This is a genomic window from Bradyrhizobium sp. HKCCYLS1011, assembly GCF_051167795.1.
Lineage (GTDB): Bacteria > Pseudomonadota > Alphaproteobacteria > Rhizobiales > Xanthobacteraceae > Bradyrhizobium.
In genome coordinates this window covers 282672-338406 of sequence record NZ_JBNPTT010000008.1, presented here as the reverse complement: position 1 = coordinate 338406, position 55735 = coordinate 282672, and the positions used below count along the sequence as shown (strand labels likewise).

Genomic DNA, 55735 nt, shown 5'->3' with positions numbered 1-55735 from the left:
ATGTACCCCACCAACTACGCGCCCGGCACCATCGTGGTGAACACGGCCGAACGCCGGCTTTACCTGGTGCTGGGCGGCGGCGAAGCGCTGCGCTACGGTATCGGCGTCGGCCGCGACGGCTTCCGCTGGGGCGGCGTGCATCGCATCACGGCCAAGAAGGAATGGCCGGAGTGGACCCCGCCCTCCCAGATGCTGCGGCGTCGGCCGGACCTGCCGCGCCACATGCGCGGCGGCATCGAGAATCCGCTCGGCGCCCGCGCGCTCTATCTCGGATCGACACTGTACCGGATCCACGGCTCCAATGAACCGGAGACGATCGGCCAGGCCGTGTCCTCCGGATGCTTCCGCATGACCAATGAGGATGTGACGGATTTATACAACCGGGTCTCGGTCGGCGCGACGGTCATCGTCAAGAACTAACACACGTGAACTAACATATGGACCAATGCCACGGGGCCGCGCCGAGGCGCAGCCGAAGCTGGTGGATGTTTCGGATGGCGGCGTTCGCCGCCCTCCTTGCCCCGGTCACGGCTTTATCCGCAGCAGCCGGGGACGTTCCCGCCATTGTCTCGCGACAACGAATCGAGAAGAAGAGCTTTACCGACGCCGAGATCATTGAGGGCTTTTTCAAGACCGCGTTCGGTGCCGAATACCATCTGGCCGGACGGGTCGACCGGATCAGGAAATACAACGTGCCAGTGCGCGTGTTTGCGGACGGCCGCCGCGCCGATCGCAAGGCGCAGCTTGCCAAGGTCGTGAGCGACATCGGCAAGCGCATCCAGCATCTCGATATCGCCATGACCGAGACCGACGAGGACGCCAACGTCCGGGTCAAGCTGGTGCGCGACCGCGACCTCTACCGCACCATCAGCCAGGACTACGGCAGCGAGCGGGCGCGCGAAATCAAGACCTCGCTCGATCCGCAATGCCTCTCCGGCTTCCGCAAGAACGACGCCTTCGAGATCGAGCATTCCGACGTGATCCTGACCGTTGACAATGGCGATTTCGTCTTCCTCGACTGTGCCTATGAGGAGCTGCTGCAGTCGCTCGGCCCGATCAACGACACATCGAGCGTTCCCTGGACCATGTTCAACGACAATGTCTCGATGGGCTTTTTCGATGTCTACGACCAGTACATCCTCAATGTGCTGTACGATCCTCGCATCAAGGCCGGGATGACCTTCACCGAGGTGAAGGCCGTGCTGCCGACGGTGCTCGCCGATGTCCGCGCCTGGGTGAAGCAAGTGAACGATCTGCCGGAGTGACGGGCCCAGGCCGCGAACTCATAACTTGGGATGCCGAGGTTCACGGTAGGCAGAATGTCCGACGTTCTGACGCCTCAGCAGAGCAGCCGAGATCAAGCCTGAGGGGCGATGCCGCCCCTCTCAAGCCAAGGTCTCTGCGAGCGCTATCAAGGCGGCAAAGATGCTGAGCGGCACAAGGTGTCCAAATTCGCGGTGGCGTAGAACGGTGAAGACCGCTGCCACAATGATCACCGCGCCAAGCGCCAGGCCAAGACTGCGGCTGGCAGGAAGCGCGATCAGAGCCGCGCTCATGATCTCCAGTCCACCGGTCAAACGGCCCCACCAGTTCGGGTAGCCCCAACGGGCGAAACTGCTCTGCGTCGCGGACGTGCCGACTGCATTGACGACTCCTGCGCCAAACAAGGCGGCAACGAGCAGCCAGATCGCAAGAACATGGACCATCTCAGTGCCCTCCCGTCAGCAGCGGCAGGGACGCCAAGACCATGAGCAGCGCCGTCACGCCATGAATGCCGAAGGCACTTTTGCTGGAGCCTTTCGCCCCGAGAATGACAAGCATGTCGCCAGTGGGGATGATGGCTTCAACGAGCAGGACGAGGCCGACATCCTTGGAGACGCCCCAGGCCGCGAACGCCAGCACGACCAAGCCCGCAACAATGTCGCGCACCCCCTTCAAGCGCAGCCACCAAGCGATGTTGGTGCCGTCTTCCGGAAGCGGCAGGCCGAAACTGCGAGTCGCGGTCCTCGGGACAGCGATATATTGCGTGCCGATCGCGATGATGGCGAACGCCAGGACGAAGGCCGTCCCCTGCGCGAGCCCGTGCATTAAGCCGCCCATCCCATTCATATTTCATCTCCTTTTCTATCGCTAGAACAAAATCTAGCGTCGCTAGATTATGAGATAATCTAGCATTGCTAGATTGTCAAGCGGCTGTATAATCACCGCCGGATGGTCGATTTGAGCTGGAGATCGAAGATTGGGTATCGCCGAGCGGAAAGGCAGGGACCGGGCTGAGCGAGAGGCCCGCATTGTCGCGGCAGCGCGCGAGATCGCGGAGCGCGAAGGATGGGATGCGGTTACGGTCCGTCGTCTGGCCGACGAGATCGAATATAGCCAGCCGGTGCTCTATTCACATTTCGAGAACAGGGATGCCATCGTTGCGGCGGTCGCCGCCGAAGGTTTCAAGGACATCACAACAGCGCTTCAGAAAGCCGCAAGCCGGTCGAGCGAACGACGAAACGCCGTCAAGAATGTCGCCATGGCCTATCTCGACTTTGCGCTCCGGCGTCCTGCCCTTTACGAGGCCATGTTTGTGCTCCCGACGAATTTGCGATTTGCGAAAGCTGAAACCCGCCCCGAGCTCCGGGCCGCCTTCGAAGCACTTGCAGCCGTCGTCGCGCCGTTTTGCGCCGATGTAGCCGTAGCCACCGAGACGTTTTGGGCAGCCCTTCACGGGCTCGCCGAACTGGAACGTTCAGGACGGATCAGGCCGAGCGCACGAGCCGAACGCATTGCGCTCGTCGTTGCGGCGCTCGCTGGATGCCGAAACGGCCCACGTCCTTCAGATGAATGACTGCTTTAGCCACAAACTCCGCTGTCGTCCCGGCCTTGCGCCGGGACCCATACGCCGCGGCGCCGCCATCGAGCAGGCTGCCAAACCGCGCCAAGCAATTGAGCACAGTGGTTATGGGTCCCAGCTTTCGCAGGGACACCACTGGATGCCTGGCAGCGCATGCGCGCTTCGCGACAAAGCCAGCCGCTTGCTACTTGCAAATTCCCTTCAGCGCGCGCCACTCCTCCGCCGTCAGCAGCGGCGGGCCGCTCGGCGGCTGGTCTTCGGCGCGCATGCGCTCCAGCCGGTCTTCGGTCAAGGGATGGCTCGCCAAGATCGACAGTTGCTTGTCGCCTTCCTTGCCGGTGACGCGGAACATCAATTCGCCCATCGGCGCGGTCGGCCGTCCCAGCTTGTGCATCACCTCGATCGCAAAGCTGTCGGCGTCATGCTCGGCCTCGCGCGAATAGGAGGCGGTGACGATCGTGCGTGAGGCGAAGATCGCGGCTCCCGCGCCGGTAATATCGCCGAACAACAGCCCGATCAGGAAGGAACTGCCGCCATTGTGAATCACCTGCCGCAGATTGTCGCGATGTTTGAGATGCCCGAGCTCGTGCGCGAGCACGCCGGCAATCTCATCGGGATCGTTTGCCTTGGCAAGCAGGCCGCTCAGGAGGAAGAAGCGACCACCGGGCAGCGCAAAGGCATTCGGAATCGGGGTGTCCAGAACCTGGGCTCCCACGCTCCCATCGAGCCCGGCCGGAACACGCAGCGCCTCGACCAACTTGGCGAACGCGGCCTGCCCGCCGGCACCGTCACAGGTCTTGTTGCCGAACACGGCCTGCAGTTGCACCACGGCAGCTTCGCCGAGATGCCGCTCCATCGCGGGCGGCACCAACGGCGTGAGCCGATCCGCGGCAAAGGGTACGACGAACAGGACCATCACGATGATGGATACGGCGGCCGCAAGCGACCAGCCGATGATGCGTGCGACCGCGCCGTGCGTGAGCCTGTTCTCGTCGATCCGGTCGCATCGTGCCACCAGTTCGGCAGCAAACGCGGAATCCCTGATCTCCAGGCGGGCCAATGGCGATGCAGAGAGGCAGCTCACACGCAGCGTGCCGCTGGGCGCATCGACGCGCCGGATATCCGGGTACGGCCAGGACACGAAATTGTCGGCGCTGCGCAGCACGAGCTGGTTGGAAAGGACGACAGTGACCGCCTGCCGTCGGTTCGACAGCCCATCGAAATAGATCGCCTGCCCGCCTGCGGCCTGCGGAGACTGATCCTGCTCCGTGTCATCCATATCGCGATCGCCCATGCTCAGCGTGCGCACGGATCAAAATCCGGCGACGTCGAGACCGTCGGCAAAGCCCTCGCCCAGCGCGCTGGCGAGATCGCCTTTGGCCGAGATGTTCGCGACCGCCTCGATGCCGTGCAGCTCAACGGAGGCCAGCACTCTCGCCCACACGTCCCGTAGCAGATACATCCGCATCACGACATTGATTGCCAGAATCACCGCAATATAGCCAAGCACCAGCATGATCAGCAGCGGGATGTTGTTGGCGAGTGCCTGTGCGGCCTTTGGGCCCGCCATTGACACGCCGCCGAACTTCGCAGCCACGACGACCACTCCGCCAAAATAGGCGAAAGTGACGGCCCATAGCAGCACGAACCAGCCGATCACCTTCCAATAGAGCCCGTAAAGCGCGCCCGGGCGCAAGCGCGATTGCAGCCGCACGCCGCCGAAGCGGAGGCCCGACAGCCACCAGCGCCACTCCACAGCCTTGAAGTATCCATAGATGAACGGGAGAAGCGGAAAGAGCACCAGACAAACTGGAATGGCGAGCCAAAGCCACCAGATCTGCTTGAACAGCTCCCACGGGCTGGCTTCGAAATCGCCCTGCAGGTTGCCATAATGCGAATGCTGCATCTTGTAGCGTTCGAGCGCGGCTTCACGCCACGGGAAGGCGAGCCCCAAAGTGAGCACCAACAACAAGGCCCAGAGCATCGCGCGTCCGGCATAGGCCCAGCCCGAACCGTCCATCCAGAAGCGTACGCCGCGCCAGACCGTCCGTGTCAGGCGATAGCGCCGCGCCCGATAGATCGCAAACTGGCCAAAGGCATAGAAGCCGATCACCAGCGGCACGCTGGCGAAGCCCTTGAAGCGCTCCGCTTCGACGCTGACGATGAAATAAGCGAGATAGATCGGCACCAGAATTGCCATTGCAAACAAGAAGCCGATCAGAAGCTCCTTGCCGCGGCCGGTATATTCGGCGGCATCGCCATCGACGGCGGTGTTCACCCAGAGATGGCGGCGAATATCGGTGGCAAGCCAAAAACGATAGAAGCCGAGCGTGACAAGCTCGAGCAGGGCCCCACGGCCGATCAGCCGAAAGAACTCGCCGCGCTCGCCGTCAAAGGTGACGGGGACTGCAGGCAGCGGCGGGGGTGGCTGCGGAATGAAATTCATTTGATTCACAACACGGCCCTCCGACAACGCACGGAAAAACGAACAATACGGCTATACCCCTGTCGTTTGTCGCCGCGACGACGCCGAGGTTCGACCGCCGAGCCCGTTTTGAGACCGTTTTTGGCGTCGTCAGGCGGTTTTCTCGAACAATTCCCGTCCGATCAGCATGCGGCGAATCTCACTGGTGCCGGCCCCGATCTCGTAGAGCTTGGCGTCGCGGAGCAGCCGCCCGGCCGGGTAGTCATTGATATAGCCATTGCCGCCCAGGAGCTGGATCGCATCCAGCGCGCATTGCGTCGCCTTCTCCGCGGCATAGAGGATCGCGCCGGCCGCATCCTCGCGCGTGGTCTCGCCGCGGTCGCAGGCCTTCGCCACTGCATAGACATAGGCGCGTGAGGCGTTCATCGTCGTGTACATGTCGGCGACCTTGCCTTGCACCAGCTGGAAGGTGCCGATCGGCTGGTCGAACTGCTTGCGCTCGTGCACGTAAGGCAGCACCACGTCCATGCAGGCCTGCATGATGCCGAGCGGACCTGCGGCGAGCACGGCGCGCTCATAATCGAGTCCGCTCATCAGCACGTTGACGCCGCGGCCGACCGCACCCAGCACGTTCTCCTCCGGTACCTCGCAATCCTCGAACACCAGCTCGCAGGTGTCAGAGCCGCGCATGCCGAGCTTGTCGAGCTTCTGTGCCGTCGAGAAACCCTTCATGCCCTTCTCGACGATGAAGGCGGTGATGCCGCGCGGGCCGCTGCCCGGATCGGTCTTGGCATAGATCACCAGCGTCTCAGCAACCGGGCCGTTGGTGATCCACATCTTGCTGCCGTTGAGGACGAAACGGTCGCCCTTTTTGTCGGCGCGCGTCTTCATCGAGACCACGTCCGAGCCGGCCTGCGGCTCCGACATCGCCAGCGATCCGACATGGTCGCCCGAGATCAGCTTGGGCAGATATTTGCGCTTCTGCGCCTCGTTGCCGTTACGGCGGATCTGGTTGATGCAGAGGTTGGAATGGGCGCCGTAGGACAGGCCGACGGCAGCCGAGGCGCGCGAGATCTCCTCCATCGCGATGCAATGCTCGAGATAGCCAAGGCCACTGCCGCCATACTCCTCCTCGACCGTGATGCCGTGCAGGCCGAGCGCGCCGATCTTGGGCCAGAGATCGCGCGGAAACTGGTTGGAGCGGTCGATCTCGGCGGCGCGTGGTGCGATTTCGTTCTGCGAAAAATTGCACACGGTGTCGCGAATCGCATCCGCGGTCTCACCGAGGTCGAAATTGAACATGGCGCGCGTGTTCGGGATCATGTCAGCGGCCTCCCGGCAGTCCTGTTGTGTTACGGCTGTAGCCATATTCCCTGATCCGTGCCTTGTCACGATCGGAAAGCGGCCCAGATGACGGCTACCATGGTGAACGCCGGCCGTCTTCGACCTTTCCCTGAAAGTCGCTCTTGCTCCCACACGCCAAGCGGGATGTAATCCCAGCAAACTGCCCGGCGGGTGTAACCGACCGGTGCAGCCACGAGGGAGACGGCCATGCACGGCACCATCGACCGCGCCGCAGATCGGCACGATGCTGCGCGCGAACGCGCACGATCCTTGCCGCTCGACCAGTTCGATCCCGGCCATCCGGAGCTGTTTCGCACCGATACGCACTGGCCCTATTTCGACCGGCTGCGCCGCGAAGACCCGGTGCATTACTGCAAGGACTCGATGTTCGGGCCCTATTGGTCGGTGACCAGATATAACGACATCATGGAGATCGAGACCAACCACGCGATGTTCTCCTCGGCGGTCGCGCTTGGTGGCATCACCATCCGGGACGTCGCGCCAGACCTGCGCCGCGAAAGCTTCATCGCGATGGACCCGCCGCGTCATGCCGCCCAACGCAAGACCGTGGCGCCGATGTTCACGCCGACCCACCTTGATGAGCTGGCCGTCAATATCCGCAAGCGCTCGGCCGAGTGCCTCGACAACCTGCCGCGTGGCGAGGTGTTCGACTGGGTCGACAAGGTTTCGATCGAATTGACAACGCAGATGCTCGCGGTGCTGTTCGATTTTCCATGGGAAGATCGCCGCAAGCTGACCCGCTGGTCGGATATCGCGACCACGATTCCCGGTCCCGGCGGGCTGGTCGCGAGCGAGGACGAACGGCAGGCGGAACTGATGGATTGCGCGCGCTACTTCTCCCGTCTGTGGAACGAGCGCATCAATGCTCCGCCGAGGAGCGACCTGTTGTCGATGATGGCCCATAGCGAGGCCACGCGCGACATGGACCCGAAGAACTTCCTCGGCAATCTGGTCCTCTTGATCGTGGGTGGCAACGACACTACCCGTAATACGATGTCGGGCAGCATTTATGCGCTGAACCAGAATCCCGACCAGTACCGCAAGCTCAAGGACAACCCGGCGCTGATCGACAGTTTCGTCCCCGAAGTGATCCGCTGGCAGACGCCGCTGGCGCACATGCGCCGGACCGCGCTGGAGGATATCGAGTTCCGCGGCAAGACCATCCGCAAAGGCGACAAGGTCGTGATGTGGTATGTCTCCGGCAACCGCGACGAGGACGCGATCGAGCGCCCCTATGATTTCATCATCGACCGCGTCCGGCCGCGCCAGCATCTGTCGTTCGGCTTCGGCATCCACCGCTGCGTGGGCTTGCGGCTGGCCGAGCTTCAGCTCAAGATCATCTGGGAGGAGATCCTGAAACGCTTCGATCATATCGAGGTGATGGAGGAGCCGAAACGGGTCTATTCCAGCTTCGTCAAGGGTTATGAGACGTTGCCGGTGCGGATCGCGACGTAAGTCGTCTCACCATCGAGATCGTTATGCCCCGCGCAGGCGGGGCATCCAGTATTCGAGAGCCTTGGTTGCTAGAATAGCGGCGTCTCGGCGTACTGGATCGTCCGCTGGAGCCTGTCGTCGGACTCGCCGAAGGCAAGACCCGGTGGCGGACGATGACAGCGGAGAAACATAGCCGCGTCTGAATTGTGGACGCGCTCGGCGCAGCGAATAGGAAAGATGATCACGATGAACGTGCAGACCGCGATCCGTCCCGAACAGGCCGAGCTGCTGCAGCAGGCGCGGCTCGATGCCTATTCCACGCCGCTCGAAGATTTTCATCCGGGCGCGCCCAAGCTGTTCCAGAACGACACGCTGTGGCCCTGGTTCGAGCGATTGCGCAAGGAGGCGCCGGTGCATTACTGCACCAAGGCGCCGATCGAGCCCTACTGGTCGGTAACTCGCTATCACGACATCATGCATGTCGACACCAACCACGCGATCTTCTCCTCCGACGTCAGCCATGGTGGGATCATGATCCGCGATGTCGCGCCCGGCTACGAATGGCCGAGCTTCATTGCCATGGACGAGCCCCGGCACGGCGAGCAGCGCAAGACCGTATCGCCGATGTTCACGCCGGACCATCTCGACGAGCTTGCCGTGCTGATCCGGCAGCGGTCGGCACGCGTGCTGGACTCTTTGCCCCGCAACGAGACCTTCAACTGGGTCGAGAAGGTCTCGATCGAGCTGACCACCCAGATGCTGGCGACCTTGTTCGATTTTCCATTCGAGGAGCGGCGCAAGCTGACGCGCTGGTCCGATGTCTCGACCGCGCTGCCCAAGAGCGGCATCGTCTCGTCCGAGGAGGAACGGCGGCGCGAGCTGGAGGAATGCGCGGCTTATTTCGGCAGGCTGTGGAAGGAGCGCGCCAAGACCGAGCCGCGCAACGACCTCATCTCGATGATGGCGCATAGCGAAGCGACGCGCCACATGACGCCCGACAATCTGATGGGCAATCTGATCCTCTTGATCGTCGGCGGCAACGACACCACCCGCAACACCATGACGGCCTCGGTGCTGGCGCTGAATGAGAACCCGGGCGAATACCAGAAGCTGCGCGACAATCCGGCGCTGATCGAGACCATGGTGCCGGAGGTGATCCGCTGGCAAACGCCGCTGGCGCATATGCGCCGCACCGCTTTGGTCGATACCGAGCTTGGCGGCCAGAGGATCAAGAAAGGCGACCGCGTCGTGATGTGGTACGTCTCCGGCAATCGCGACGAGGAGGTGATCGAGAATCCCGATGCCTTCATCATCGACCGTAAGCGGCCGCGCATTCATCTGTCGTTCGGCTTCGGTATCCATCGCTGCGTCGGCATGCGGCTCGCCGAGCTGCAGCTGCGCATCGTCTGGGAGGAGATCCTGAAGCGCTTCGAGCGTATCGAAGTGGTCGGCGAGCCGAAGCGGGTCTATTCCAGCTTCGTCCGCGGCTACGAGACGCTGCCGGTGCGCATTCCGGGGTGAGATCAGCGGCCATGCCCGGGCTGGATGATCTCGCAAGGATCGTGAACGCCAGTACTTCGCGGCCGCGGCCGGCTTCCGCATCGTTTCGGTCGAACCGGGCAACGCCGAGCTTGCGCTCGCCCGGCGCGACGATCTCCTACAGTTCTTCGGTCATTTTCACCGCGGTGTCATCACCGCCCTTGCCGACCAGGCGGCCGGGGCTGCGGTGACTTCGGCGCTGCCGAAAGGACGGATCGGGGGTTCCCGTCGAGCTAAAGGTGAATTTCCTCAGCCCAGCCGACGGGACCGAGCTGATCACACGCGCCAAGGTCTTTCAGGTGTCCGGCTCGATCGGCGTCGCTGCGGTCGAGGTGTTCTCGAAGAACGAGACATCCGAGCGGCTCTGCGCGTTCGCAACCGCCACCATGCGTGCGCTCGATCTGCCGGCCGAGCTGCGCTGATGCGCGCGGCGCCCATATAATAGCGGCATAGCAGGGTGAACCAGATGCGTAGGGATGCGGGGCGGCTTTTTGGCTAAAGCTGTCGATGCACGCCGTCCGGCGTGACCCGACCGCAGGATGCCATGGCCGACACCGCTCCGAACAACAATGGTCCCGACTGGCCGCTCGACATCTACAATGCCCTGAAAGCCGCCGATGTCGCGCAGATTTGCTACGTGCCGGACGCCGGCCATTCCCGCCTGATCCAGCTTGCCCATGGCGACAGCGCGATCCAGACCACCGTGCTGACCACCGAGGAGGAAGGCGTGGCGCTCTCCGCTGGCGCCTGGCTCGGCGGCCAGCGCGCGGTGCTGTTGATGCAGTCGAGCGGCGTCGGCAATTGCGTCAACATGCTCTCGCTGCTCGCAAGCTGCCGCTTCCCATTCCTCACCTTCGTGACCATGCGCGGCGAATGGGCCGAGTTCAATCCATGGCAAGTGCCGATGGGCAAGGCGACGCCAGCGGCGTTCGAGATCATGGGCGTGACCGTGTTTCGGCTGGAGCGGCCGGAGGACGCTGGCGAGATCGCCGCGGCCGCGGCGACCCTCGCCTACGACAGCGATCAGCCGATCGCGATCTTGATCTCGCAACGCATGATCGGCCGCAAGAAATGGATGGAGACCAAGTGATGGCCGGCTTACTCGATCGCCGCGACGCAGTGAAAACGATCCTCGCGGATCGCGGTGACCTGCTGGTCGTCACCGGCCTCGGCTCGTCGTCCTATGATGTGTTCGATGCCGGCGATCACGATGCCAACTTCTATCTCTGGGGCGCGATGGGCGGTGCCGCAATGGTCGGCCTCGGCCTTGCCCTTGCTCAGCCCAGGCGCCCGGTCGCCATCATCACCGGTGATGGCGAGCAGCTGATGGGGCTCGGCGGCCTCGCCACGATCGGCGCCAAGAAGCCAAAGAACCTGTCGATTGTCGTGCTGGACAACGCGCATTTCGGTGAGACGGGCATGCAGAGAAGCCATTCGGGCCTGGGCGCGCGGCTCGAGCTGATCGCTTCCGGTGCGGGCTTTCCCTCCGTCACCGAGATCAACGACCGCGCCGCGCTCGATGCCTTCCGCCCCAAGCTGCACGACCTCAACGGTCCGCATTTCGCCCGCATCGGGATTTCGACCAATCACGTCGATCGCGCATTGCCGCCGCGCGACGGCGTCTTCCTGAAGAACCGCTTCCGCCAACATCTCGGTCTGCCGGTGAACTAACACTAACAAATATGATTCCAGAATGCTGCTTCCATGAACTCGCTGCACCCTCTCCCCTTGCGGGAGAGGGCGAACTTTCACTGCCGCAGCAGATCGTCCGCTCTCTTGATCCTCAACCCGTCTCAACCGAGCTTGATGTCCCACAATCCTTCGTCACGGCACGCCTTGGTCTCGCTGCGCACCAGCGCGGCGATGGCGGCGGTCGCCGTAGAGCCGGGATGGTCGATGGGCGCCGCCACCAGCAATTCGCGCATCGGCCCTTGGCCGGCGATCGCAGCGGTCTCGAGCCGACCATCTGCGACCTGCTCGCGCAAAGACGACGGCGGCAGCAACGTGAAGCCGAGCCCCGACTCGACGATGCTCGTCAGCACGCGGAAGGAATCCGCCTCGATCTGCACGTCGAGCCGCGTCTTGCGCTTCGCCGCGGCATGCTCGATCAGCGCACGGAGCCCGTGCGAATGACTGGGCAGCACCAGCTTCTGGCGCAACAGCCAGTCCATCTCCACGCGCTTCTTGCGCTTGAGTCCCGAACCGCGCGGGCCTACGGCGACCATGCTGTCGCGACCGAGCACCTGCATCGACAAGTGCAGGTCGGCGGACGGGCCATAGACCACCGCAAGATCCATCTCGCCACGATGCAGCCATTCGGTGAGGTGGCCGCTATAGCTCTCGACGATGCAGAGCGAGATGCCGGGATAGCGCTCGACGGTGCGGCGGGCGAGCCGCGCCGACAACACGTAGCTCACGGTCGGAACCAGACCGAGCACGACGCGGCCCGACGGGCTGCCTGCCTGCGATTGGATGTCATCGCGGATCTGGTCGAGCTGCCGCACGATACCGGCGGTGCGCGCAAGCAGCAGCTTGCCGGCCTCGGTCAGCACCATGCCGCGGCCATTGCGCGTGAACAGCTCCGCGCGCAGCTCGTGCTCCAGCAGCTTGATCTGGCGGCTCAGCGCCGGCTGCGCAATCCGCAGCCGGTCGGAAGCCTTGGACAGGCTGCCGAGTTCGGCCACGCTACTGAACGTCTTGAGCTGGCGGAAATCCATGCTTGCCAATCTTGGAATGCAGGTTCATAGGCTATAACAATTCAGCATAGGGAGACCGCGGGAGTTTCACAACTCTTCAACGCTCGCGGAGAATCGAATGACACAAGAACAACACGAGCAGGACGATTACGCCGACATCCGCGACGCCGTGGCAAAGCTCTGCGCGCAGTTTCCCGGCGAGTATTGGCGCAAGCTCGACCGCGAGATGGCCTACCCGTCCGCCTTCGTCGATGCGCTGACGGAGGCCGGCTACCTCTCGGTGCTGATCCCCGAGGAATATGGTGGCGCCGGGTTGAAGCTCTCCGCGGCGGCTGCGATCCTGGAAGAGATCCAGCGTGCGGGCTGCAACGGCGGCGGCTGCCATGCTCAGATGTACACGATGGGCACCTTGCTGCGTCACGGCAGCGCCGCGCAGAAGGCCAAATGGCTGCCGAAGGTCGCGAGCGGCGAATTGCGCTTACAGGCCTTCGGCGTGACCGAACCGACCTCCGGCACCGATACGTCGTCGCTCAAGACCTTTGCGAAGCGCGACGGCGACAGCTACATCGTCAATGGCCAGAAGATCTGGACCAGCCGCGCCGAATATTCCGACCTGATGATCCTGCTCGCGCGCACCACGCCGAAGGACCAGGCGCAGAAGCGCACCGATGGTCTGTCGGTGTTCATCGTCGACATGCGCGAGGCGAAGCAGGCGGGGCTGGCGATCCGTCCGATCAGAACCATGATGAACCACTCCACCACGGAAGTGTTCTTCACGGACATGCGGGTGCCCGCCGAGAACCTGATCGGCGAGGAAGGCAAGGGCTTTCGTTACATCCTCTCCGGCATGAATGCCGAGCGCATCCTGATCGCGGCCGAATGCGTCGGCGACGCCAAATGGTTCATCACCAAGGCCACCAACTACGCCAAGGAGCGCGTGGTGTTCGGCCGGCCGATCGGCCAGAATCAAGGCATCCAGTTTCCGATCGCCAAGGCCTATGCGTCGATGCGCGCGGCCGAGCTGATGGTGAAGGAGGCCACGCGCAAATACGAGGCCGGGCTCGATTGCGGCGCCGAGGCCAACATGGCCAAGATGCTGGCGGCCGATGCCTCGTTCGAGGCGGCGAACGCCTGCATCCAGACCCATGGCGGCTTCGGTTTCGCCGAAGAATATGATGTCGAGCGCAAGTTCCGCGAGACCCGGCTGTATCAGGTGGCGCCGATCTCGACCAATTTGATCCTGTCCTATGTCGCCGAGCACGTGCTCGGCATGCCGCGTTCTTATTGAGATACGATCATGCTGCCGCTTGAAGGGATCACCGTCATCGCCGTCGAACAGGCGGTCGCCGCGCCGTTCTGCTCGTCGCGCCTGGCGGACGCCGGCGCGCACGTCATCAAGATCGAACGACCCGAAGGCGATTTCGCCCGCGGCTATGACGCCGCGGCCAAGGGCCAGAGCAGCTATTTCGTCTGGCTCAACCGCGGCAAGGATTCGGTCGTGGTCGATCTCGCTACGGAGCACGGCCGCGCCGAGCTGGAGAAGCTGATCGCGGGCGCCGACGTGCTGTTGCAGAACCTCAAGCCGGGCTCGATGGACCGGCTCGGCTTCGCGCGCGAGCGGCTGCGCCGGGATTATCCGAAGCTGATCTGCTGCACCATCTCAGGCTATGGCGACACCGGGCCCTATGCCGATCGCAAGGCCTATGATCTCCTGATCCAGGCCGAGAGCGGGCTCGCCTCGATCACCGGCGGTCCCGACGGTCCGTCGCGCGTGGGGCTGTCGATCGTCGACATCGCGACCGGCGCCACCGCGCATGCAGCAATTCTGGAGGCGCTGATCGGCCGCGGGCGCAGCGGCCAGGGCGCGGATATCCGGATCTCGATGTTCGACGTGATGGCTGACTGGCTCACGGTGCCGCTGCTCAACTCGGAGGCCGGCAATCCGCCCAAGCGGATCGGCCTCGCCCATCCCTCGATCGCGCCTTACGGCGTCTTCACCTCGCAGGACGGCAAGGACATCCTGATCTCGATCCAGAGCGAGCGCGAGTGGAAGACACTCTGTGCCAAGGTGCTGGCACGACCGGAGCTGCCGGACGATCCACGCTTTGCCAACATGGTCGAGCGGGTGCGCAACCGCGCCGAGACCGACAAGATCGTCGCCGACTGCTTCAATGCCATGACCCGCGATGAGCTGCTCGCCAGGCTGACGGCCGCCGACATCGCCTTCGCCGAGGTGAACAGCATGGCCGATCTCGCGGTTCATCCGCATCTGCGCCGGATCGAGGTCGACACACCCAACGGCGTCGTCACCTACCCTGCACCGGCCGCGATCGTGGTCGGCGATGAACGCCACTATGGCGCGGTGCCCGCCGTCGGTGAAAGCGCGTCGTTGTCGCACAAACGGAGGTCGTGATGACCGGCCAGCTCGATCTCGATCATCTCAGACAATGGATCGGCCGCACCGCCGAGGCCTCCGACATCGTCACCGCGCAGCTCACCAAGGGCCTGCGCGCGACGCTGTTCCAGGAGATCGGCGAGCCCGTGACCGGCGAGATCGCGCCCTACACCGTGCATTGGTGCCTCGCGCAGCCGGTGTTTCCGCAAGCCCAGCTCGGGCCTGACGGTCATCCGACGCGCGGCGGCTTCCTGCCGCCGGTGCCGCTGCCGCGGCGGATGTGGGCCGGCGGTCAGCTCCAATTCATCGATCCGCTGCGCGTCGGCGATCTTGCCACGCGGATCTCGCGCATTTCCGACGTCGCACTGAAGAGCGGCTCGACTGGGCAGCTCTGCTTCGTCTCGGTGGAGCATACCATCACGACCCCACGGGGCCCCGCGATCCGCGAGCGCCACGACATCGTCTATCGCGAGCTGGGCGGCGCGCAGGCCGCACCCGCCAAAGCACCGCCTCCGCCGGTGGCAGAACATCGCGAAACCCACATCTCCGATCCCGTGCTGCTGTTCCGCTATTCCGCGCTGACCTTCAACGGCCACCGCATCCATTACGATCGCGACTACGTCACCAAGGTCGAAGGCTATCCGGGGCTGATCTTCCATGGTCCCCTGCAGGCGGCGCTGCTGGTCGAGTTCGCGGCCAAGCTGAAAGGCAAGGTGCCGAAGACATTCAGCTATCGCGGCGTGCAGCCCTTGTTCGAAGGGACCGAATTCTCGGTCAATGCCAACGCGCTCGGCAACGATCTCGAGGTGTGGACCGCGAATGCAGAGCGGCAGCCGACCATGAAGGGCACGGCGACGTGGTGAGATTGGCACGTCCTTCCGGGCGACGCTGCTGATCAACCAGTCCACGTCATTCCGGGACGGTCCGAAGGACCGGGCCCGGAATCTCGAGATTCCTGGTTCGATGTTTCGCATCGCCCCGGAATGACGACAAAGGATATGCAGAATACACGACGATAAAATTTCATACCCCGAGGAATCCCCTTGTCCGGCAAGTCACCCAGAACAAAGTCCGTCACCGTCAAGCAGGCCACGCTCGACCTGCTCCGCGCCTTCGGTATCGACAAGGTGTTCGGCAATCCCGGCTCGACCGAGCTGCCATTCCTGAGCGACTGGCCCGATGATATCGATTATGTGCTGGCGCTGCAGGAGGCGAGCGCGGTCGGCATGGCCGATGGCTATGCACAGGCCAAGCGCAATGCCGGCTTCGTCAATTTGCATTCGGCCGCCGGCGTCGGCAACGCGCTCGGCAACATCTACAACGCCTATCGCAACCAGACCCCGCTCGTGATCACCGCGGGCCAGCAGGCGCGTTCGATCCTGCCGCTGCAGCCGTTTCTGTTCGCCGAGCGAGCCAGCGAGTTCCCGCGACCTTACGTGAAATACAGCGTCGAGCCGGCGCGGGCCGAAGATGTCCCGGCCGCGATCGCCCGCGCCTACTACGTCGCCATGCAGCCACCCTGCGGGCCGACCTTCGTCTCGGTGCCGATCGACGACTGGACGCATCCCGCGCCTAGCGTGATCACAGCCCGCAAGCTCAGCCGTGAGCTCGGCCCCGACCGCCAGGCGATGCAGGAGCTCGCGGCCGCGCTGGCTGCGGCGAAGCATCCGGCGCTGGTGGTTGGCCCCAGCGTCGATCGCGCCTGCTGCGTCGAGCTGATGGTCAAGGTCGCGGAGAAGACCAAGGCGGCGGTGTGGGTCAGCCCGTTCTCGGCGCGCTGCTCGTTTCCCGAACGGCATCCGCAATTCCAGGGCTTCCTGCATGCCTCCCCGGGTCAGCTGTCGGACGCGCTGAAGCCGCATGACCTGGTCGTCGTGATCGGCGCACCGATCTTCACCTTCCATGTCGAGGGCCATGCATCGATCTTCGACGGCGCGACCACGATCTACCAGATCACCGACGACCCTGACGCCGCATCCATGACGCCGATCGGCACCAGCATCATCGCCACCATGACGCCGGCACTCACGACCTTGCTGGAGCTGCTTCCCGAGGTGAAGCGCGCCGCACCAGAGGGCCGCGTCCGGCCGGATGCGCCGAAGGCGGGAGACCCGATCCCGGTCGACTATCTGCTGCATACGCTTTCCAACGCGATGCCTGATGATGCCGCCCTGGTCGAGGAGGCGCCCTCTCATCGGCCGGCAATGCAGAAATTCATGCCGATGCGAGGCCAGGACAGTTTCTACACGATGGCGAGCGGCGGCCTGGGCTACAGCCTGCCGGCATCGGTGGGCATGGCGCTGGGACAGCCACAGCGGCGCACCGTCTGCCTGATCGGCGATGGCTCCGCGATGTATTCGATCCAGGCGCTGTGGACCGCCGCCCAGCGCAAGCTGCCGCTCACCGTCGTTATCATCAACAATGCGGGCTACGGCGCGATGCGCTCGTTCAGCCAGGTCATGCAGGTGCGCAACGTGCCGGGCCTCGATCTGCCCGGGCTCGACTTTGTCAAGCTCGCCGAGGGCATGGGCTGCGATGCCGTGCGCGTGACCAGATCATCCGAGCTGCCGTCGGCGTTGTCGCGCAGCCTGTCGCATCATGGCGCCAGCCTGCTCGAGGTGATGGTCGATTCCGCCGTGCCGCTGCTCTACGCGCAGAAGCATTGAAGTTTGGTCCTGCCCTGTTGCACGAAGCTTGGTCCGCAGCACGCTGCACCCTCTCCCCCTGTGTGGGAGAGGGCGGTTTCGAACGCGCGGCGATGCGACAGCATCGTCCGCCGAGTGAGAAACCGGGTGAGGGGTCTTCTCCGCACCCGTACGAGCGGATAGAGACCCCTCACCCGCCTTCGATGCTGCGCATCTCAGGCACCCTCTCCCACAAGGAGAGGGTGCACCGCCGTGGTCGAAACAACGAATGTTTGCCGTCCGTTGCCGAACTACGACGCCAGAAATCCGCCATCCGCCGCCAGCACATGGCCGACCACGTAGGACGATGCGTCCGACGCCAGCCAGACCACGGCCTCGGCGATGTCCTCCGGCTCGCCCGTCCGGCGCAGTGGCAGGCCTGCGGCAACCGTTGCGACGTCGCCGACGCCGGCGCGCAGCATCATGTCGGTGACGACGCGGCCGGGCGCGATCGCGTTGATTCTGACGCCGCGCGGCGCCGCTTCCATCGCGGCTGAGCGCGTCAGCGAAATCACCGCGGCCTTGGACGCGGAATAGAGCGATAGACCGATATTCGGGTTGCGCACGCCGCTGACGGAGGCGTTAATAACGATGCGTCCCTGTCCCCGTGCAAACATCGCAGCCATTTGCACGCGCAGACAGAGGAACAGCGAGCGCACGTTGGTGTCGAACACCGAATCGTAGACCGCAACGTCCTGCTGCTCGAGCGGTGCCCGGCGCTCCTGGTAGCCCGCATTGTTGAAGGCGACATCGAGCCGGCCATAGCGGTCGAGCGCGGTCTGCACCAGATGCTCGACCTCGTCCGGGCGCGTCACGTCGATGCGCAGGACGACCGCATCCGAACCGATACTTCGGCATTGCGCCGCGGTCGCTTCCAGCTCGGCCTCACGTCGCCCCGCGATCAGCACGGCCTCGGCGCCTTCGGCGGCCATCTTCAGCGCGGTGGCGCGCCCGATCCCGGTGCCGCCGCCGGTGACGAGGCAGACCTGCCCTTGCATCCGGTTGCCCGACGAGCCTCGCGGCTCATTCGCGTGCACGACGTCGTTCATGCGCAGCCCTCCGGATGCAAGGCAAACGCCTCGTTGCGTTCGCATATAGTTGTATGATACAACTATATGCGGGGGAGTCAAGATGAACGAACTAGATCTCGACCAGATCGACGATATCCGCGCCGCCTCGCGGCTGATGGTGCGCGAACTTGGCTTCATGGAGGCCACCGTCGCCGCCACCGACTACCCGCCCTCGGCGGTCCACACCATCCTGGAGATCGGCATCCGCGGCCCGCTGACGGCGATGCAGCTCGGCGAGATCCTGCATCTGGAGAAATCCAGCGTCAGCCGCATGGTTCGCAAGCTGATCGAGAGCGGCGAGTTGAATGAGGCCGTCGACCCGGACGACGCACGGATCAAGCCGCTATCCCTGACCGCAAAGGGCCGCCGCACGCTGGCCGCGCTGCATGCGTTCGGCCGCCATCAGGTCGCAGGCGCACTGGCGCCGCTATCGGAGCGGGAACGGCGCACCGTCCGCGAAGGCCTGCTGCTCTATGCGCGCGCGCTGAAGGCGTGGCGCACGGCGGAGGAGGAGATGGACTCTTTGGCGTAATTGCGGGGAGGCCCAGCTCTCGATGTCATGCCCCGCGCAAGCGGGGCATCCAGTACGCCGCGGCGCCTCGGTCAAAAGCGACCGTCTCTGAATACTGGGTCCCCCGGTCAAGCCGGGGGACGACAGCGAAGAAGATCGTGACATCCCGCCTACTTCGAAAACTCCTCCCGCATCTTGGCCTGGATCTTGGCCATGCCGGCGATCCAGCGGTCGTAGTTCTCGGTCTTGTTGCGCATATAGTTCAGCACCTGCGGATGCGGCAGGATCAGGAATGTCTCGGCCTCGATGCCCTTCAGCACGTCCTGTGCAACCTGCTCGGGCGACAGGTCGCCGTCGCCGGATTGCGGGCCCTTCGGGATCGAGCGCAGCATGTCGGTGTCGACGCCCTGCGGACACAGGATCGAGACCTTGATATTATCGGCCTTGTGCGAGATCGCGAGATTTTCGGCGAAGCCCACCGCGGCGTGCTTGGTGGTCGAATAAGGCGCGCTGCCGACCTGCGAGAGCAGGCCCGCCGCCGAGATCGTGTTGAGGAAATAGCCGCCGCCGCGCGCTTTGTAGCGCGGGACCAGATGACGGGCAGCGTAGACATGGGCCATCACATGGATCGCCCAGCTCCGCATCCACGGCTCGTCGGAGCTGCCGCCGACATTGACCGAAAGCGGATCGAAGCCGCCGCCGATGCCGGCATTGGAGCAAAACAGCGAGATCGGCCCGAACTGGCGCTCGGTCTCGTCGATCACATGAAGTATATCCTTCTCCTGCGCGACGTCGCATTTGAAGGCAGCGCCGTTGATGCCCGCGGCCACAACGCGCGCAGCAGCTCCGTCGAGATCGGCCACCACCACTTTGGCCGCACCTGCGCGGGCAAAGGCCTCGCACAGCGCCTTGCCGATCCCGCGGGCCCCGCCGGTGACCACCACGTTTTTGCCGGTCACCTGCATGTCTCGCTCCTGTTTGCGCTGTGTTATGTCAGAACCAGATCGAGCACCGCGGTATAGTGGCAGCCGGCGCCGAGCAGCACAAAACAATGCCAGATCACGTTCTGGAAGCGCAAGCGCCGCCAGGAGTGGAAGATGACGCCGAGGCTGTAGAGGATACCGCCCGCGAGCACGCAGCCGAGCACGGTCTTGGGCAGGATGCCGATCACCTGATCATACATCATGGCCCCGCTCCAGCCGAGGGCGAGATAGAGCCCGACGGCCAGCGCATCGAATCGCCCCGGCCAGCGCAGCTTCAGGACGATGCCGAAGATCGCCACACCCCAGACACCGACAAGCATCGCGATCGCGAGCACGCCATTTTGCATTGCGGCGATAAACGGCGTGTAGGTCGCGGCGATCAGCACATAGATCGCCGAATGGTCGAAGCGGCGCAGCACCCATTTGGTCGGCGACACCGGCCACAGATTATAGGTCGCCGACAGCACCAGCATCGACAACAGGCCCGCGACATAGACCGACACCACGACGATATCGAGCGCACGCGCGTAGATCGCCGTCAGCACGACCAGGACGGTCGCGGCGACCAGGCCGCTGCTGACGCCGATTGCGTGCACCACGCCGTCGGCAATCAGTTCGACCTTGTCGTAATTCCACCGGATCGCGCCGGTGGCGGCGTGCACGGAGGTCGAGGCGAACTGCTTCAGTTTGAACACGGACATACGGAACCCGTCGCAAGTCTTCGGTTGTGACAACTATATGAGTGCCAGATGGTCAACGATCCGTTCAACCCCCGTCTTACCCGGAAACGCGCCGGAAATGTGAGCTTGAATTGGCCGTTCAAATCGCCACTTTTCACAAGTCGTTCACACGGTTTTTAACCACAGATTTACGTCTCCCGCATGGCCGCCAGTTTGTCCGGAATCGTCGAGGAAGCGCGGCTGTCGGCCCGTGCATTGCGTGACTATGGCGAGAGCCTGTTCAACCCGACGGTCCGGCTCGGCGTCACCGGATTATCACGGGCCGGCAAGACGGTGTTCATCACCGCGCTGATCCACGGGCTGATCCGGGGCGGTCGTTTTCCGGTGTTCGAGGCGTTCGCGTCCGGCCGCATCGCCCGGGCGCAGCTTTCGCCGCAGCCCGACGATGGCGTGCCGCGGTTTGCCTATGAGACCCACGTGCGCGCCCTGGTCGAGGAGCGGCGCTGGCCGAGCTCGACGGTCGACATCAGCGAGCTCAGGCTGGTCATCGACTACCAGCGCCCGAACGGCGCCGAGCGGACGCTGACGCTCGATATCGTCGATTATCCCGGCGAGTGGCTGCTCGACCTGCCGCTGCTCGACAAGAGCTACGAGCAATGGGCCCGCGAGAGCGTCGCTTTGTCGCGGGAGGCGCCGCGCGCGCATCTGGCCCGGGACTGGCACGCCCACCTCGGCATGCTCTCGGCCGAGGCACCTGCGGACGAGCAGGTGACGCTCAGGGCTGCGCAATTGTTCACCGACTATCTGCGCGCCTGCCGCGACGAACGTTTTGCGATGAGCCTGCTGCCGCCCGGCCGTTTCCTGATGCCCGGCAATCTCGCGGGCTCTCCCGCCCTCACCTTCGCGCCGCTCGATCTGCCTGCGGAGGGCAGCGCCAAGGACGGCTCGCTCTGGGCCATGATGCGCCGCCGTTACGAGGCCTATAAGGACATCGTCGTCAGGCCGTTCTTTCGCGATCACTTCGCGCGCCTCGACCGGCAGATTGTGCTGGTTGACGCGCTGGCCGCATTCAATGCCGGGCCCGAGGCGCTGCATGATCTGGAAGCCGCGTTGTCCGGAATTCTCACCTGCTTCCGCGTCGGACGCAGCACGCTGCTCTCGGCGCTGTTCCGGCCGCGCATCGATCGCATCCTGTTCGCTGCGACCAAGGCCGACCATCTGCATCACACCAGCCACGACCGGCTGGAAGCGGTGCTGCGGCGTGCCGTCGATCAGGCGGTCGCCCACGCCGAGAGCACCGGGGCCATGATCGACGTCGTTGCGCTCGCCGCGGTCAGGGCCACGCGCGAGGCCATGGTTGCGCGGGGCCGCGACAAGCTGCCCTCGCTGCTCGGCGTGCCGGCGGCTGGCGAGAGCGCCAATGGCGAAATCTTCGACGGCAACACCGAGGTTGCGACCTTTCCCGGCGACCTGCCTGACGACGCCGCGGCGCTGTTCAACGGGGCAGAAGCGTTCCGCGGGCTCTCCAGCAATGCGGCCGAAGCCACCGATTTCCGTTTTCTGCGTTTCCGGCCGCCGCTGCTCGAAAGCAATGGCGGCGAACCGACGCTTCCCCATATCCGCCTCGACCGTGCACTTCAGTTCCTGATCGGAGACCGACTGCTATGAGCGAGCGATCCAAGCAGCGCCGCCCCGCAACCTTCCGGCTCGACGATCCCGGTGTCGTCGTGGTCGACAGTGATGACTCCGGGCGGCCGGCACGTGGCACCGTGCAGATCACGCCCGAAATCGAGCCGGTCCAATTGCCTGTTGCGCTCGATGTGCCGGTCCTGGAGCGACGCGGCTTCCGCTGGGGCGCCCTGTTCTGGACCTCGGTCGCCGGTCTCGTGCTCTTGGGCTTGGGACTGAGCGTCACCCATCTGATCGAGGATCTGTTCGCCCGCAGCGAAGGGCTTGGCTATCTCGGCGCCGCGCTTGCGGCTGCAGCCGCGGTCGCATTGGCCGCGGTGATCGCGCGCGAGATCTATGGCTTGGCCCGGCTTGCGACCATCGAGCGACTGCACCGGCGCGCCAGCGAGGTGCTGCTGTCGGACGATCGCGCCGAGAGCCGCGCCGTCGTCACTGATCTCCTGAGGATCGCCCATCAGAACCCGCGGCTCGCCCGCGCCCGCGCCGCGCTGACCAGCCACACTGACGAGATCATCGATGGCGCCGATATGATCAAGCTCGCCGAACGCGAGCTGATGACCCCGCTCGATGCCGAAGCGCGCCGGCTGGTCTCGGTGGCGGCGCAGCGGGTCTCGGTGGTCACGGCCGTGTCGCCGCGCGCGCTCATCGACGTGCTGTTCGTATTCGTCGCCTCGCTGCGGATGATCCGGCAGTTGGCGCGGCTCTATGGCGGCCGGCCCGGCGCGCTCGGCATGATCAGCCTGTTACGCCATGTCATCGCCCATCTCGCCATCACCGGCGGCATGGCCGCAAGCGACAGCCTGATCCAGCAGGTGCTCGGCCACGGCATCGCAGCCAAACTGTCGCAGCGGCTCGGCGAAGGCGTGCTCAACGGACTCTTGACCGCGCGGCTCGGCCTAGCCGCGATCGACGTCACCCGCCCCCTGCCCTTCACCTCCCTGCCGCGCCCAGTGCTCGCCGATCTCGCCAAGGATCTGCTGCGCAAGCGCGAGGAGGAGGAATGATGCTCAGCCGCTTGCGACGTGATCAAACTCGCCGGCGAGCCAGCGCCATTGATAGAACAGCGAGTCCGGCGGCGGCGCCAGCTCGGGCGTCCAGCCGGTCAACTTCTCCAGCGCATAGGTATCCATGACCACGCCGCGCCACGTCCGCTGCACCCGCTCGAGCGGCTCTCGCTTTGCGGTGGTCTCGGCCCAGATCGCCCCGGTATTGTCCGGCTCGCGCCCGACATAGAGTCCAGTATGTCCCGCAATCTGGTTCATGCCGGGATCGCGAAAGCCTTGAAAGCGGGCGCGCTCATTGATCTGAACCACCGGCACGCGGCCGTTGAAGAACCAGCGCAGCATCGCATAGGTACGGTAGTCCGTGGTCGCGATCCAGCTCGCGCCGGTCGTTTTCAATTCCGCTTCCGCGCGCGCCACCACCTGCTCATAGCCGGCTTCGCCGCCGATCGGATCGGCCCTGCCGATCAGATTCCACGGCGCCACCGTGTAGTAGAGAAAGATCAGCACGACCATCGCGACGCCGGTCACGATCGCGGTCCGCGCCCAATAAACCGTGGAGCGGATCATCCACGCCGGCCAGGCCTCGCGCGGCAGCACGACGATGTTGATGGCCACAGTCGCAAAGCCGATCGGCCACATGAACATCGGCCAGGTGTCGCCGATCCGCAAGGTCAGCGACTTCCAGAGGAAGTACAGGAATGGGACCAGGACCGCGGTCGACAGCAGGATCGCAACCGGCTCGCGCCTGCGATAGCCGCGCCATGCGGTGAGGATCAGCGCGGACAGCGTCACCGGCAGCAAAACGAAACCGACCAGCCCAAACTGCAGGCCGATATAATCGCCCACCGTGCGCAGAGAGACATCATGCGGCGCGGTGGCGCGCACAAGCTGGAATTTGACCGAGGCCCAGTCGTGCTGCGCGTTCCAGATCAGGACCGGCGAGAACACGGCAAGTGCAATCAGCGCTGCGATCCATGGATACGGACTCGCGAGCCAGCGGCCGCGCCAATCCGGGACCAGGAGAAAGGCCGCGACAGCCGGCAGCAGCAGCACGACGGTGAATTTCGACAGCAGCGCAAGACCGCCGAACAGGCCCGCGGCAAGCCACCATCGGCCATCCTTGGTTTCGACCAGCCGCACCAACGCCCAGATCATCGCGAGCGCAAACGGGATCGCGGCGATGTCGGGCGCGACCTTGGCCATCAACAGGCCGTAATAGAGCGCAGCTTCCGGCAGCAGCACCGCAAGCACGACCGCGCGCGCATTGTGCGTGACGCGGCGGACGATGTCGGCGAGCAGCAATTGGCTCGCGGCCATTGCCAGGATACCAGCGAAGCGGACGCCGAAATTGGTGTCGCCGAAGATTGCCGTCCCCAGCCGGATGAACCAGGCGATGACCGGCGGGTGATCGAGGAAGCAGAGCTGCGGCAGCTCCTTCGACCAGGTCCAGTAGTAGGCCTCGTCGGTGCGCAGGTCGAGCGCACCGGCGTAGACGATACGGATCACGGTCATGACTGCAATCACGACAGCCGCGATCAGCATTGGCCGGCGCGCCGGGCTGCCGGACATCAGGTTTGCGGATTTGGGGGAGGACATGGTCACGGCGCGCTTTTCCCCGACTCCTCCCGCCAAGTCAACGCTGGCGGCCTGGGGCGCGAGTCCCGCATCGGCGACGATCGCGCAGGCTCGTTTGCGTCGCATGATCACGTCTCGGACGCCCTATTCGCGGCGGGAATAAACATCTAGAATTGTGGTTCACCCTGCCATGGACCGCATGAAGACCCCGGCTCACCCCACGCGCAGACAGCTCTTTCGTGGAATCGGCGTGCGCCAGGTCCGGCTCGCTTGCGGACTGGTACTGTTCAGCTATCTGATCAGCCATTTCCTCAACCATGCGCTCGGTAACATCTCGCTGCAGGCGCTGGCCGAGGGCGTGTACTATCACACCCTGTTCTGGCAGTTCCTGCCGGTCGCCATTGCGCTTTATACGGCCGCGATCGTGCATGCCGGGCTCGGCATTTTCGCGTTCTACCAGCGCCGAGAGTTCAGCTGGAAGACCGTGGAACCGCTCCAACTCGTTCTCGGGCTGAGCATCCCCGCATTGATCTTCTCGCACATCGCAGGCGTCCGGATCAGCCAGACGCTCTACGGTCTCGAGAAGCTCTATCCGCAGGTGCTGTATGCGTACTGGGCCGGCGCTGCCTGGCGGATCTGGCTGATGTCTGCAACGCTCCTGGTCTCCTGGACCCACGGCTGCATCGGCCTCCATATGTGGCTGCGCATGAAGCCGTTCTACAAGCGCGCTGCGCCCTGGCTGTTGGCCTCCGCGGTGCTGATCCCGACTTTGGCGCTGCTCGGCTTCTATCGCGGCGGGCGCGACGCGATGGCAGCGGCCGCCGACCCGCATTGGCGTGCCGAATATCTGTCCGAAAGACACCTGGGAACACCGGTGCAGCAGACGGCGCTAGACAATATCGTCGACGGCTTCGCCGTTTTCTATCTCGGGCTGCTTGGCGCGGTGCTGCTGGCGCGCGGTGTTCGCGCGCTGCACGAGCGGCGCGGCGGGATCATCACACTGTCCTATAACAACGGCCGCAGCTTGCGTGTGCCGAAGGGGCTTAGCGTGCTCGAGGCGAGCCTGCGCTACAACGTACCGCACGCCAGCGTCTGCGGCGGTCGCGCACGCTGCTCGACCTGCCGGATCCGCGTGATCGGTGATTGCAGCGATCTGCCGGCGCCGTCGCCGCGCGAGGCGTTCGTGCTCGCCCAGGTCGGCGCGACGGATCCTTCGATCCGGCTCGCCTGTCAGCTCCGCCCGGTGAGCGACGTCTCGTTTTTCCAATTGTTTTTGCCGAGCCCGGTCTCAGGTGCGCCGGCCACGCAGGCCGCAGGCATCGGGCAGGAACGCTATCTCGTCAGCCTGTTCGTCGACATGCGCGGTTCGACCAAGCTTGCCGAGAGCCGGCTGCCGTTCGACACGGTGTTCATCGTCAATCGTTTTCTGGGAGCCGTGTCGCAGGCCGTCACCTCAAGCGGCGGCCAGCCCAACCAGTTCGTGGGCGACGGCATGCTGGCGCTGTTCGGGCTTAGCGTCGATCAGCAGACCGCCTGCCGCCAGGCGGTCCAGGCAGCCGGACGCATTGCGGTCAATATCGAGGAGCTCAACACCTCCCTCAGTCACGACCTGCGCGAACCGATCCGCTTCGGCATCGGCATCCATGGTGGCGAAGTGATCGTCGGTGAGATCGGCTACCGCGACCACATGGTGTTCACTGCGCTCGGTGACGCGGTCAACGTCGCGGCAAGGCTGCAGGACATGACGAAAAGCCTCGGCTGCGAGGCGATCATTTCCGAGGACGTCTGCGCGATGACGGGCCTCACGGCGTACGATGTGCCGGAGCAGGACGTCGAGATCCGCGGCCGCACCGAGCCGATGCGCGTGCGGACGGTCGCGGAGGCCAAGCTCCTGACTGCCTTGGAGCATGCGGAGCACGTCGTCGCGGCCTGACCGGGCAGTGCCGGTTGAACCTGAAGGCATGCTGCATCGTCTTACCTCAAGGCCGGTGTGGAGCTGGCGGGACGATCGGCGAGCTAGCGGCCAAAAAGCCGCAAAGGCGCCACGATATGGCTCATTTCAGGCCGAATCCGCCCGTTGTTTGCGCTACCACGCCTGTCGCAACCGGCGTATCTTCATTGTCCGGGCATGGCGGTTCGCGGGGACTGCTTTGCCCGACTTGGTATTTTCCCGCGGAGGCAACGTATGGCTAAAGGTACGGTCAAGTGGTTCAACCCGACCAAGGGTTACGGATTCATTCAGCCCGCAGCTGGGGGCAAAGACATTTTCGTTCACATCTCTGCAGTGCAGAAAGCCGGTCTCACCACTCTGAACGAGGGGCAGACGATCGAGTATGAGGAGATTGCCAACCGGGGCAGAAGCTCGGCCGAGAACCTGAAAGTCTAACGGACGGCGCGCGGGGCATTCAGGACTGGTCCGAAGCCCGCAAGCGTCAAAGCCAGCAAGACCAACGCAGCTGACCGGAGCGAGAAGCCCGCTCCCGGTCAATTCCATTGCCTCGCTCCCCAAGATAGGTCAAATGCTCGCCTAACCTCCGGCGCGTGCAGGAAAAATTCCAGCGCGCGGAAACAATAAGCGAGCACGGGAGCGACGTCGCATGGACGATAGCCGCAAGGGCGATAAGGGCATTTTCCACGGCCTGAAGGTGCTGGATTGCGCAAGCTTCATCGCTGCGCCCGCAGCGGCAACCGTGTTGTCGGATTTCGGCGCCGACGTCATCAAGATTGAGCCGCCGGGCGCCGGCGATCCCTATCGCAACCTGCCGAACCTGCCCGGCTATCCCCGCAGCGAGCACAACTACGCCTGGCATCTGGAGGCGCGTAACAAGCGCAGCCTCGCGCTCGACCTGACCAAGCCCGAGGCGCAGGCGATCCTGCAGCGGCTGGTGGCCGACGCCGATGTGTTCATCACCAACTTCCCGCCATCGGTGCGCAACAAGCTCGGCCTCACCTACGAGACGCTTGGCCCTCTCAATCCACGGCTCATCTATGCCTCCTTCACCGGCTACGGCGAGAAGGGCGAGGAGGCCGACAAGCCGGGCTTCGACAGTAACGCCTATTGGGCCCGCTCCGGCCTGATGGATCTCGTCCGCGCCGATGAGACCACCACCCCGGCCCGCTCGGTGGCGGGCATGGGCGACCATCCCTGCGCGATGGCGTTTTACGGTGCGATCGTCACCGCGCTCTATCAGCGCGAGCGCACCGGCAAGGGCTGCCACGTCGCCTCCAATCTGATGGCGAACGGGGTCTGGGCCGCCTCGGTGCTGGCGCAGGCAAAACTCTGCGGCGCCCAGTTCGTCGAGCGGCGCCCACGCGAGCGGGCGCTGAACGCCGTGGCCAACCACTACAAATGCCAGGACGGCCGCTGGGTCATGCTCTCGCTGCTCAACGAGGAGAAACAGTTCCCGATCCTGGCCCGCTGTCTTGGCCGGGAAGACTTGATCGATGACCCGCGCTTTGTCACCAAGGCCGACCGTCACGCACATTCCGTCGAACTGATCGCAGAGTTCGACCGGGTGTTCGCCACCAGGCCGCTGGCGGAATGGCGCAAGATCCTTGACGGCAATGGCCTCGTGTTCGGCGTGGTCGGCATCCTCGACGATATTCCGACCGACAAGCAGATGATCGAGAACGAGGTGTTGGTGCCGTTCGAGAACGACACGATGCTGACCATCAACAGCCCGATCTGGATCGAGGGCGCCCGCAAGGTCCGACCGCGCAAGCCCCCGGGTGTCGGCGAGCACAGCGACCAGATCCTGCGGGAGGTAGGCTTCGACGAGGCCGCAATCCAGGCCTTGCTCGCGCGCGGCGCGGTCGCGTGACTTAGAGTGCGATGGGATCGGGTCGAATCGCCATCGCGCTCTAGGTTTTTGATGGAGCATGATCTCTTCGGAAAACCGCTTCGCACTTTTCCGGATCATGCTCTAGCGGTGCAGCCAGGCCCAGCCGACGAAGAACACGATCACGCCTGCGACGATCGCAAAAAATATGGTCCAGCCGCTGACGCGGATGGTACCGGCGATCTGCCGCTGCTCTTCATTCTGCGCGATCTTCCGATCGCGCTCCTTGTTGATCTGGTCCTGCGTGCTCATCGCCCGCTCCCGTCACTTTGGCCATCCGGGAGCTTAACGCGCAAACATGTCGGGCGTTCGCGCGTCGGCGCCTATCGGGTCGAGATGAAGCACATGCCCATTCGTGTGTTGGCGCTGGCCTGGCAGGACAGGCCCGACGCGCAGGTCCAGGGCGAAAAGCTCTTGTCGTTCTCGGCCTCGTCCGGCCGCTTGACGTAGCAATGGCCACCCCAGCCGTCATTGTAGACGGTGCCGGCAAGCTCCTGGCTTCCGCGTTCCTGCGGCCGGCTGGAGAAGCCGCGCGAGAAGTCAGGCTCGCGTCCCTCGCTGAACGCCGTCAGGATGTCGCGGCGACGTACCTGATCGCCGAAGAAGTGCGGCGAGCCGGGCACCGTCGTCGTATTCGAAGGCTTTGCCGCCATCCAGTCCACGCCCGGAAAGTGGAAGCCGCCGATGCCGCGGGTCTGGTGGCAGCCGCCGCAGCTGATGTCGTTCAAGCGCCGCTCGAAGCCGGCGACGGAACGGATGTTCTGCAATTGAACCCCTTTTGCCGCCGCCTGCTCCAGCGCGCCGACCACGTCGGTGTCGTTGAACACCGGCGCGTGCGCGGTGTCCTCGCCCTGGACCAGGCCGAACGCCGGCTGCAGTGCGGAATTGACAAAGCCCACCGGGGTCGGCGCCACCGCGACCTTGGCCAGGAACTGATCGGGGATCAGCACGGTGCCGCGATCGAGCTCGGCAAGATGATCCGGCTGCAGCAACCATGTCTTGAACGCTCGCGCCAGATCCGCATCCGCCAACAGCCGATCGCGATCGATCTGGTCTTCCATGACCGCTTCTTCGAACGTGCCGGTCTCGGCGTGATAGTCGAACACCTTCATCATATAGTCGGTGCGGAAGTCGCGCACCGCCGATTTGGGCGCATGTGCGATCTGCAGATTGGTCTCGATGCGCAGGATATTCTCAGGCCTGATCAAAGCGAGCGGCCCATCTGCGGCGGTCAGTTTCGCGGCCAGCTCGCTGCCCGTGAGCGCGATATCCGCCGTATCGAGCCAGCGCTTGGCAATCTCGGCGCAGGACGGCGTGCCGCTCCTGGCGGCCTCGTCGCCGCGTGCCTTGAACACAAGATTGAGCGTCATCGGCAGCCGCGGCGAGACGGCGTCTTCGCCGGTCTCAGGCTGGTTGGTGCGGATCAGGCGATAGAGCAGCCGGACCTCGCCGCAATGCGCGGGATCGACGAAGGCGCGATCCATGCGGTTGACCGCACCCGCCAGCACGAAGCGCGTGTCCTTCGAATCCAGCACGGCGCGGTCGAACAGCTGAAACGCAAAGGACGAGCCGACCCCGATGCTCTCGTCGGGTAACGTCGTCTTGTGCTGCTCGATATAGCGATCGAATTCGGCGTCGAGCGCCTTGCGCAATGGCACCATCGGGGGCAGCGCGAACAGCTCGGCTGCGCTCACCGGTGTCTCACTGATCCGTTCCCCCACGATCACGCGATTGAGACCGAACGTGGTGCGATCGATCTCGCGCAGCGCATAGGGCTCGGTGACGGCGGCCCCGCGTTCCAACGGCGCGCTGTCTCCCGCATGCGCCAATGGCGCAAAAGCCAGCATCGCAAGACCTAGAACCGACAATCGCAAGACGCGCCTCCTTCACAGGACAAGAACAGCGCGAGGCAGGTTTTATTTCCTGCCGCATCGCGCAGGCGCTTGGTAGCCTTCGAAAATAGCCGAAAAGCGGAAAGTTGCGGGCAAGTATGCAACGAGGCGCTTCACCTGATGGTGAGCGCCTCGTCGCAGTTTCAGCAGACGGGAAGTCAGCGCGAGACCACGAGACCCCTCGTCGTCACCACGACCCAGCGGCCGTCCTGGCGCCTGATCGCATCGACCTTGCCGAGCCCGGGCACGGGGTCGCCGGCATAGACCTCGTACAGCCCGTCGCGGCCTTCGATCAGCGCAGCACCGCGACCGACATTGCGCAGCACCCAGCCCTCGACGATCCGCGGCCGGCTCGCATCAAGCTTGGGCGCCGCCGCCTGCGCCGGCGCGGTGGGAGCCGCCGAGGCAAGCTGTGCAGGCGCAACCGAGGCCGTCGTGTCCCTGGTGTCTCGTGCTGGGTCTCTTGCCGTCTCCCTCGCCGTTGCCGGCGCGGCCGCGGAGGCCTGCGCGGCGCGCAGCCGGTCGACGGCGTCGCTCAGCTTCTGCAATTCGCTTGGCTTCGCCAGCTTGGCCGCCAGCTCGCCCTGCACCTTTTCGAGCTTGTCGAGGCGCTCGGCGGCCTTGTTGAGCTCGACCAGGCTGGTCTGGTTGGTCTGCTCGAGGCCCGCCTTCACGGTGGCGAGATCGGAATCGATCCGCGCCACGGAAGCCGCGAGCGCCGGATCGTCGGCCGCGGCCGTCGCGGCGGGTTGTTCGGTTGAGCCGCGGCCCAAGGCCATGGTCACGGCTGCACCACCGATACCCCCGGCCAGCATGGCGAGCAGGAACATCGCCGCCATCGCCGTCGTACCGCGCCGGCCCGCAACCACCGAAGCTGGCGGGACCTGCGTGTTCGGCTTCGCGGCAGCAGGCGCGGGATCAGGGGCAGCCGCCTTTGCCGATCCGTCGAACTTGAAGGGATCGAGTCTCAGCTTTGCTTTCGCGGCGGCAGCAGCTGCGGCACGTTCAGCGCCCGCCCCGGCAGCGTCCCCCAACGCGCCCTCGGGTCCATGCGACATGATCAACCGCTTGGGTGGCACGTCCAATTTGGGCGGCGTGGCGCTCGTTGCTCCGAGCTTTGGCGCCGACGCGCCCAGTGCGGAGAGCTTCGGCTCCACGTTCAGCGTCTCGGCCTTGATCGGTTCGACTTTGGCCTGCGCGGGCTTGGTCAGCTCCAAAATGGTCAGAGTCGGCTTCGCCGCGCCGGAGGCCGCCACGTCGGCAGGCTTGTCGGCAATCTTGGACTGTTCAGGTTTGGCGTGCTCAGGTTTGGCGTGCTCAGGCTTGGAAGCTTCGGCCTTGGGCATATCCGCTTCGGCCACCTCCATCTTGGCGGTCGCGGCAGCTGCCGCACTGCTGTCAGCTTTGACCTCGATCTGGGGCGTATCGGCGGTCGGCGCCTCGTGATCGGGCGCGATCATCGGGGACTGGAGCACCACGGCCGCCGGCTCCGCCGCGTCCATGATTTTCGGCTCGGCGGGAGACGTCGGGGTCGCAACCGGCTCCGCAACGACGGCGCCGGCACTGGTCTGTTCGGCCTGTTCGCTCACGTTCGAATTCTCCAGATGACGTTGAGCCTTTGGTAACTTTCCATTTCTTGCCAAAGTCTTACTTTCCGCGGTCTTACCGAAGTTTTAGGAATTTCTCCGGGGCAGATTTGGGCCGAGAAAAAGGTCCATGTGTGGCAGAATTGTCTCATTTGGAAACACCTGGCGGTTCGTGCCGCCCATGGTTAAGTCCTGCGTGGGGTCACAGCGGCCGTCATTCCAGGGCCTGCGCACGTTCGCAATCTCGCGGCGCATGAAGCGTCCGAGCTTTGCCAAAGGCTCGCCCTCGCGAGAGGGAGGGCGCAGGGAAGGCCAGGCCTCGACCGAGGCCTGTGGCCCGCCTGCGAAAAAAATGCAGGCGGCAGGTACCACAGGTTCCAGCCGGACGACCCGGCCTTCCCTGCGCGATGGGCTTACGACTTATACGTGATCTCCTCGGTGCACCGGGCTTTCTGGCCACCGTCATCCGCACCATGCCCTTGCATCGCAAAGCGATGTCGAAGAGCACGCCGCGAATTTGATATCAGCGTCGGGATATCAGGACCACACGACTTCACCGTCCGCCACATCGCCAGTCGTCTTGCGCAAAGCGCCTGACGTTGTCGCGGCCATCGCATCCCGCACCCCACGTATCGTGACGACGCGTACGCCCCTCCTGAAGAGCGCGGGACGGGGGAGAAGATCGTCCTGATTTGCCCGACACGACAAGCGCGCGCAGGTGCGACACAGTGGCACGACGGGCAATATCTGCATGGCGTGCCTGCACGAACTGCCCGACGGGCACTCTCAGGATCAGCAGGCTCGCACCTTCCGATTCTTTCCGAGCATGTCCGCTCAAGGGATCGACCGAAGCTTCGCAATCGGCGCGCCGAAGGGCCGTTTGCCCAGCAGCCATCATCGATCTTTGGCCAGACGCTTCAATTGACGCTTGATCCGTTCGATCAGCTCTTGACCCGGACCATGGGGCCGCTCCCATAAAGCCGGTCTCCGTGGAAAGACGTCCTTGACCGAGCGCAAGCATTTTCGAACGGCCGCCCAAATAGCGGAGAACCGAAGGGCCGTCTTAGACCCAAATCGGAAGTCGCACCCGCTTCATTCAAAATTGAGCATTCTGTAGGTTAGAGGTTGCTGCAATTCCTTTCACAACCTAATCACACTTAGGCGGCAAGTAATCGACGGATGCCGCGCGAAACGGCGATGTCTGCTGCCGGCACGTAGGTACAATCGCATGAAGCAAAACCTTGTTTGCAGCAGCTCTCTAAACCGGATCGTTCTTGCACTCGCTGCAACAATTTGTGTCGCATCGATGAGCCCTGCTCAGCCCGAACAACCGAGGCCTGTTGCCGTGATCTTGGCGGATGTCGCGCTGCTCATTCATGGACCTTCCGGTGAATATTCATACAAGTTGACGAGCACAGCGGATGATTCAGCGACGCTCGAGGAGTTTGGCGACCGACGCACGCGTCTTGAGATACGTCAGATTCCAGATAAGCGATGCGTCTTTGTCTCCACGAGCGAGGAAAGGGATGGGCTCGACGTAGCGCAACTGGACCTCACAAAGTTCGACGGGACTTATCAGCTTTGGGAAGCTTGCCGCGGTCCGGCCGCCGCTCCTCCTGAAAATCGGTGCACCTACTCCCTTCATTTCAGTTCACAGAAGCAGGCGTTTTGTCATTCGCGGTTTTCAAAACCGGACTTTGACTTGAGCAAGATTCCGTTTCCTGACGGTGCCTGCCACTCCTACGCACTCGGTGCGAGAGAAAAGAAGTTCTATTCCAAGTACATCGATGCTTATGAGCGCATTAAAGAGCAATGTGGGGGGTAGGTAGCGATATCCAAATGAAACGCTTCGTTCTTTATCTTGAACATGATCAAAGCCTTCGGGCGATGGCCCGAACCGAGCTGAAGAATGAGGACTTCCGCCGTTGGCCCATGGCTATCTCTTCGAGCCCGGGAAGGTCTGGTCTGAAGGGTGGAGCTGAAGTGCCGTGGTTATAGTCGACACGGCGGCTTTTGACCCATCCCGGACATGCCGGTCTCCGCCAGCGATGTCGGCCCTTGACCGGAAGTAAGCAGTCGGGGGACCGATCGGCCGCTTTTTTTGCGGACATGGAGTTACCCGCCCGGAACAGGATCACTTTGGCGCCGCTGAATGGATCTCCAACTCCGTGCGGCACCAAGCACGTCTCTTGCGAGCTGAACTTGGCGGGCGGCACTCTGATTTCCGATCTTTTCGATGTGCTCGAGTGCCCAAGTGAGATACTGAATAGCTGCACAAGTGTCTTCATTTTGGTTTGAAGCCATCGCTCCCACCGTCTCTCTTAACACCATCTCCGATCACTCGACGCGACCGCTCGGAACACCGGGTCAACGTACGAAACGAAGCGTCGCGCTGGCTGGATCACCGCCCTGTTTAACTTCTCTGAAACGGTCCATCGAGGCGCTCCATCTCGGTCGCTGGTTACCGCGAGACTGACCTGGGATGAGGGCCTCCGCGCAAAGCCCTCGCCGGGCTGCCGTACCGCATGGAAACACGCCCGCTTCTGTGAAGGGTTTCGGATGCCGGCCGCTACCGAGATCGCGCGGCATATTCGGGCGGCCGGCGTCCGAAAGCCTCCAAAGGAGGAAACCGCGCTGGGGGACGTAGGACGATGCCGCATGGTCGAGCTAAGTCGCCTCAAACAACCTTCAGACGATCTATAGGATCGTCTTTGGGGATTTAATGTTCGGCGGCACCCGTACTTTCAAGAACTTGGCCGTGGTAAAAATACCACACCTCTAAACGCGAGTTCCTCGATGTTCGAATCTCATGAGGCAAACTGATCTCTATCGATCTGGAAAGCCCCGGGGCTACTGAGCCGAAACTGTTTCGAGTTGCCCGTCAAGAGCATCACTGCATTTGTAACCCTGCTTGCGTCGAGATTCCTGGAGAGGTCCAGCGAGCGAGATGATGCACACGATGACGGTCGAGAATGCCGACTTCGAAGTTGGCTCCCGCGCAATAGGGCTGCCCCACGAACTTAGATCAGCAGGTCCTCGACATCCGATCATCGCCGACGGGCTAATTGCACCGCTCGTCATGATGAGCTCTCGCCTATTGCTTCGCCGTGTCGCCAACCGCGGCGCCCTACCGCGCGAGCGGTTTAGTCCTCTAACCCGATGCGGACGTCCGTGAACGGTCGGTCGATAGCAATGCGCGATACAAACCTGTTAAAGTGTTACGGTCACGCTCCACTATTACTTGATGGACGGAAAGTGATGAAAAGGACAGCGGCTGGTCTACTGATTGCCTTGGTTTGCGGCGCGGCGTTCGCTCGGGTGGCGCCGCATTTTCCGCCCGCAAGAGACATCTCCGATTGCAGATTCGCTTCGGTTGAATCGACCAAACGGCTCATAGCCCTGGGCGTCATGGAAGGAGATACGCTGACGAATTTGCAGCTTGGTGATCCCGATCAAGCGAGTACGGTCATCCGTGTTGACGTCGCAGCCGGGACGGCCCCCTTGACCATCTATCTCGAGTCGCAAAACGCCGTGATATGGGATTTCGAGGGAGCCGTGGAGCAGATCGATCGCGTGTTCATCGTCGCCCGCAATGAAAGCCGCGGCGTTGCGGCCCGAGGATTGCCCAAAGAGAAGGTTGAATTTCCTGATCTGGCGCGGTGCCCTTGGGTCATCGGAACTCCGTCGATCACACCGCGCGAGGATAGGAACAACGTCGACCGCTACTTCGGCCGCTCTGCGGACCGTCTCGCGTTCGAAGGCTGGCCTCATTCGGTGGAATTGCCAACAGGTCAATTCGTGGTGCCAGAACGAGAAGCGCCCAGGAAGTCGGACGCCGAATTTGAGCTTCATATGTACCACCGGGGAGGCTTCCGTACGATTGACGCAAAGTCCCTGGTTTCGCCAGTGCCTGTGCTCGAGCCGGAGACCTATCCGAAGGAAGCTGGGCTGATCCAGCTTCTGAACGATGGAGCGATCAGACCGCCCAAACGCTCCGAAATCAAGCAATTGATCGAAGGATTTCGTCGGCAGTACCCATCACGCGGTGAACTTGTCGAACATACCAACTTCTCGGTCGACTACGTCATCACGCGGGATATGATGCTGCCGCCGGGACTTCATTCGAAGAGGTTCCTTGTTCTTCCTGGCGTGGCGGCGCCCCGGGGCCACATCGGCCACGCGTGTGTGATTTTCTTTGACGGATATCGCAGTGATGGGCCCAGTTGCGGAGGCATTCTCAGGGAGTGCTCTCCGACAGAGATCGTCAACCCCGAATTGCAGCGATCGTGCCGACTTCCGACCGACGGCAAAGCTCAATAGTAGGCTGCCCAACAGCGAACTGTTTGGTACCCTCACAAGGTCAAGTTCGCGTCCGCATGTGGCCCGGAGCTGACATTAGCGATTGTGTTTGGTAACTTGGCTTGTGACGTCGTTCCGTTCTCATGCATCAAGTTGACGGTGGCCGGTGATCATCACTCCTTATCTGGGTTTGGCGCTTGTTCTGGGCCTGCTGTCGACATCAGCCTTGGCTTCGCCCCCGGGGCTATTCGCAAGCGGCATCTGCACTCACATGGATGGCCTCGACGTAGAGGAGCAGGTCAAACCAATGCAGCCAGCAGGCCCGAATGCCATTCAAGATACGAGGAATACTCTTATCGACCGGCTCGGTCTGCCCACATTCGAAAAACGTCATTCGTCTGGAAGTATCTCGCTGACATGGGCCAGGGAAGCCTCGGCGGAGAGCGTTTACATCGAAATCTCCGAGGGAAATTTGAAGGTGAGCTGTGGTCTGACCTTCTAGAGATTGGATGCGGCTTTGGCTGCCGATCGGCTGATTACGCACACCCGCAAATGTCAGCTTGTGGCCCACCTCGGACCTTCCAGCCTGGGTCGAGGATGTCCGCTCTCGGCGGGCGACCGGACGTGAACTGCCGGAGGACTTAAAGACCGCTTTTGACCCAAATCGGACTTCATCGCCATCGCTTGATTGCGCCGCATTGATTGTGTAATTCTCCTGCCAGCGCCGATTTGATACTCAGCTTGCGGGCGCTTCTACAAATGCAGCTAAAGAGAACGGCTAGTCCTGCATCCTCCCGCAATGCGTGAATCGTCGGCCATCTCGAATTGGAGGGCCAAATGAAATTTGCTGCAATCGCAGATGTGCACGGAAATCGTCCGGCGCTTGAAGCCGTACTTGCGGACATTGCCGGGCTCGGCATCAACGAGGTTGTAAACCTCGGTGACCACGTCAGCGGTCCGTTGGAGGCGGCCAGAACTGCGGACTTGCTGATTGAACGAGATTTTCCGTCGGTGCGCGGCGATCAGGATCGAATCCTCATCGAGCTTAGGCAGGAGGGCACTTCGACTCGCGGCGATTTCCGACAGCTTGAGCGCAAGCACTTCGATTGGCTGGCGAGTATGCCACCCACGCTGATATACAGAGACCAAGTGTTCTTATGCCATGCGGCGCCAAGGAACGACGCTGCTTTTTGGCTCGACTACGTAACCGAGAACGGTGATGTGCGCGCCAGTCCGATCGAGGCCATTGAGCCCGAAGCTGAGGGGATCAACGCCCAGCTCATCTTGTGTGGGCACACTCACATTCCGAGAGTTGTCCGCCTGAGAGATGGACGACTAGTCGTTAATCCCGGCAGCGTTGGACTGCCCGGTTACGACGGGAGGACGCCGGTTCCTTACGTGGTTGAGGTCGGCGCGCCTCACGCGCGATATGCGATCTTAGAGCGGGCCGGAGAGGGCTGGCTGGTGACCATGCGGCACGTGCCCTACGATAACGCACCTATGGCTGAACTCGCGCGCAGCAGAGGAATGCGCAGTTGGGCGGACGCAATTGCAACCGGTTGGGTCCAACGGGAGAACAAGTAAGTCCGCTTGTGGCCCATAGCCGAAGATCGTTTTGACACTGCGAATGTCCGGTCGCAAAGGTAGAGCCGACGGGGCGTGGTGATGAGTGACAAGGCCGCTTGTTACCCAACCGCGACATCGAACAGCATCGCATGCTACGACGGCGAGGGTTTGGCGAGGCTCGTCCGAGCCTTTAGCTCGGTTCAATCCATTGGGATGGATTCGAGACGTACATGGTTCCTCGCGTCAAGAAAGCGGACAATTCAAGTCCCACACCCAGAACCGGCAAATCAAGCACAATGACGCCCGAGCCCTTGGCTGCCTCGAGGCCTCCGTACAGCGTGTGGAGTGCATTTCTCACGTTCTGAAGTAAGCCAATCGCCGTGAAGGTCTTTCGAGCATTTAGCGCGGGCGCCACGTATCGACCGTTCTTGAAGCCATCGATGAAGTACTTGCTTTGATGGATTGCTTGCAGCGCCGATTTCGAGACCAGCTTTTCGGTAAAAGCGACGTTGACGCCCCAGTCGTTCAAGGGTTGACGGTGCAACTCATATGGAACCGTGAAACCAAAGCCGAGAACAGCAACGGCCCCTCCGCTGCCGCCAAGACCCAGTCCCCACCGGCTGCTGATGATCTGGAGATCAAAGGTCTCCAAATCTCCCAAGTTCACGACGTACGCGGTCGTGCTCTCGACGCCGCCGATCAACAACTGTCCGCCAGACTTGACGCCGAAGCCAAGCCAACGCTGGTAGGACTTGTGCTCCACCGGATCTATTTGAGGTCTCGGCTGAGGCGGCGGTGGTGGCGGGGGCGGCGGCGGATTTGGTTTGTTCCAGACCGAGATGATGACAGCACGCCAGCTTTCGTTTTCCACCCCATCCTTTTCACCTGCATACATAGCTGCGCGCTCGCCTTTCGCCACCTCGAGCGCAATCTTGAAATTGTTGGGCACTTGCCTGCGAAGGAAATCAATGACGGCCCGCAGCCTGTTCTGCGACAATTGCATGTTGAAATCGTCGCTGCCGGTACGACTTGCAAGTCCTATGATTGTCAGGCTTCCTCCGTCCCTCAGTTTCGGAGCGACGACACTCATCAGCCAATTGGAATGTTCCGGCTTGATGGCGAACTTGCCGACTTCGAAATTGAACAACTTCGCCGCAATCGTATCTGGTACTTGCGATCTGTACTCCTGGATTTTCCCGGGCGACGCCATTTTGATTATCTCCCAAGGAGAGACCGACTGAGAAACGGGTAGAACTCAGATTGAAAGATCCGCGTATGGATGGGTCGCTCTGGAGTTTATGTCGGTTCATCGTCGCTCTCGGATTTCCCGCCAGCTACTTGAGCGTGCCGTCGACGCCGTCGAAGTTGGTGAGGGCGAAGCGACAAGACACTTCGCAGTTTTCAGCGGAATGTGCGCGGCGTTGGTTTCGTCGCGATGCCGCGGCGAAGCCAGTCTGCCGCCGCCCGTTTATTTGGGCGTGCCTGGGGGATACCTGACTACGCAAATCGGCATGGTTCAGCCCTGACGGGCTGCCCCGAAATAACGGTGGTGTGACACGGCCGCCTACCCCAACGCCCGTCGCTGCGCGCCGTCCGCACTGACCTCATCTACCGCCTGCGGCATCGGCATCACGATGATCTGGCCGTTGGAAGCGATCTCGATGCCGCGCTCCTGGAAGCGGCGCTTCATGCGGCGGTTGAACTCGCGCTGCACCGGCCAGCGTCCGGAATCGGTGCAGCGGATCTGGCCGACCAGCGTCGCCATCGACCCATCGACCTTGTCGACGCCCCACAATTCGAGATCGCTGCGGATCGCCGTGCGATATTCGGGCTCGCGGCGCATCTCGGCGACGATGTCCTTGAGGATCTCGCCGGCGCGATCGGTATCCTCCTTGTAGGCGACGCTGACGCTGACCGCCGCATTCCCGGCGCCGCGGCTGGAATTGGTGATCGTGGTCACGGCGCTGAACGGCACGATGTGGACGGCCCCGTCGGCGGCGCGCAGCCGGATGGTGCGGATCGAGACGTTCTCCACCGTCCCCGACAGCCCGGCGACGGAGACGACATCGCCGACCTGAACGCCATTCTCGAGCAACAGGAACAATCCGGTGATCAGGTCCTGCACCAGCTTCTGCGAGCCGAAGCCGATGGCGATGCCGACGATCCCTGCGCCGGCAAGCAGTGGCGCGACGTTGACGCCGATCTCGCTCAGCGCAGTCAGGCCGACGACGGTGACGATCAGGCACAACAGCGCCGTCCGCAGCATCGGCTGGAACGTGCGCAGGCGCGCCGCCCGCACGTAGTGCCCCTCGTGCGAAAGCACGTCGATCTGACGCTCCATCAGGGCATTGCTGATTTCCCAGATGGCGGCAGCCGCGAGTGCTGCCACGGCCACGGTGGCGAGCGCGGAGAGAAGCCGGCTGCCGATCTGGCCGCCATAGAACCAGACCACGGCGTCGACGCCCCAGACTTCGAGCACGGCAACGAGCCCTGCGAACGCGATGATGGCGGCGACGATCCGGCGCAGCAGCGGCAGATAGCGGTTGGCACGCGTCTCCAGTCCGGGGAAGCGCTGCAGGATTTCGGGCCGGATCGAGAAGCCGCGGTCGATCACGCTGAGCACGACCAACGTCAGCAGACGGGTGACCAGGATCACCGCGATCGTGCCGACGAAATATTGCAGCATCAGCGAATAGCCATTGCGGATGTTGAGCGCCCACACCGCCCACAGCGCCATGTCGAAGGCAATCGCGAAGTAAGGCCACAGCGCTGCGGCGCGATTACGCGCGCGCGCCGCAATCCCGACCTGGCCGAACGGCGCCCGGATCAGATCCGCGACTTGGCGGCGGCACTGCAGGATGATGATCGCGACGAAGAGATGCACGACCAGCATCACCAGCCGCAGCAGGCCCCAATAGCCGGCGCGGTGCAGCCCGAGCAGCAGCGCCACATTGGCAAAGCAGATGCCCGAGACGGCCACGGCGACGATACGGCGCGCCCAGATCTCGATATAGGCCGCGGTTTCGCCGCGGACGCGGATCAGGCCGAACGGACCAAACAGCGCGCGCACCGCGCAGATCAAGCCACGCGACAATGCATAGGCGTTGACGACGGCCAGAATCACGAGGCGCACGGTCGGCTGATCGCCGATCCCGGTGCCCAGCAGCGAGGTCGCAACGGCAACGAAGACGAGCACCGGCAAGAGTTCGAGCATGAGCCGGCCGAGCACGAAGGGCAGCCGGACGACGGACTGCCAGACCCGCACCAGCGACACACGGCGGCGCTGCGGCGCGGGCTCGTCGAGAATGTCGGCTACGGAGGATGGCGGATCGGCGATCATCACAGCCTGGGCCGGCGCACGCGCAGCCTGTGGGATGCGCTGCTCCAGATAGGCGAGAGGCCGCCTGATCAGTCGCACGCCAACCCATTCGGCCGCCAAGCCGAAGCCGAGCACCAGCGCGAGCTTCCAGGCGATGTCGATGAGCTGGTTGTAGGCCAAGGGATCGTTGGCGGTGCGGATGAACCACCAGTAGAACGCCTTGAAATGGGTCAGCGTGCGCACGACCTCGGCGATATCCTGCGAAATCTCGGTCACCTGCTCCGAGACGGCGAGCAGCAGCTGAGCGCCGAGACTATCCGCGCTGAGCGGGATCGCCGGTTTCTCCTCCGGCGCAGGCTGTTGCGGCTGGCCGGCGGTGGAAGTTGCGGCCACTGAAGTCGCCTGTGCCGGCGGCGCGACATTGGCGATTGCACGCAATGTCTCGATCATCTGCGTGCGCTTGGCGTCGTCCTGCAGCGTGTCGAGCGCGCGCCGCGCCTGCTCGGGTGTCAGCACCTCATTGGCGTGCGCCGCGGCAAGCGGTGGAGCACTTTGTGCGAGGGCCGGAGAAGCAAGGACAGTGACAGCGAACAGGATCGCGACGAGAGATCGATGCGCCACGCGGGCCTCTTCGAAAAAAATGCGATTCGAGGCTCCAGGAACCGGAGCCGCTCTCGCCATGCGTCATGTCGGAGATACACCTTTTCGTCGCCGCCATGTGTCGGAAATTTGCCGACGTCACGACATTATGTTGGCATTTGCCTCCACCTTCCGACGCCAACTACAAACATCCGCTGCTCACGAGCATTTTACCAATCGTGTTACGAATCGGCATCTCACATGCTGATTCCAGGCATCATGTTCAGCACGATATGAAGTTCGGCGACATCAAGTGGGCGCAGCACGACGGCGCGCCGCCAGCCATCCTGATGACGGCAGCGCCGCGCGGAGAGAGCGGGGTGTCGCTGCTGCGAACGCGCTTCGCGAAGGCCGCCTATTTCAACGGGACTGCGCACCAGCATCTGATCTTCCTGCAGCTGTCGCCGCGCCAGCGACTGAATTGCCGGATGGGAGGACGCAAGCTCGTGCACGAGCCGGGCTACGGCGCGCTCGCGATCTGCCCAGCCGGGATCGACTGCTCGGTCGACTCCGAAGCGGACATGGACACGCTGCTGCTCACCGTCGACCCTCGCCGGCTCACCCTGGCCGCTGCGGAAGCTGATGTGCCGCAAGGCCGACTGAACGAGCGCCTGTCAGGCTATGACGCGGAGCTACTTGCAATCGTCAAGCGGCTCGTGGCGGAGACGCGGGCCGACTATCCCAATGGCCCGCTGTTCTGGAGCGAGATCAACGACGAGTTCATGAGCCGCCTCGTCGACACTCACATGTCGTCGCCCGCGCGTCCCTCGCGCGGCATCATTGGCGCGCCCACGCTGCAACGGATCAGGGACTATGTCACCGCACGGCTGGCGGAGCCCATCGAGGTGGCCGAGCTTGCCGGTCTCGCCGGTCGCAGCCCGTTTCACTTCACGCGTGCGTTTGCGCGCAGCGTGGGCATGACCCCGCATCGCTATGTCGTGCACCTTCGGCTCCAGGCGGCGGTCGCACGGATCCGTGAAGGACGGACGCGGCTTGCCGACATCGCCGCCGAAACCGGCTTCTCCGATCAAAGTCATCTGTCGCGTTGGATCCGGCGCGTTCACGGCGTTGCGCCATCCGATATCGGACTCTGATTGTCTCCCGCAAAACAGCAGGAATCTTCACGATCGCCACGCGCAACGCTCGATAGATGAGCATGCGCCGAGACCGGCGCATGACTTGCGACATGAATTGCGACTTGGAGATCACCTGTGAGCGAACTATCCGAACAAGCGGCGCTGAAATATGGCTCTCACCTGGCCGACCGGATTTTCCGGCCCGGCAGCGCAGGCTATGACGCCGCGATCCGGATCTGGGCCAAGCCCGCGAGCGATGGCCGCCCGCACGCCGTCATCCGCTGTCAGACTGCCAACGATGTTCAGGCCGCGATCCGTATTGCGCGTGAGCACGATTTGCCACTCTCGGTTCGCTGTGGCGGCCACGACTGGGCGGGCCGGGCACTTTGCAACGGCATCGTGATCGATCTCGGTGGCATGCGGCAGGTCAGGATCCTGCCCGGCAACCAGCGTGTGGAGATCGGAGGCGGCGCGTTGGCCGCGGATGTCGCCGCCATCACCGATCCGCAGCACGGCGCGGTGGTCGCGGGCTCCGTCGGCTGTGTCGGCATGGCAGGCCTGACGCTCGGTGGCGGCTATGGCCCGTTCATCGGGCGCTGCGGCCTGGCACTCGACAATCTGCTTGCCGCAGAGGTCGTGCTCGCCGACGGACGGATCGTAACCGCCGATGCGGAGAACCATCCGGAGCTGTTCTGGGCGCTGCGCGGCGGTGGCGGCAATTTCGGTGTCGTCACCAGAATGCAGCACCGACTTCATGAATGCCCGGGCCTATGGTCCGGCATGCTGATCTATCCGATTGGCGAGGCTGCGACCGTGCTAGCTGCCGCGACTGCGCTCACGGCAGCAAGCCCGGACGCTCTTTCGGTGCAGTTCGTGTTGGCGGCCGATCCGAGCGGCGCGCCGATGGTCGTCGTTGTGCCTGCCTGGTGCGGCGATCCTGCGGACGGCCAGAGATGGCTCGCGCCGTTTCTCAAGCTCGGCACCCTCATTGCCGGCAGCATCGTACGACAATCCAACGGCATGTTCCTGGCGGCCTTCGATGCGCAGATCGTCAATGGACGGCGCACCTATATGGAAACCTGCTCGCTTCCAGCGTTCGATCGTACGGCCATCGAAGCGTTCGTTCGGGCCATGGCGGTCGCGCCCTCTCCAGGATGCATGCTGGTGACGCACGAATTCAAGGGCGCGGCCTCGCGCGTCGCATCCGATGCCACCCCATTCGCACTGCGCCGCGACCATGTGCTGGTGGAGATCGTCGCGGCCTTTGACGACCGCGGCAATCTGGACGACGAACGCGCGCATTCACATTGGGCGCGGCGCACGCGCGAGAGCTTTGCCACTGCATTGGCGGGTGGCTATCCCAACCTGCTGGCGCGATCCGAGACTGCGCGCGCTGCGGCGAGCTATGGCGACAACAGCGCGCGATTGCTGGGCGCGAAGGCCAGGTATGATCCCGACAATTTGTTCTCGTCGGCGATCCCGCTGCCATCACGCACTGACTAACCGTCAGATCGCCGCCGCGTGCTGCGCCGCCATCTCCTCATCCGCTGTCTTCACCCGCTGGAACGCCGGACGCGCGGTCATCCGCTCGGCGTAGCTGACGAACACATCGCGCTTCGGCACCAGGCCGAACATCAACGTCCAGCTGAAGGCGGTGCCCCAGAGGACGTCGGCCGCGGTCATGCGTTCGCCGAACAGATAGGGTCCCTTGGCGAGCTGCGCCTCCAGCGCGCCGAGCATCGTGTCATAATCGGCATAGGGCGACTGCGTCACTGGCGCCGGCGTGTGCTGCATGTAGCGGTCGATCAGCGCCGGCTCGAACGATGAGCCGTAATAGGCGATCCAGCGCAGATACGGTCCGCGCAGGGGATCATCGAGCGCGGGCGTCAGCCCTGCCTCCGGGAACAGATCGGCGAGATAGATATAGACCGCGACCTGCTCGGTCACGAGCTGGCCGCGATGGCTGACCGCCGGCACCTTGCCGAGCGGATTGACGACGAGATAGGCCGGCTGGCGCTGCTCGCCCGCCTTCATGTTGAGGACATGCAGATCATAGGGCGCGCCCAGCTCCTCCAACAGCACGCGGGTGCCGGTGGCGCGGGTCTGCGGCGCGTAATACAGGGTGATGCGGTCGGCTGACGTCATGGGCGGTCTCCTCTTGTCGTTATAGCGGGACTTCTTTGTGCCACCCCATACCTGACATCCTGTGTCAGGTATGGTTTAACGGGTCATGCGCGCGAGCCGGCTGCTCTCCATCCTCACCACCTTGCAGGCCCGGGGCCGGGCCACCGCGCCCGAGCTGGCCGAGGCCTGCGAGGTCTCAGTGCGCACCATCTATCGCGACATCGATGCGCTCGCAGCGGCCGGCATTCCGGTCTATGCCGAGCGCGGTGCCGAAGGCGGCTTCCGCCTGCTCGACGGCTATCGCGTACGCCTGAACGGCTTGTCGCCGACCGAGGCCGACGCGCTGTTCATGGCAGGCCTCCCGGGTCCGGCCGCCGCGCTCGGTCTGGACGGCGCGATGAATGCGGCGCAAGCCAAACTCGTGGCGGCGCTGCCGGCCAGCCTGCGCCCCAACGCAAGGCGGATGCAGGCGCGCTTTCATCTCGATGCCCCGGCCTGGTTCGGCGAGGCCGAGGAGCCGCAGCATCTGCGGACGATCGCCGACGCGCTGCTGGCCGACCGGGTGATCGACATCCGTTACCAGAGCTGGCGGGCGGAAAAGCGCCGCCGCATCGCCCCGCTCGGGCTCGTGCTCAAGAGCGGCAGCTGGTATCTCGCCGGCCAGATCGACGGCACCGTGCGCACCTATCGCGTCGCACGCATCCTCGATTGCAGCGCACGCGACGAGTCCTTCGCGCGGCCCTCGGATTTCGATCTCGCCGCCTATTGGCACGCAGCCACCGAACGACTCGAGGCCGAACTGCATCCGAACGAAGCCAAGGTGCGGCTGTCGCCGCGTGGCGTGAGGCTCCTGGAGGTCGTGAGCCAGCCTTATGTCAGGGCGCGCACGCGCATCTCGGAAACGGCTGATGCCGATGGCTGGCGGATTGCGACGATCCCGATCGGCATGACGGCGTGGCACGCGGCGACCGAATTGCTGCGCTTCGGCCCGGATGCCGAGGTGCTGGAGCCTGCCGGCCTGCGCGACATGATGGCTGAACTCGCGCGCGCGATGGCGGAGCGCTACCGCTGACATCGGCTGGACGGCAGGTCCTCATGCCCGCTGTCCTGTTATCACCCTTCACAGCGATGTGAGCCGGGCTGCCGGCGCGCGCCAACGGTCTCTCTGAAACCTTTGAGCATCCCAATATTTGCTTCAGCCGAAAGGTGCTTTCGGCTTTTCGCCCCTAATCATGCAGGGGGGCGAGATGCATTTGAAACCGGAACGATCACCGCGCCATGCATCAGCAGTGTGGTCGCGGTCCGCTCGTTCATGTATCGCTTGGAGCATCAACATGACCCGACCATTCCTTGCCGCGGCGATCGGCGCCGTCGTCATCTCATTCTCTGCGGCGTCGCTGGCCAGCGCGCACGACGTAACAGCCGCGTCCGAACGCGCGCGAGTTACCAAACCGATGCGCGTCAAACATCCTGCGCGGGACTATCCGCGATGGAGCTATAACCGGCTGGAGACGGCCCCCGAGCCGGTTTCGCCGCCGGTCAATCTGTTCGAGAGAGGCAGGGCACCGGCGCAGCCCGGGCAGTGGTGAACCATTCCGTGGTGGCACCAACGAGGGCCGCCGCGCCACAACGGACTTCAGCTAACCGATTGGCGCCCGACTGGCGTTTCCAATTGTTGCTGACGTTGCCTTCCCGTCCCATTTTCTGACCGCCTTCCAGGTCGAACTGATTGATGTCGGCGCTGGCGCCATCATGCGGTGCACAGTTCGTAGATGTGCATCGCATGATGATGCAGGCGTGCACTTCCGAACCAGCCGGTTCCAAGCTAGGCTGATCAAATAAATATAAAATGGGGAGGACAACGATGAGTACTTATGCTGCGAACGACCTCGCACGATCCGATGCCGTGAGCTCAGACCGCGGCCTCGCCATCCGCGCCGGCCTTATGGGTGGCCTGCTCGGCGGCGTCATCATCTGGATCTACGAGGCCATCGTCTGGGTCGGGGTACAGCATCTGATGCCGCTCGCAGGCATTCCGCGCAATGCCACCGGGCTTGTGTTCGGCAAGGGCGTGCAGGATTCGCTGGGAGCCATTGCCTATGTCGTCGGCACCGGCATCCACTTCGTGTTCGCACTGGCCTGGGGTGTCGTGTTCGCGCTGATCTGGCCGTATTTCCGTCGCCGCGGCTATGAGGCGACGCTGGTGGCGCTGTTCTTCGCCGTGGTGCTCTGGATCGTGATGCACGTCGCCATCGCGGTCGTGTCGAGCAACCATCCGGACTATCTCGATCCCATGGTGATCATCGGCGGCTTCATGTCGCATTTCTTCTATGCGGTGCCGCTTGCGCTCTATGTGAAGCACCGGCTCGGATAGCCGCACCTAGATCACCACCGGCTCGTCCGGCAGCTCGTTCGGGCTGCCGGCACGCGGCGGGAAATGCCTGGCCAGTTCGCGCGATACCGCCGCGACGCCGGCGATGACGCCATGCTCGAACCGGCCATGGCGGAAATCCTGCTCCATCGCGCGGCAGATGCGCTCCCAACCTTCCTTGCCGACCCGAGCGTCGATGCCGCGGTCGGCGACGATCTCGACATCGCGGTCGGCGAGCAGCAGATAGATCAGGACGCCGTTGTTCTGGGCGGTGTCCCAGATCCGCAGATGCGCGAACAGATCCAGGGCACGTTCGCGCGCCGGCTGGTCGCGGAACAGCGGCCTGCCGTCCAGCGCGCCTTCGACCACGAAGCGCACCTGTCCGGAGTGGGTGGCCTCAGCCGTGGTGATCGCCTGCGCGATGCGGTCGCGCATGTCGGACGGGAACACGCGTCGCACCCGCCAATGATGCTCGAGCAGATGCCGCAGAATGCGCGTGATGCTCATGTTCGCCAGCCCATCCCCTCACCAGCTTCCCGAGGCGCCGCCACCGCCGAAGCTGCCGCCACGCCCGGAAAAGCCGCCATCGTCCGATCGGCTGCCGCCGCTGCTCCAGCCGCCCGACGACGAGCCACCTGACCAGCCGCCGCCATAGCCGCGCCCCGGCGGCCCGAACGAACTGAGCGCGTCCCCAAACATCGCGACGACGAAGCCGACGATGCCGACCAGAAAAGCTGCGGCGAGCGAGCCCGCGATCGCCCAGGCGATCACACCAACCACGCCGCCGGTCGCGATCGCGCCGAAGAACCGGCCGAGGATCGCGCGCAGGAAGCCGGCAATGACGATTGCGCCGACCAGGACAAAGGGCGCCAGCGAGCTGATATTGTCCCAATCCAGATCGACGCCATGCGAGGCCTGCGGCTCCGGCGCCGGCAGTGTTTCGCCGTTGGCCACGGCGATGATGCGGTCGACGCCGGCATCGATGCCGCCAGCAAAGTCCCCGGTCCTGAATTTCGGAGTGATGTCCTCGTCGATGATGCGCCTGGATGTGACGTCGGTCAGGCTGCCTTCCAGGCCGTAGCCGACCTCGATCCGCACCCGGTGGTCGTTCTTGGCGACCACGAGCAGCGCGCCGTCATCGATCTTCTTGCGCCCGATCTTCCAGGCTTCCGCGACGCGGATCGAAAACTGCTCGATGGTCTCGGGCTGCGTGGTCGGCACGATCAGCACCGCGACCTGGCTGCCCTTATGCGTCTCCAGATCCTTCAGCTTGCTGTTCAGGCCCGCGATGTCGGAGGCCGACAAGGTGCCGGTCTGATCGACCACGCGAGCGGTGAGCTGCGGCACCGGGACGTCGGCGAAGGCCGACGCGAGACATGCGACGCACAGAAGGAGCGCCGCGACGAGTGTCCTCGCTGCCGGGATTGCGCGCACGGTCGCCCCGCTCCGAACTATTTCGCAGGTGCCGGTGCGGGCACGTTGAAATCGACCTTCGGCGCCACCGAGATCTCACGCTCGTTATCGACCGTGAAGTTCGGCTTCTCCTTGTAGCCGAACATCATCGCGGTGAGATTGTTCGGGAAGGTGCGGATCGCGACGTTATATTCCTGCACCGACTTGATGTAGCGGTTGCGCGCCACCGTGATCCGGTTCTCGGTGCCCTCGAGCTGAGACATCAGGTCGCGGAACAGCGCATCCGACTTCAGCTGCGGATAGTTCTCGGTGACGACCAGGAGCCTCGACAGCGCGCTGGTCAGCTCGCCCTGCGCCTGCTGGAACTTCTGGAACGCGGCCGGATCGTTGATCACCTCCGGCGTCGCCTGGATGCTGCCGACCTTGGCCCGCGCATTGGTGACCCCAAGCAGGACATCCTTCTCCTGCTGGGCGAAACCCTTGACCGAGTTGACCAGATTGGGCACGAGGTCGGCACGCCGCTGATACTGGTTGACCACCTCGGACCAGGCGGCCTTGACCTGCTCGTCATTGCCCTGGATCGCGTTATAGCCGCAATTGGTCAGGCTCAACGTCATCAGCGTCGCTAGCACGGTCCAAAATCTGCGCATCGCGCTCTCCCCTTGTCCCGGATATCCCGGCTCTCACAGCACAGGTTGAGCGGAGACGCAATGAGGGGCCGCAACAGGACACCATGACCTCAGGCCGGGCGGCTATTTTCCGGAGTCGCGGTCCGAGGACGTCTTGGCCATGGGATTCGGACGCATCGCCCGCGCAAGCGCCATCAAGGCCTCGCTTCCCCGTTCCATCGCCACCGCGCACACCGGATTGAGCCGATCGGTGTGAGCGGCCAGGCAGGCCACGATCCGGCCCTCGCCGGGTGTCACATCCGGGCAGAGCCGGACGCGGTCCGACATGCAGGCCGCGACGCCGGCGCGGAACGTCGCGAGGCGCTTCGCGTCATCGACACCCGGCTCGGCGGCAAACGCCGGCAATGCGATCGCTGCCAGCACCACGGCACCCAGATACGTCCTGATCGATGACATGTCCTCATCTCCCTCGGTTCGGCTTGGCCCCTGTGTGGGCATCCACAGCAGCCTCACGGAGCGAGTTTGCGGTGGCATTGCAAAGGGAGCGGCCGAACGTAACGATTTGTATCGAGGCGCCGCGGCGGCTTGCCCGGCGGGCGCCTCTGTTCCTATGGTGCCGCCCATGAACAACCGGCCGCACATCCTGATCATCGAGGACGACATCGAGATCCGCAGCCTGCTGCGCGATTACCTGTCGCGCGAGAATTTTCGGGTCGAGGTGGGCGACGGCGGCGCGGCGCTGGATCGCTTTCGCGCCACCTTCGGCGAGCCCGATCTGGTCGTGCTCGACATCATGCTGCCGGGCGAGGACGGGTTGTCGATCTGCCGGCGCCTGCGCGCGTCGTCGCGGGTGCCGATCCTGATGCTGACCGCCAAGGGCGACGACGTCGACCGCATCATCGGCCTCGAAATGGGCGCCGACGACTATCTGCCCAAGCCGTTCAATCCGCGCGAGCTCGCCGCCCGCATCCGCGCCATCCTGCGCCGCGCCGAACCGCCGCCGATCGAGAGCCGGCGCTTTGTCGTCAACGGCACGCTGAGCGCCGACCTCGACAAGCGCGAGGTGACCGACGGCGACGGCAATCAGGTGGCGCTGACGTCCGCGGAGTTCGAGCTGCTCAGCTGCTTCCTGACCCGGCCGAACCGCGTGCTGTCGCGCGAGCAGCTGATGGACTGGACGCGCGGCCGGCAGGCTGATCCACTCGATCGTACCATCGACGTGCAGGTGAGCAGGCTGCGCAAGAAGATCGAACGCGACGGCGAGCTGATCAAGACGGTGCGCAGCGCCGGCTACATCTTCACGGGCACCGTGAAGGAATCTTGAGAGATGCTCGGCCGGCTCGGCTTCGCAGGACGCCTGATGGCGATCGTGCTGTTCGCGCTGCTCGCCTTGTGGGCGGCGGGCCTCGCCTGGCTGTTCGTCAGCGAATCCCGCGAGGACCTCATCGTCCGAATGTTCCCGTTGCCCGAGCAGGTGACGGGCATCGTCGAGCTGATCGAAAAGACCGAGCCGTCCGAGCGCGCCGCCGTGCTGAAGGCGGTCAGCTCCGACCGTCTGCATGTCACCATCACGCATGAGCTGCCACAGCCGGCGGTCGGCATGCGGCGGCTGCCGATCGTCGAACGTTTCCTGTCGCTCTATCTCAGCGCATTGCAGCCGCGCGAGGTGATCGCGCTCGGCTATCGCAACACGATGCCGCGCTGGAGCGAATGGCACCTTGGCGACTACTGGCGCGCGACGCAGCGTTCGATCCGCTTCGCGGTCTCCTTGCGCAGCGGCGACTACGTTGCGTTCGAGGCGGTCGGGCCGGTGGCGCGGCGGCTGTTCGGCTGGCCGCCGGGATTCGGCATCGGGCTACTCGGCGCATTCATCGGCATCGCCGCTGTCATCGCGATCGCACGCGAAGCCCGGCCCTTGCGCGCGTTGAGCAGGTCGCTCGAGCAGTTCACCGGCAACGGCTCCACGTTGCAAGTGAAGCCGGCCGGCGCGCCGGAGATCAGGAAACTGATCACCGCGGTGAACGAGATGCAGGAACGCATTTCAGAGCTGGTGCGCGGTCGCACGCTGCTGCTCGGCGCGGTCTCGCATGACCTCAAGACTTACATCACCCGGCTGCGGCTGCGGATCGAGCGCCTGCCCGACGAGGAGCAGCGTGACAAGGCCGCCGCCGATCTCGACGAGATGACGCGGCTGCTCGACGATGGGCTTGCGGTGGCCCGCGGCGGCTTTGCGACGGCGCAGCACCGGCCGGTCGATCTGCGCGCCCTGCTCGCCAGCATCGTCGAAGACCAGCAGCACACCGGCGCCGCCATTCGCGCCGAGCTCGGCGATGATCCCCTGGCGATCAAGGCCGAACCGGTTGCCGTGCGGCGGCTGTTCGTCAATCTGGTCGAGAACGCATTACGGTTTGCACCGCATTGCACGGTGCGGCTGCTGCGCGATCAGGGCGCGGTGGTCGCCATCGATGATGACGGTCCGGGCATTCCGCCGGAGGCGCGCGAGGCGGTGTTCCAGCCGTTCTTCCGGCTGGAGACCTCGCGCAGCCGCACCACCGGCGGCAGCGGGCTCGGGCTTGCCATCGTCAAACAGATCGCCGATGCCCTCGGCGCGCGGCTTGCGCTCTCAAACTCGCCCGATGGCGGATTGCGGGTGACGGTGGCGTTTCCGGAGAACGCGTAGTCGTTGCGAGCCACCCGGCCTGCGCGCTGCGCCGATGACAGGCTCCGCGAAGCAATGCAGAGCAAGAAAGAAACCTCGATTGCTTCGCACGAGAGCGGGACCTATGCGAAGTTCACCGACAAGGAAACGACTCCTTCCCGGTGATCAACCCGACAAGGCAGACATCGTGCTATCTCAAGAGCACTCGCCCGTGCCGACGAAATCCAGCAACAGCCTATTGGGTTGCGGCCCACTTGGACGAGAAGGACCACTTAAATACGTTCGCGGGGCTCACTACGCACGTCCAAGCACCGCGAGCGACGCTACGGTCCGCGCAGCGCGCGTCGCGTGTATGAGGTGGGGCTCAGCCCCGTAGATTGAAAATGCAATTTGTTTGCAAGGTGTTAGCCGCTTCATAGTCCTCGTCGAGCCATCCGACATAGGCTTTCAGAATAAACCGCTCGGGAGGCAACGATGACCACACCCGCATGGTTTGTCGTCCCTGCGACTATCTGTTGTGTCTTTCTCCTGGCCATCCTCGTTGTAATGACCATTGGGGCTTGGTAGCAGTCGCCAGCTTAGAAAATAGCTGTTGCGAGGCGGTAAGCCACGTCGTTTGGCTGCAGCTGATCCCAGATATAGAGACTTGGACCGCCAACCAGATTGATAAGCGCAGCGAGTGCTGCAGCGACGGTGATCCCGGCAGCTAACCGGCTCGACGTTCCTGGTATCATATTAAGCATCGCTAGACCCCTTGCAGATTCCCTTGCGCGCTAAACGCGTTCGAGCCCAAAAAGTTCTGGCTTCCTGGGCTCTGGATGCACGAGGGCGGCACCTATGTGAAGTTCACTGAAGCGGGCGCGGAGCCGTTCGCCGAGCAATAGGAGCGAGCCGATGAGATTGCCGTTCATGATCTGTTGCAAGGCAGCTTTGGCCTTCCTATGCGTATTCTGCTCACTCGCGAAAGCCCAAGTTGTCGGGAATGATCGGATCGTGCGAAACCCGTCTTTCGGGTGCAAGGACTTAGTTGATTACCGGAAGCTGTCCGAACTCTTCCAACAAAGTGATGAGGCCGCGCGTGGGTTTATGGCAGCAAAAAGAGACGACTGCATAGAATTTGATCCGGGCGCACTCGTGACTATCGATCCTTACTATACCCGTCCGCGAAGGGCCGAGGAGTGCGTTCGTCAAAAGGGAGAGTATTTCGTTTGTTTCTGGACTAAGCGTGATGCACTTGGTGTCCCTAACAAATTGGAATTGCTGGAAAGCCCAGAGCAGCGGAAAGCCGAATGGTTTGCAAGGCAGCTTAAGCGCGGGACCGAGCACCCGCTCCAGTCGGGATCACAAAAAGAACCCTAGGGTCCCATCGATGATTGATCGCGAAGCCATCAGCACCGAACTCGCCGAGATCGAGCACATGCTGCAGGATACACGACTCAGCTTGGATACCCGCTTCGCTCTGATGGGCGCGAGCCAAGCCTTGCGACACGTCCTCGATCCCGAAACCTGGCAGTCTGCCTCGCAAAACGTTCTATCGTCTGGACGCCGGGCCGACGAGGCAGCAGCCCGCGCAACTAGGTTATGACAGCTTGGGGCGTCTCGGCGGTGTTCTAGCCTTTGCGCAAGGTGATGAGCCGCCGGGTTGGCGGCTTATCGCCAGCGTTTGAACAAAATATAAGGTACGGGAGCCCGCCCAGGAATGTGGGCCTCCAACCATTTCGAATTCGCATCAACTGAACGTGCTAGGCGGGCTGAACCAAGTTGTACGTCCGCAAGGTGGTTGTCGTCAGGCAAAATCACTTGCACGATAAGACAAGCTGCCATGATATCGTTCGGCGCAGGTACCGCGACATTTGGAAGGCGCAGGTGACCCTCCAATACGGAAATCTTCGGGTAGGTTACCGTCACGGGACCGAGAGTAGACCGCACGATTTCAAATTTTTCCAGTCGGAGTGGGACCATCTTTCCGGGCTCGACCACGAGTGGAGAAAATTCATAGTCGATGACGACCTGCCTGCTATTCTTCGGCGCGCATACTTCATCGGGGTCCGGCACAAAAAGAGTCAAGTTCAGCTCTGACTGAAGCCAAACTGTTAAACTAATTGCGGCAATTGCCACTGGCCTATTTCCAGCGTTGATGAAGATGAGCGTTTGCTGGACGGGACTCAAATCAGCACTTGGGCCATACAGAACATCATTGAATACTGGTCTCGGGTTTCCGTTCATGAGAACCCTGAGATCATCCACTTGTCGAATTTGAGTCAGGTATATCGATATTCCAGACAAAAGAAGCGCGAGCCAGGCGGTGGGCGACCCGCCCCATTTCTCCCATTTAAATGACTTGCCAGGCGGCCATCCGGCACGCAGCCGCTCGCGCAATTGCTCACGGGTAATCATGCTCACAAAGCTACTTTTTAAAATGCGGTCTCCGGGGGAGCGCAGCAGCGGTAGCAGCAATACGGCGCGGCACCCTCAGGCTAATACTTTGATCTAAACACCATCGCGCCGAAAAGCCAAGAGACAACCAGAGTCACGACAACCCAAAGTCGAGGACATTGAAAATGCTCGCGTGGCGAACGCGGCAAATTTGGAGGATAACCGCAAGCCCTGGTTGAGTTTCGCTCACGGCATGCCTCACATAGCAGGCCTCACGTTCGAGGTCCGTGCTGATGCCCATCGCCGAGATCACAGCCGCCATAACGGGCTTTCACGAGCCGGATTGCGACCACATGCCATCGTGGCAAGGCTAAGGACGCGATGGATTGGCTCCAGTTCATCGCTGCGGTGATCGGCCACCTTGCCTGGCCGGTCGTCTTCCTGATCGTGATATTTGTGATCCGGTCGCACCTCGGCTCGCTGGCCGAGCGTATCTTGGAGCTGAGCTTCGGAGGGGCAACCCTCAAGTTCGATAAGCTGTTGTCTAAGGGCGCCGAGCTGATCGAAGAGGCTCCAAAACCGAAGGCAGACGTCTCGTCGGCCGATGCCTTGCGTGAGCTGCCTAAGCTCGACCGCCCGGACGGCGACCGGGAGATAAGTCGACTTGACATTATGCTCATGACGTCCGACGCGCGCCGCGAAGTGAATGAGCTTCTCGGTCGCTTGTCGGAGGAGATGGGTATCGACAAAATCCGGAACCCACGCATTCTGTTGCGCATGTTGGGCAAGCGAGGAGCAATCTCGCAGGAGGTCATTGAGCTTTATTTTACTTTGGAGTCGGCGCAAGAGGCGGCCTTTCGCGAGGGGATTGACCGCAAAGAGGACGCTGTCGAATTGCTGAGGCAATCCGTTTTCCTAAAACTCGCGCTGCAGCAAGCCTTAACGGATTTGCGCGTGAAACGGAGCTGAGCGCAGCGCTGCACCGAAAGGAACGTGGGGCCGCGCCGCATGTATCCATTGTTCCGCCGCCGCTCCAAGGGAGTCGCAAGCGGTCT

52 protein-coding genes and 1 pseudogene (1 of these 53 running past the window's edge) are annotated in these 55735 nt (G+C 63.4%); 32 read left to right on the top strand and 21 right to left on the bottom strand.

From position 1 onward, the window contains the following. Positions 1–420: the 3' portion of a L,D-transpeptidase gene (locus ACQR1W_RS27370; protein WP_008968509.1), read on the top strand. 168 nt of this gene lie to the left of the window's left edge; only the last 420 of its 588 coding nucleotides appear in the window; its start codon lies beyond the left edge, outside the window; its stop codon occupies positions 418–420. A 74-nt stretch (positions 421–494) separates the two neighbouring features. Continuing rightward, positions 495–1265, top strand: coding sequence for a DUF2927 domain-containing protein (locus ACQR1W_RS27365; RefSeq protein ID WP_434853712.1), 771 nt, complete (start codon positions 495–497; stop codon positions 1263–1265). A gap of 120 nt (positions 1266–1385) precedes the next feature. Here the strand turns inward: ACQR1W_RS27365 and ACQR1W_RS27360 are convergent, their stop codons facing one another. Further along, on the bottom strand, positions 1386–1706 hold the full coding sequence (locus tag ACQR1W_RS27360) for a DoxX family protein (RefSeq protein WP_434853711.1): 321 nt from the start codon (positions 1704–1706) through the stop codon (positions 1386–1388). Between the two features lies 1 nt (position 1707). Further along, the gene (locus ACQR1W_RS27355; protein WP_434853743.1) at positions 1708–2088 is read right to left on the bottom strand and encodes a DUF4267 domain-containing protein; all 381 of its coding nucleotides are present in this window, start codon (positions 2086–2088) and stop codon (positions 1708–1710) included. A 151-nt stretch (positions 2089–2239) separates the two neighbouring features. Here ACQR1W_RS27355 and ACQR1W_RS27350 point away from each other — a divergent pair, with 151 nt between their 5' ends. Continuing rightward, a complete protein-coding gene (locus tag ACQR1W_RS27350; protein WP_434853710.1) occupies positions 2240–2836 on the top strand; it encodes a TetR/AcrR family transcriptional regulator in 597 nt (198 codons plus the stop codon). Between the two features lie 190 nt (positions 2837–3026). Here the strand turns inward: ACQR1W_RS27350 and ACQR1W_RS27345 are convergent, their stop codons facing one another. The 3 genes from ACQR1W_RS27345 to ACQR1W_RS27335 form a co-directional block, all read right to left on the bottom strand. Further along, positions 3027–4121, bottom strand: coding sequence for a M48 family metallopeptidase (locus tag ACQR1W_RS27345; RefSeq protein WP_434853742.1), 1095 nt, complete (start codon positions 4119–4121; stop codon positions 3027–3029). A 33-nt stretch (positions 4122–4154) separates the two neighbouring features. Further along, complete coding sequence (locus ACQR1W_RS27340) at positions 4155–5288, bottom strand: DUF898 family protein (protein ID WP_008968516.1); 1134 nt, start codon at positions 5286–5288, stop codon at positions 4155–4157. Positions 5289–5417: 129 nt separating this feature from the next. Beyond that, positions 5418–6590: an isovaleryl-CoA dehydrogenase gene (locus tag ACQR1W_RS27335; RefSeq protein ID WP_434853709.1), complete on the bottom strand. Its 1173-nt coding sequence runs from the start codon at positions 6588–6590 to the stop codon at positions 5418–5420. 228 nt (positions 6591–6818) lie between these two features. On the opposite strand from ACQR1W_RS27335, the gene ACQR1W_RS27330 reads away from it, so the two are divergent. From ACQR1W_RS27330 to ACQR1W_RS27310, 5 genes and pseudogenes are all read left to right on the top strand, one after another. Next, positions 6819–8087, top strand: a complete 1269-nt coding sequence (locus tag ACQR1W_RS27330) for a cytochrome P450 (RefSeq protein WP_434853708.1) — start codon at positions 6819–6821, stop codon at positions 8085–8087. Between the two features lie 225 nt (positions 8088–8312). Then, the gene (locus tag ACQR1W_RS27325; protein WP_434853741.1) at positions 8313–9587 is read left to right on the top strand and encodes a cytochrome P450; all 1275 of its coding nucleotides are present in this window, start codon (positions 8313–8315) and stop codon (positions 9585–9587) included. Between the two features lie 227 nt (positions 9588–9814). Beyond that, a pseudogene (locus ACQR1W_RS27320) lies at positions 9815–10027 on the top strand (PaaI family thioesterase); the annotation flags it as partial. A gap of 122 nt (positions 10028–10149) precedes the next feature. Then, complete coding sequence (locus ACQR1W_RS27315) at positions 10150–10695, top strand: phosphonopyruvate decarboxylase (RefSeq protein ID WP_434853707.1); 546 nt, start codon at positions 10150–10152, stop codon at positions 10693–10695. Further along, positions 10695–11276: a thiamine pyrophosphate-dependent enzyme gene (locus ACQR1W_RS27310; protein ID WP_434853706.1), complete on the top strand. Its 582-nt coding sequence runs from the start codon at positions 10695–10697 to the stop codon at positions 11274–11276. Before ACQR1W_RS27315 ends, ACQR1W_RS27310 begins: the two co-directional genes overlap by 1 nt. A gap of 122 nt (positions 11277–11398) precedes the next feature. On the opposite strand, the gene ACQR1W_RS27305 is transcribed toward ACQR1W_RS27310, so the two are convergent. Next, the gene (locus ACQR1W_RS27305; RefSeq protein WP_434853705.1) at positions 11399–12322 is read right to left on the bottom strand and encodes a LysR substrate-binding domain-containing protein; all 924 of its coding nucleotides are present in this window, start codon (positions 12320–12322) and stop codon (positions 11399–11401) included. 97 nt (positions 12323–12419) lie between these two features. On the opposite strand from ACQR1W_RS27305, the gene ACQR1W_RS27300 reads away from it, so the two are divergent. From ACQR1W_RS27300 to mdlC, 4 genes are all read left to right on the top strand, one after another. Beyond that, positions 12420–13589 carry an acyl-CoA dehydrogenase family protein gene (locus ACQR1W_RS27300; RefSeq protein ID WP_434853704.1) on the top strand — a complete coding sequence of 390 codons (1170 nt, stop codon included), beginning with the start codon at positions 12420–12422 and terminating at the stop codon, positions 13587–13589. 9 nt (positions 13590–13598) lie between these two features. After that, positions 13599–14714 (top strand): CaiB/BaiF CoA transferase family protein, encoded by a 1116-nt coding sequence (locus ACQR1W_RS27295; protein WP_434853703.1) that lies wholly within the window; start codon positions 13599–13601, stop codon positions 14712–14714. Continuing rightward, positions 14714–15559 (top strand): FAS1-like dehydratase domain-containing protein, encoded by an 846-nt coding sequence (locus tag ACQR1W_RS27290; protein ID WP_434853702.1) that lies wholly within the window; start codon positions 14714–14716, stop codon positions 15557–15559. Before ACQR1W_RS27295 ends, ACQR1W_RS27290 begins: the two co-directional genes overlap by 1 nt. Before the next feature lie 180 nt (positions 15560–15739). After that, entirely contained in the window at positions 15740–17362 is a 1623-nt protein-coding gene (mdlC, locus tag ACQR1W_RS27285) for a benzoylformate decarboxylase (protein ID WP_434853701.1), read from the top strand. Positions 17363–17631: 269 nt separating this feature from the next. On the opposite strand, the gene ACQR1W_RS27280 is transcribed toward mdlC, so the two are convergent. Further along, positions 17632–18429, bottom strand: a complete 798-nt coding sequence (locus ACQR1W_RS27280) for an SDR family NAD(P)-dependent oxidoreductase (protein WP_434853700.1) — start codon at positions 18427–18429, stop codon at positions 17632–17634. A gap of 82 nt (positions 18430–18511) precedes the next feature. On the opposite strand from ACQR1W_RS27280, the gene ACQR1W_RS27275 reads away from it, so the two are divergent. Beyond that, positions 18512–18982, top strand: a complete 471-nt coding sequence (locus ACQR1W_RS27275; RefSeq protein WP_434853699.1) for a MarR family winged helix-turn-helix transcriptional regulator — start codon at positions 18512–18514, stop codon at positions 18980–18982. A 149-nt stretch (positions 18983–19131) separates the two neighbouring features. Here ACQR1W_RS27275 and ACQR1W_RS27270 read toward each other — a convergent pair whose 3' ends face one another. After that, positions 19132–19926 carry an SDR family oxidoreductase gene (locus ACQR1W_RS27270; RefSeq protein WP_434853698.1) on the bottom strand — a complete coding sequence of 265 codons (795 nt, stop codon included), beginning with the start codon at positions 19924–19926 and terminating at the stop codon, positions 19132–19134. A 23-nt stretch (positions 19927–19949) separates the two neighbouring features. Continuing rightward, positions 19950–20645: a PAQR family membrane homeostasis protein TrhA gene (gene trhA / locus ACQR1W_RS27265; protein WP_434853697.1), complete on the bottom strand. Its 696-nt coding sequence runs from the start codon at positions 20643–20645 to the stop codon at positions 19950–19952. A 180-nt stretch (positions 20646–20825) separates the two neighbouring features. Between trhA and ACQR1W_RS27260 the strand changes: the two genes are divergently transcribed. Next, complete coding sequence (locus ACQR1W_RS27260) at positions 20826–22292, top strand: YcjX family protein (RefSeq protein ID WP_434853696.1); 1467 nt, start codon at positions 20826–20828, stop codon at positions 22290–22292. Then, complete coding sequence (locus ACQR1W_RS27255; protein ID WP_434853695.1) at positions 22289–23317, top strand: YcjF family protein; 1029 nt, start codon at positions 22289–22291, stop codon at positions 23315–23317. The genes ACQR1W_RS27260 and ACQR1W_RS27255 overlap by 4 nt, the downstream gene beginning before the upstream one ends. Positions 23318–23320: 3 nt before the next feature. Here the strand turns inward: ACQR1W_RS27255 and ACQR1W_RS27250 are convergent, their stop codons facing one another. Next, positions 23321–24859: a glycosyltransferase family 39 protein gene (locus tag ACQR1W_RS27250; protein ID WP_434853740.1), complete on the bottom strand. Its 1539-nt coding sequence runs from the start codon at positions 24857–24859 to the stop codon at positions 23321–23323. A 223-nt stretch (positions 24860–25082) separates the two neighbouring features. On the opposite strand from ACQR1W_RS27250, the gene ACQR1W_RS27245 reads away from it, so the two are divergent. The 3 genes from ACQR1W_RS27245 (at position 25083) to ACQR1W_RS27235 (ending at position 28713) form a co-directional block, all read left to right on the top strand. After that, positions 25083–26825 (top strand): adenylate/guanylate cyclase domain-containing protein, encoded by a 1743-nt coding sequence (locus ACQR1W_RS27245; RefSeq protein ID WP_434853694.1) that lies wholly within the window; start codon positions 25083–25085, stop codon positions 26823–26825. 252 nt (positions 26826–27077) lie between these two features. Beyond that, positions 27078–27278 (top strand): cold-shock protein, encoded by a 201-nt coding sequence (locus tag ACQR1W_RS27240; RefSeq protein ID WP_006609369.1) that lies wholly within the window; start codon positions 27078–27080, stop codon positions 27276–27278. A 211-nt stretch (positions 27279–27489) separates the two neighbouring features. Continuing rightward, positions 27490–28713 (top strand): CaiB/BaiF CoA transferase family protein, encoded by a 1224-nt coding sequence (locus tag ACQR1W_RS27235; protein WP_434853693.1) that lies wholly within the window; start codon positions 27490–27492, stop codon positions 28711–28713. Between the two features lie 102 nt (positions 28714–28815). Here ACQR1W_RS27235 and ACQR1W_RS27230 read toward each other — a convergent pair whose 3' ends face one another. The 3 genes from ACQR1W_RS27230 to ACQR1W_RS27220 all read right to left on the bottom strand — a co-directional run bounded on the left by ACQR1W_RS27230 (position 28816) and on the right by ACQR1W_RS27220 (position 32212). Next, a complete protein-coding gene (locus tag ACQR1W_RS27230; protein ID WP_434853692.1) occupies positions 28816–28983 on the bottom strand; it encodes a hypothetical protein in 168 nt (55 codons plus the stop codon). A gap of 71 nt (positions 28984–29054) precedes the next feature. Further along, complete coding sequence (locus ACQR1W_RS27225) at positions 29055–30578, bottom strand: hypothetical protein (RefSeq protein WP_434853739.1); 1524 nt, start codon at positions 30576–30578, stop codon at positions 29055–29057. A 203-nt stretch (positions 30579–30781) separates the two neighbouring features. Next, the gene (locus ACQR1W_RS27220) at positions 30782–32212 is read right to left on the bottom strand and encodes a hypothetical protein (protein ID WP_434853691.1); all 1431 of its coding nucleotides are present in this window, start codon (positions 32210–32212) and stop codon (positions 30782–30784) included. 1225 nt (positions 32213–33437) lie between these two features. Between ACQR1W_RS27220 and ACQR1W_RS27215 the strand changes: the two genes are divergently transcribed. The 4 genes from ACQR1W_RS27215 to ACQR1W_RS27200 all read left to right on the top strand — a co-directional run bounded on the left by ACQR1W_RS27215 (position 33438) and on the right by ACQR1W_RS27200 (position 38092). Beyond that, positions 33438–34034, top strand: coding sequence for a hypothetical protein (locus tag ACQR1W_RS27215; RefSeq protein ID WP_434853690.1), 597 nt, complete (start codon positions 33438–33440; stop codon positions 34032–34034). Between the two features lie 1433 nt (positions 34035–35467). Further along, positions 35468–36529 carry a hypothetical protein gene (locus tag ACQR1W_RS27210; protein WP_434853689.1) on the top strand — a complete coding sequence of 354 codons (1062 nt, stop codon included), beginning with the start codon at positions 35468–35470 and terminating at the stop codon, positions 36527–36529. 145 nt (positions 36530–36674) lie between these two features. Then, on the top strand, positions 36675–37010 hold the full coding sequence (locus ACQR1W_RS27205; protein ID WP_434853688.1) for a hypothetical protein: 336 nt from the start codon (positions 36675–36677) through the stop codon (positions 37008–37010). Positions 37011–37345: 335 nt separating this feature from the next. After that, positions 37346–38092 carry a metallophosphoesterase family protein gene (locus tag ACQR1W_RS27200; protein WP_434853687.1) on the top strand — a complete coding sequence of 249 codons (747 nt, stop codon included), beginning with the start codon at positions 37346–37348 and terminating at the stop codon, positions 38090–38092. Positions 38093–38264: 172 nt separating this feature from the next. On the opposite strand, the gene ACQR1W_RS27195 is transcribed toward ACQR1W_RS27200, so the two are convergent. Both ACQR1W_RS27195 and ACQR1W_RS27190 read right to left on the bottom strand, forming a co-directional pair. Then, positions 38265–39284 (bottom strand): hypothetical protein, encoded by a 1020-nt coding sequence (locus ACQR1W_RS27195; protein WP_434853686.1) that lies wholly within the window; start codon positions 39282–39284, stop codon positions 38265–38267. 354 nt (positions 39285–39638) lie between these two features. Further along, positions 39639–42014, bottom strand: coding sequence for a mechanosensitive ion channel domain-containing protein (locus tag ACQR1W_RS27190; RefSeq protein ID WP_434853685.1), 2376 nt, complete (start codon positions 42012–42014; stop codon positions 39639–39641). Positions 42015–42265: 251 nt separating this feature from the next. On the opposite strand from ACQR1W_RS27190, the gene ACQR1W_RS27185 reads away from it, so the two are divergent. Further along, positions 42266–43126, top strand: coding sequence for a helix-turn-helix domain-containing protein (locus ACQR1W_RS27185; protein WP_434853684.1), 861 nt, complete (start codon positions 42266–42268; stop codon positions 43124–43126). A 117-nt stretch (positions 43127–43243) separates the two neighbouring features. Then, complete coding sequence (locus ACQR1W_RS27180) at positions 43244–44611, top strand: FAD-binding oxidoreductase (RefSeq protein ID WP_434853683.1); 1368 nt, start codon at positions 43244–43246, stop codon at positions 44609–44611. A 3-nt stretch (positions 44612–44614) separates the two neighbouring features. Here ACQR1W_RS27180 and ACQR1W_RS27175 read toward each other — a convergent pair whose 3' ends face one another. Then, complete coding sequence (locus ACQR1W_RS27175; RefSeq protein WP_434853682.1) at positions 44615–45253, bottom strand: glutathione S-transferase family protein; 639 nt, start codon at positions 45251–45253, stop codon at positions 44615–44617. A gap of 85 nt (positions 45254–45338) precedes the next feature. Here ACQR1W_RS27175 and ACQR1W_RS27170 point away from each other — a divergent pair, with 85 nt between their 5' ends. The 3 genes from ACQR1W_RS27170 (at position 45339) to ACQR1W_RS27160 (ending at position 47606) form a co-directional block, all read left to right on the top strand. After that, positions 45339–46304: a helix-turn-helix transcriptional regulator gene (locus tag ACQR1W_RS27170; protein WP_434853681.1), complete on the top strand. Its 966-nt coding sequence runs from the start codon at positions 45339–45341 to the stop codon at positions 46302–46304. Between the two features lie 262 nt (positions 46305–46566). Further along, positions 46567–46821, top strand: coding sequence for a hypothetical protein (locus tag ACQR1W_RS27165; protein ID WP_434853680.1), 255 nt, complete (start codon positions 46567–46569; stop codon positions 46819–46821). Positions 46822–47096: 275 nt separating this feature from the next. Then, positions 47097–47606, top strand: a complete 510-nt coding sequence (locus tag ACQR1W_RS27160) for a hypothetical protein (protein ID WP_434853679.1) — start codon at positions 47097–47099, stop codon at positions 47604–47606. Positions 47607–47612: 6 nt separating this feature from the next. On the opposite strand, the gene ACQR1W_RS27155 is transcribed toward ACQR1W_RS27160, so the two are convergent. The 4 genes from ACQR1W_RS27155 to ACQR1W_RS27140 form a co-directional block, all read right to left on the bottom strand. Further along, a complete protein-coding gene (locus ACQR1W_RS27155; RefSeq protein ID WP_434853678.1) occupies positions 47613–48110 on the bottom strand; it encodes a TPM domain-containing protein in 498 nt (165 codons plus the stop codon). Positions 48111–48128: 18 nt separating this feature from the next. Beyond that, on the bottom strand, positions 48129–49037 hold the full coding sequence (locus ACQR1W_RS27150) for a TPM domain-containing protein (RefSeq protein ID WP_434853677.1): 909 nt from the start codon (positions 49035–49037) through the stop codon (positions 48129–48131). A gap of 17 nt (positions 49038–49054) precedes the next feature. Beyond that, positions 49055–49666 carry a LemA family protein gene (locus ACQR1W_RS27145; protein WP_434853676.1) on the bottom strand — a complete coding sequence of 204 codons (612 nt, stop codon included), beginning with the start codon at positions 49664–49666 and terminating at the stop codon, positions 49055–49057. A gap of 102 nt (positions 49667–49768) precedes the next feature. Next, a complete protein-coding gene (locus ACQR1W_RS27140; protein ID WP_434853675.1) occupies positions 49769–50101 on the bottom strand; it encodes a cysteine rich repeat-containing protein in 333 nt (110 codons plus the stop codon). 166 nt (positions 50102–50267) lie between these two features. Here ACQR1W_RS27140 and ACQR1W_RS27135 point away from each other — a divergent pair, with 166 nt between their 5' ends. The 4 genes from ACQR1W_RS27135 (at position 50268) to ACQR1W_RS27120 (ending at position 53889) form a co-directional block, all read left to right on the top strand. Then, positions 50268–50969, top strand: coding sequence for a response regulator (locus tag ACQR1W_RS27135; protein ID WP_008970390.1), 702 nt, complete (start codon positions 50268–50270; stop codon positions 50967–50969). A 3-nt stretch (positions 50970–50972) separates the two neighbouring features. Then, positions 50973–52325, top strand: a complete 1353-nt coding sequence (locus tag ACQR1W_RS27130) for a sensor histidine kinase (protein ID WP_434853674.1) — start codon at positions 50973–50975, stop codon at positions 52323–52325. Positions 52326–53198: 873 nt separating this feature from the next. Next, on the top strand, positions 53199–53663 hold the full coding sequence (locus tag ACQR1W_RS27125) for a hypothetical protein (RefSeq protein WP_434853673.1): 465 nt from the start codon (positions 53199–53201) through the stop codon (positions 53661–53663). Positions 53664–53673: 10 nt separating this feature from the next. Then, positions 53674–53889 carry a hypothetical protein gene (locus ACQR1W_RS27120; RefSeq protein WP_434853672.1) on the top strand — a complete coding sequence of 72 codons (216 nt, stop codon included), beginning with the start codon at positions 53674–53676 and terminating at the stop codon, positions 53887–53889. 65 nt (positions 53890–53954) lie between these two features. Here the strand turns inward: ACQR1W_RS27120 and ACQR1W_RS27115 are convergent, their stop codons facing one another. Further along, positions 53955–54761, bottom strand: a complete 807-nt coding sequence (locus tag ACQR1W_RS27115; protein WP_434853671.1) for a hypothetical protein — start codon at positions 54759–54761, stop codon at positions 53955–53957. A gap of 300 nt (positions 54762–55061) precedes the next feature. On the opposite strand from ACQR1W_RS27115, the gene ACQR1W_RS27110 reads away from it, so the two are divergent. After that, positions 55062–55649 carry a hypothetical protein gene (locus ACQR1W_RS27110; protein WP_434853670.1) on the top strand — a complete coding sequence of 196 codons (588 nt, stop codon included), beginning with the start codon at positions 55062–55064 and terminating at the stop codon, positions 55647–55649. Positions 55650–55735: the final 86 nt, after the last annotated feature.

What these genes read in the sequence shown, in the direction of transcription:
- ACQR1W_RS27155 (WP_434853678.1), bottom strand. Translation starts at nt 48,110, where the DNA reads ATGAGCATCACGCGCATTCTGCGGCATCTGCTCGAGCATCATTGGCGG.
- ACQR1W_RS27315 (WP_434853707.1), top strand. Translation starts at nt 10,150, where the DNA reads ATGGCCGACACCGCTCCGAACAACAATGGTCCCGACTGGCCGCTCGAC.
- ACQR1W_RS27170 (WP_434853681.1), top strand. Translation starts at nt 45,339, where the DNA reads ATGCGCGCGAGCCGGCTGCTCTCCATCCTCACCACCTTGCAGGCCCGG.
- ACQR1W_RS27175 (WP_434853682.1), bottom strand. Translation starts at nt 45,253, where the DNA reads ATGACGTCAGCCGACCGCATCACCCTGTATTACGCGCCGCAGACCCGC.
- ACQR1W_RS27345 (WP_434853742.1), bottom strand. Translation starts at nt 4,121, where the DNA reads ATGGATGACACGGAGCAGGATCAGTCTCCGCAGGCCGCAGGCGGGCAG.
- ACQR1W_RS27130 (WP_434853674.1), top strand. Translation starts at nt 50,973, where the DNA reads ATGCTCGGCCGGCTCGGCTTCGCAGGACGCCTGATGGCGATCGTGCTG.
- ACQR1W_RS27300 (WP_434853704.1), top strand. Translation starts at nt 12,420, where the DNA reads ATGACACAAGAACAACACGAGCAGGACGATTACGCCGACATCCGCGAC.
- ACQR1W_RS27275 (WP_434853699.1), top strand. Translation starts at nt 18,512, where the DNA reads ATGAACGAACTAGATCTCGACCAGATCGACGATATCCGCGCCGCCTCG.
- ACQR1W_RS27245 (WP_434853694.1), top strand. Translation starts at nt 25,083, where the DNA reads ATGGACCGCATGAAGACCCCGGCTCACCCCACGCGCAGACAGCTCTTT.
- ACQR1W_RS27260 (WP_434853696.1), top strand. Translation starts at nt 20,826, where the DNA reads ATGGCCGCCAGTTTGTCCGGAATCGTCGAGGAAGCGCGGCTGTCGGCC.
- ACQR1W_RS27355 (WP_434853743.1), bottom strand. Translation starts at nt 2,088, where the DNA reads ATGCACGGGCTCGCGCAGGGGACGGCCTTCGTCCTGGCGTTCGCCATC.
- trhA (WP_434853697.1), bottom strand. Translation starts at nt 20,645, where the DNA reads ATGTCCGTGTTCAAACTGAAGCAGTTCGCCTCGACCTCCGTGCACGCC.
- ACQR1W_RS27340 (WP_008968516.1), bottom strand. Translation starts at nt 5,288, where the DNA reads ATGAATTTCATTCCGCAGCCACCCCCGCCGCTGCCTGCAGTCCCCGTC.
- ACQR1W_RS27325 (WP_434853741.1), top strand. Translation starts at nt 8,313, where the DNA reads ATGAACGTGCAGACCGCGATCCGTCCCGAACAGGCCGAGCTGCTGCAG.
- ACQR1W_RS27290 (WP_434853702.1), top strand. Translation starts at nt 14,714, where the DNA reads ATGACCGGCCAGCTCGATCTCGATCATCTCAGACAATGGATCGGCCGC.
- ACQR1W_RS27365 (WP_434853712.1), top strand. Translation starts at nt 495, where the DNA reads ATGGCGGCGTTCGCCGCCCTCCTTGCCCCGGTCACGGCTTTATCCGCA.
- ACQR1W_RS27125 (WP_434853673.1), top strand. Translation starts at nt 53,199, where the DNA reads ATGAGATTGCCGTTCATGATCTGTTGCAAGGCAGCTTTGGCCTTCCTA.
- ACQR1W_RS27135 (WP_008970390.1), top strand. Translation starts at nt 50,268, where the DNA reads ATGAACAACCGGCCGCACATCCTGATCATCGAGGACGACATCGAGATC.
- ACQR1W_RS27210 (WP_434853689.1), top strand. Translation starts at nt 35,468, where the DNA reads ATGAAAAGGACAGCGGCTGGTCTACTGATTGCCTTGGTTTGCGGCGCG.
- ACQR1W_RS27195 (WP_434853686.1), bottom strand. Translation starts at nt 39,284, where the DNA reads ATGGCGTCGCCCGGGAAAATCCAGGAGTACAGATCGCAAGTACCAGAT.
- ACQR1W_RS27305 (WP_434853705.1), bottom strand. Translation starts at nt 12,322, where the DNA reads ATGGATTTCCGCCAGCTCAAGACGTTCAGTAGCGTGGCCGAACTCGGC.
- ACQR1W_RS27230 (WP_434853692.1), bottom strand. Translation starts at nt 28,983, where the DNA reads ATGAGCACGCAGGACCAGATCAACAAGGAGCGCGATCGGAAGATCGCG.
- ACQR1W_RS27295 (WP_434853703.1), top strand. Translation starts at nt 13,599, where the DNA reads ATGCTGCCGCTTGAAGGGATCACCGTCATCGCCGTCGAACAGGCGGTC.
- ACQR1W_RS27165 (WP_434853680.1), top strand. Translation starts at nt 46,567, where the DNA reads ATGACCCGACCATTCCTTGCCGCGGCGATCGGCGCCGTCGTCATCTCA.
- ACQR1W_RS27120 (WP_434853672.1), top strand. Translation starts at nt 53,674, where the DNA reads ATGATTGATCGCGAAGCCATCAGCACCGAACTCGCCGAGATCGAGCAC.
- ACQR1W_RS27215 (WP_434853690.1), top strand. Translation starts at nt 33,438, where the DNA reads ATGAAGCAAAACCTTGTTTGCAGCAGCTCTCTAAACCGGATCGTTCTT.
- ACQR1W_RS27110 (WP_434853670.1), top strand. Translation starts at nt 55,062, where the DNA reads ATGGATTGGCTCCAGTTCATCGCTGCGGTGATCGGCCACCTTGCCTGG.
- ACQR1W_RS27185 (WP_434853684.1), top strand. Translation starts at nt 42,266, where the DNA reads ATGAAGTTCGGCGACATCAAGTGGGCGCAGCACGACGGCGCGCCGCCA.
- ACQR1W_RS27335 (WP_434853709.1), bottom strand. Translation starts at nt 6,590, where the DNA reads ATGATCCCGAACACGCGCGCCATGTTCAATTTCGACCTCGGTGAGACC.
- ACQR1W_RS27160 (WP_434853679.1), top strand. Translation starts at nt 47,097, where the DNA reads ATGAGTACTTATGCTGCGAACGACCTCGCACGATCCGATGCCGTGAGC.
- ACQR1W_RS27200 (WP_434853687.1), top strand. Translation starts at nt 37,346, where the DNA reads ATGAAATTTGCTGCAATCGCAGATGTGCACGGAAATCGTCCGGCGCTT.
- ACQR1W_RS27330 (WP_434853708.1), top strand. Translation starts at nt 6,819, where the DNA reads ATGCACGGCACCATCGACCGCGCCGCAGATCGGCACGATGCTGCGCGC.
- ACQR1W_RS27310 (WP_434853706.1), top strand. Translation starts at nt 10,695, where the DNA reads ATGGCCGGCTTACTCGATCGCCGCGACGCAGTGAAAACGATCCTCGCG.
- ACQR1W_RS27360 (WP_434853711.1), bottom strand. Translation starts at nt 1,706, where the DNA reads ATGGTCCATGTTCTTGCGATCTGGCTGCTCGTTGCCGCCTTGTTTGGC.
- ACQR1W_RS27235 (WP_434853693.1), top strand. Translation starts at nt 27,490, where the DNA reads ATGGACGATAGCCGCAAGGGCGATAAGGGCATTTTCCACGGCCTGAAG.
- ACQR1W_RS27240 (WP_006609369.1), top strand. Translation starts at nt 27,078, where the DNA reads ATGGCTAAAGGTACGGTCAAGTGGTTCAACCCGACCAAGGGTTACGGA.
- ACQR1W_RS27250 (WP_434853740.1), bottom strand. Translation starts at nt 24,859, where the DNA reads ATGCTGATCGCGGCTGTCGTGATTGCAGTCATGACCGTGATCCGTATC.
- ACQR1W_RS27225 (WP_434853739.1), bottom strand. Translation starts at nt 30,578, where the DNA reads ATGCTGGCTTTTGCGCCATTGGCGCATGCGGGAGACAGCGCGCCGTTG.
- ACQR1W_RS27255 (WP_434853695.1), top strand. Translation starts at nt 22,289, where the DNA reads ATGAGCGAGCGATCCAAGCAGCGCCGCCCCGCAACCTTCCGGCTCGAC.
- ACQR1W_RS27270 (WP_434853698.1), bottom strand. Translation starts at nt 19,926, where the DNA reads ATGCAGGTGACCGGCAAAAACGTGGTGGTCACCGGCGGGGCCCGCGGG.
- ACQR1W_RS27145 (WP_434853676.1), bottom strand. Translation starts at nt 49,666, where the DNA reads ATGCGCAGATTTTGGACCGTGCTAGCGACGCTGATGACGTTGAGCCTG.
- ACQR1W_RS27280 (WP_434853700.1), bottom strand. Translation starts at nt 18,429, where the DNA reads ATGAACGACGTCGTGCACGCGAATGAGCCGCGAGGCTCGTCGGGCAAC.
- ACQR1W_RS27140 (WP_434853675.1), bottom strand. Translation starts at nt 50,101, where the DNA reads ATGTCATCGATCAGGACGTATCTGGGTGCCGTGGTGCTGGCAGCGATC.